This window comes from Paenibacillus sp. LHD-38 (assembly GCF_031157315.1).
Classification (GTDB): Bacteria; Bacillota; Bacilli; order Paenibacillales; family Paenibacillaceae; genus Pristimantibacillus.
The window spans coordinates 1-57,671 of record NZ_JAVIFU010000018.1 but is presented as its reverse complement, the minus strand read 5'-3'; the positions used below and the strand labels follow the sequence as shown (position 1 = coordinate 57,671).

Below are 57,671 nucleotides of genomic sequence, written 5' to 3'. Positions count from 1 at the left end.
ACTGCAATGTAGCTCACCATTGGAGCTCTTATGTAAGGTTTCTGTTGCACAATATGCAGCGTAGGCAAAGAACACTGAATGGTAGTTAAGGGACTTAACTACCTACCAGGAGCGAAAGTACGGAAAAACACACTAATATTGGTTTGTTAGAGGCTTCTGCAAACCGGTCAGCTTACCCACATTCTACACTGCAGTTTGTGCAATAGAATGCCCATAAGAACCGACAGAACCGGGCTACGCTGCAGTTTGTACAGTAGAACCAGCAGCTAATCGGCTCCAACGGCGCTTATTAGGCTTTTCCGTTGTATAAACTGCAATGTAGCTCATCATTGGAGCTCTTATGTAAGGTTTCTGTTGCACAATATGCAGCGTAGGCAAAGAACACTGAATGGTAGTTAAGGGACTTAACTACCTACCAGGAGCGAAAGTACGGAAAAACACACTAATATTGGTTTGTTAGAGGCTTCTGCAAACCGGTCAGCTTACCCACATTCTACACTGCAGTTTGTGCAATAGAATGCCCATAAGAACCGACAGAACCGGGCTACGCTGCAGTTTGTACAGTAGAACCAGCAGCTAATCGGCTCCAACGGCGCTTATTAGGCTTTTCCGTTGTATAAACTGCAATGCAGCTCACCATCGGAGGTCGTATGTAAGGTTTCTGTTGCACAATATGCAGCGTACGCAAAGAATACGGAATGGTAGTTAAGGGACTTAACTACCATTCCGGAGCGATAACACATCAAATGGTAGTTAAGATACTTAAATATAAGGAGTTAGTCTAGCCGCGTTAGCTGAGTGAGGTTTTTTTTGCGAGGCTATGATACATCTCAGACGGTGCTGCTGCAGCCAAACCTCCACTGCTACCTGAGGGCGCCATTAGAGTAGGCACAAGGAGACGCACAGCAACTTAGAGACTAACGTATTTCCCTGCTGCAAGCTGCACAGTTACTTGTTCGTAGATACAGATATGGCGGCGGGGAATCCCTTTTTTCGATAAGTTGGTGCTCGTGCGGTGCGGCAGAGGTTGAATTAGTTGTAATGAGCAAGCTTGATTTGTTGTAAAAGTAACGGGAGAGGAGCAGCATCCTATGTCCAAAACCATTCTTGTTTTTGCCGAAAGCCGGAACGGCGCGCTCCGCCGGGTGGCGCTGGAGGCACTCGGCGCAGCTCGGCGGCTTGCAGGCAAGGACGGCGCTGTCCATGCCATCCTTGCCTGCTCCGGCGGCGCGGCGGAAGAAGCCGCCGCGCTAATCGCGCGGGGGGCGGCCGTCGTGCATATCGCCGACGACCCTTCCCTCCGCGCCTTTGCGCCCGAGGCGTATATCGCCGCCCTTGGCGCAGCCATGGCTGCGGTGCAGCCGGACGCGCTATTGCTCGGCCACACCGCTATGGGGCGCGAGCTCGCGCCCCGTGTGGCCGCAGCCATTGGCGCCGGCCACATCGCCGACGTCATCGCCATCGAAGCATCTGACGATGGCGATGACGTCGGCTTCATCCGTCCACTCTACGCCGGCAAGGCGTTCGAGCGGCGCAGCTTTGTACCGGGCCATCCGTGGGTCATCACGGTGCGCCCGAATAATTTGCCGGCGGCAGAGCCTTTGGACGCCGCCGAAGCTGCAGGCACCGTCGCGGAGCTTCCGTTCACGGTGCCGCCGCTCTACACCGCCGTGCGCAGCCTCGTGCGCCGCGCCGGCGGCCAGCTTGATCTGGCCGAAGCCGACGTCGTCGTTTCCGGCGGGCGAGGCGTTCGCAGCGCAGCCGGCTTCGAGCCGCTGCAAGCAATGGCCGCTGCACTCGGAGGCGCGGTTGGAGCCTCGCGCGGTGCCTGCGATGCCGGCTATTGCGATTATGCGCTGCAAATTGGGCAAACCGGGAAAGTCGTCACCCCGCAGCTTTATATTGCTTGCGGGATAAGCGGCGCCATCCAGCATCTCGCTGGCATGAGCCAATCCCGCGTCATTGTCGCGATCAACAAAGATCCCGAAGCTCCTATTTTCGGTATTGCCGATTACGGGATCGTGGGCGATTTATTCGAGGTCGTTCCCTTGTTAACGACAGAACTTCAGCGCGAACGCGCTTAATGTTCAATTCAGAGCTGTAAGCTCATGAATAAGCATGAACGCAAAGTAGCTCAACAAGCGTAAACGGCTGTCGCCGTCCTCTGTGGCAAAGCAGTCGTTTCGCGGAGATATATAAGCACATTTATATGTAAAAACATATAAATTCTTATATATTCAAAAAAGGTGCCGGTGTTGTAGGAAATACAACACCGGCACCTTTTGACGTAAATGTATGCTTCTAAGGATTCACACCTCCGGCTCGACGCCGATAAGCCTTCTCTAAGCAAAATCAGGGCGGATCTCACGGATGCAATCCGGCGACTCGAACAGATCATCATGCACTGCATTCGTAACCGGATATGCGCGCATCAGATAGGAATCCATGGCCTCTAGATGCTTACGCAGTCCGCTGAATTCCGTAATTCGAGGATTGAGCCAATCCTCAATGCCTTCCTCGTCCAAAATAACCGGAACACGCGGCTGCCACACCGACATCGCTCCCGTCGAAGCCGCGGTAATCATCGTGAAGGCACGCACCTCTTTGCCGCTCACGTTTCTCCAGCAATCATAAATGCCGGCAATGCCGAACAGCTGCTGGCTTGGAACGACGATGTGCATCGCCCTCGGGTCACGTTCTTTTCCAAATTGCTTTTGGCCAAAAAAACCGCTGCAAGGCAGCACGCATCTTTGTCTCCGCAGCATACGTGCCAAAAACGGCTTATCGGACAGTGTCTTGTGATCAGCATTTACGGCATCCTTTGCCCAGAAAGGAAACAAGCCCCATCGTGACTCCTGAATCGTCCTTTGATCAAATCGATCATTCATGACAATCGACACCGTCTGCGTAGGCGCTACATTAAATCGGTTTGTATGCCCCTGAATAACCTTTCCTACTTGAAACATCTCAACAATATCTCCAATTTCTGCCGTTAACGAAAACCGTTCAATCATTGCGACCACCCTTTACACGTTGTTTGAATCCAGTTTCTGTTAAAGACAATAAAATTATGCAATGTCCTGAGCAAAATAAACAAATGGCGGGAAATGAAGCCTCAGCTCCGTTTCCCGCCATTTTGTCCTGCTATGACCTACATCGTAAACCTTTTGCGGAATTTCAGCGGCGGCATACCGGTATGCGACGCAAAAAGTCTCGAGAAATGCGGCGTCTGCCGGAAGCCTGTTTCCTCCGCTACCCGCGCGATCGTCCAATCGGTTTTGATGAGCAGAAGCTTCGCTTGATCTAATCTGTAATAAAGTAAATATTGCTGCGGCGTACAATCGAATACCTCCGTCATACAGCGCGTAATGTAATTAGTATGCAGCTGTAGGACATCGCTGAGCATCGTGTTGCTGATCGGGCTCCGATAATTCAGCTTCAAATAGGCGGCTGCCCGCTCCGCGACCGATACCGCTGCTTTGGCAGCATCCGAGCGCCAACCCTCGTCCAGCATTTGCAGCAGATGCAAAAACCGCTGCTGACGATCCCAGAATGCGCCATGCGACGAGCTTTTGGCCGCTTCATGCAGCTGGGAGAAGATCAGCTTGGCCTCATCCGGATAGGTAAGCTTCATCTGCTTGGGTAAACGTATCGCATACGTATAATAATCGCCTCGCAGCGAGCCGCTTTGATTGCCGACGGTTTCCTCCCATGCTCCGACCGTTTGGAAATGAATCCAGTCGAACACCGTATCCACCTCGCAAGGACGCGTGGAATAATGCCAACGATCTGGTCTCAGAATCAGGACATCGCCCGGACCGAGCGTCCATCTTCGGTTATCCTCGGCCACATGCAGCGACCCTTCATTCACAAACAGCAAATCAAAAACGCCTAGATTCGTCCGATTCGGATGCTCCTCGCCAGCGCGATAGGTTAAACGGTTTGATTCTATGAAAAACGGCAGCGGCGGTGAACGGAATGTTAGTAATAGCTCCTCTGACAATCGAATCTCTCTCCTTCTAAAGTTTTGCGAAGCAAAACTTACTTCGTAAGCATAAGCTTTGTTTTGCGAAGCAAAACTTACTTCGTAAGCATAAGCTTTGTTTTGCAAAGCAAAACTTTCTTCGTAAGCATAAGCTTTGTTTTGCGAAGCAAAACTTTCTTCGTAAGCATAAGCTTTGTTTTGCAAAGCAAAACTCACTTCGATGCCTATGTTTTTTTGCTCAACAAAATTAGATTCCCATGTGTAAATATGCAAAAAATGACTACTGCCCATGTTACTTGAAAACCGTTTCATTTGTCTACAACAAAACAAAACCCCCAACTCTTCCGCAATCGGAATTCATTTGGGGCTTAACGTAAATTCTATTCATTTATTAGTCTATTCACATTAAGAATTGGACCGCCGACCCTGGATTGACCTTGAAAAAGTCGACATCAGGCAGCAGGCTTTTTATCAAATACATATAATCATAGGAACGTTCCAGCGATTCCTCATCAGGCACATAGACAATCCTTTTACCGCTGAGAAGGGATAGCACTTCAATTCGTGTCGGAAGTTTCTCAAAGGCGCTCATGCAAAACACCGACGTCATATGAAAAAGCAAATCGAGAGAATCCTCATCCACATCGACCACCAGTTTCTGCACGATATAATCATCAGCGCCGCCTTCTTGGTCCACGGAAACCAAATGAAAAATTTGCGATATTTCCAAATCAAGCTCATCCACGTAAGCAGTTAGCTGTTCATAAAAAATAATAGGCATGCTCGGGCAGGAACCGCCAAGTAAAAAAACGGTCAATTGCCCCTTAACGGTCTGCTTCATTTGTAAAAAATGCTCGTCGGAATGGAACTTATAATTCCGATTCGTCCACCAATGCTCAACGGATGCTTCAATCGTTGCTTGCGTACGAGCCCCTTCAGGAAGTCCGTAGAAATCATTTACGCTGTGGCTGGCTGCGTATTGAACCATTTGTCTCCAGTTTACGTCGCTATCCCGCTTGCGGCCCTTCTTGCTGCTCGCAAAACGGTCGGGGCAGCGCAGCAGCTCTTCCAGCTTATAATCTTCAACTCTTAATACCGTGGGAATCTGCTCCATTATTAAGGCCGCCCCTCTCTCATGATTATCCTGCTACCGCTACAAGTCCCGCAATTTGACGCCCAAGGCTTCGGCCTTGCTCTTTCTCAGCTTCAGACGCATTGTATTCAAACTTAATGCATTCAGCGGAAATGGCTGCGCCAAGCTCCTTGAGCTTCGTCTCAATTATATCCACCGCGGCGCAATAAATCGGATATGAGGTATCTCCCGAACCAAAAGCGGCTGCTACCTTTCCGCTAAGATTAAGCGAGCTCATCTCGTCGTAAAAATCAATAAATTCATCCGGCAGCTCGCCGTCTCCCCATGTATAGGCTCCAATGATGATGCCGTCATAATCATTAAGCTCCGCTGCGCTAGCATCAAAGGCTTCTTTTAGAACAACCTCCGCTCCCGCTTGCTTAATCCCCTCTGCAATGGCCTCTGCCATTTCTTCCGTATTTCCCGTCATGCTTGCATAAACTACAAGTACTTTCGGCATCTGTCATTCCTCCGCTTCCTGCTTTTATATTTTTAAATATTCATGGTTTGAATACCTTCGAAGAGTGTCGCCATGTACAGGTTGCCGCCCTGCATATCGATGTCTGTCACCGGGCATCCCAGCTTAATAGACAGCAGCGTGATTTGATTGCAGATGTAGGCGAGTTGGAACAGTCCGCGGTCCGTGCATACATAAATATCATTTCCTTTGGCAAGCACCGAAAAAATAAACGGCTTGCCGAATCGGATTCGATCGAATCTGCCTTTCTTATCTCCAATAAGGAGCTCGCCTTTGTCACTCGTGCCGATCAAATGACCTCTGAAAACAGCTAAGCTCGTAACACTCGTTTCCAGTTCAAAATGCGCCCAGTCATCCATAAAACGATCATAGAGAGAAATACCGCTCTCATGCGCAATGATTAAATACTGAGGCAAATTGATAAAATCGTAGACCTTCTTGTCTTCGCATGCGATTTGCTCCCATTTGCTGCCCGATTTGGACCAAAGTCCATATTCAGTAGCCGCATAGCTGGTCCCGCCGATTTTGCGGTATTGATAGCATGGGATCGATAAACCGTCATTGTCCCATGCTTCGCCGTTCCATTCGTAAAGCCCGCTGCTTGTGCAGGCATGCAGCAAGTCATGCTGCAGCTGCAAGCGATTCACATTGGTGTTATCGTCCAACCCAAGGCTCAGCTTCTCCCAGCTTCCTTCTGCATCGATTTGATAAATACCGTGACCGACTGAAGCGGCAAACAAGCAGTCAGGTCCTGCCTTTACCGATGAGAAGGGAAAGAGCAGCCAATTCCAAGGTTTGCTTGTTTCAATTTGCATATCTCTTGCTCCTTCAAAAAGATTTTTTAGTCTGTTGTGTGTTGAAGCTGCTGTGCAATATATTTGCTCCCGTGCTCGGGCATTATTTGGCGTATGTTTTCATTTAGAAGTTGATTTCTTTTACTTTGATTTTGTAAAAGGAACGCCGATTTCCGTTTTTTCAAAACCAATTCATAAAGCAAGCCCATAAGCTTTGCCTCCCGCATTAGGTCAATATGTAATTGCTCCTTCATGAGTGATAATGATTATCACTTTCGTATATATGATAACCATTCTCAATTTGAATGTCAATTCATTTATTACAGCCACAGGTTATGCAAGCGCTGGTTTAGCGATTTTCTAATTCAACTAACAACAAGCACGAAAAACAACAAGAAAACGGCAGGCCAAGGTATATTCCTTGACCTGCCGTTTCAATTCTATTTCTGATCCTAATTCTATAAACGTAATTCCAATTGCAGCTTAAACAGTACCTTAATCTGATCCTTCAAAAACTGCATATCCCGCACCGTGACAATGTCCTGAGCAGGCAAATCAAGCGGAACGTTAATGGTCTCTAGCATGTTGACGGGCAAGCTCGTATTTTTTAAGGATAACGACTGAGGCCTTAGTACAATGTTTGGAGACTGCCATTCCAGTGAATATTCCGCTTCAAGCGCTGCAGGAATTCGCCCCATATAGGTAACGTTCATGTGCGCGATCAGCTTCTTCTCTTCCAGCTCGAAGCTGGCTCCGTCCAGCTGAGTATCCTGCGCGATTACCACGGATGATGATCCCGCTTCCCCGCTTGCGTACTTTTCCTTCAGATGCCTTTTGATCAAATCGTTAATATCCGCCTCCGTAAGGACAAGTTCAGGCTTTAATTTCTTGACCATAGCAAGCACCTTTTCGTTTACATCAATCGGCTCATAGCTTAGATCAAGCTGCTCATCCGGCGCAATATAGGACAGCATCCACCAGGCAGCGCCGCCAAGCAGCAATAGAATGACAATAAAGAGCAGAAGCAGTCTTTTTATAATTCTCCCCATTTCTTACCCCTCCTTGCAATATTAAATAGTGATTTTCGATACGTTTACTTGCGATGATAATGCTATAATGAATCCATTCATTTATGCTGCTGATCCACGAAAGCCGAAAGGAAGGTCACCTATGAACACGAACAATGTACCGCTGCAACGTATTGGACTCGAAGATATCGTGCAAGCGCAGATGCACTTAAAGGATGTCATAACGCGTACGCCGCTTCAATATAACCGCGTGCTGTCCGAGCGCTACAACTGCAATTTGCTTTTAAAACGAGAGGATCTGCAAATCGTTCGCTCGTTCAAAATACGCGGCGCCTATCACTTGATGCGTTCACTCGGACAAGAAACCTTAGCTAAAGGCGTTGTATGCGCAAGCGCAGGCAACCACGCGCAGGGCGTTGCTTACTCCTGCCAAACGCTCGGTATCCCCGGCAAAATCTATATGCCCAGCACAACCCCACGCCAAAAGGTGACGCAGGTCAGCTTCTTTGGCGGCTCTCAGGTTGAAGTCATACTGACCGGCGATACCTTTGACGATGCTTATGCGGAAGCCGTGGCCGAGAGCAATCGCAGCGGCATGGCCTTTATTCATCCGTTCGACGATCCCAAGATCATCGCAGGAAACGGTACAGTAGGTCAAGAGCTGATGGAAGCGGCCGATTCCGTACCCGATTTCGTATTCGTCACCGTCGGCGGCGGCGGACTTGCGGCAGGCGTTTCTTCCTATACCAAAATCGTCTCGCCGTCCACAAAGGTGATCGGCGTGGAGCCCGAGGGCGCTCAGTCGTTAAGAGCTTCGCTCGATGCAGGCGAAGTCACGCCGCTCGACCAAATCGATAAGTTCGTAGACGGCGCAGCCGTTAAGCGAATCGGCGATTTGACGTTTGAGATCTGCCGGGAGCTCCTCGACGATGTAATAGCCGTGCCAGAAGGAAAAGTATGTACAACCATGCTGGACCTGTACAATGAGAATGCGATTGTAGCCGAACCGGCCGGTGCGCTGCCGATTGCCGCGCTGGAAGCCTACCGCGACCAAATTCAAGGAAAAACCGTCGTCTGCGTGGTGAGCGGCGGCAATAACGATGTCGACCGTATGCAGGAAATCAAAGAACGCTCCCTCATCTACGAAGGCTACAAGCACTACTTTATGGTGAGCTTTCCTCAACGTGCAGGAGCGCTCCGGGAATTTCTCGACCGCGTGCTCGGACCTAATGATGATATTACACGCTTTGAGTATACAAAAAAATCGAACAAGGACAACGGCCCCGCACTCGTTGGCATCGAGCTCAAGCACAGAGAGGATTACACTCCGCTCGTCGATCGGATGACCAAGAAGGGCTTTCAATTTCTAGAGCTGAACAAGGACCCCGTGCTGTTTAATTTATTGATTTGATCCGCTGCTTAATCGAATACGCCCCGCTTCCACGAATGGAAACGGGGCGTTTTGCATTTACCAGGCGTAAGCGCGAGGCGCGTCTCCGCCAGGACCGGGGAATATTTCATCAATACGTTTGAGAGCCGATTCATCCAAGGAAATTTCTACTGCGCGAAGAGAGCGCTCGAATTGATCCAGCGTACGAACGCCGATAATCGGTGCCGTCACAGCCGGATTGGCGAGAAGCCATGCCAGTGATACAAGATCCTCGGGCTCGCCAAGCTCATCGCAAAACGCCGCGTAAGCATCAAGCTGATCACGGTGCTGCTCCAGACGCTTCGAATCGCCGCTGCGGCGGCCTCCGTCCTTGCGGCGATGATTGCCCGCAAGCAAACCGCCGTCTAGCGGGCTCCATGGGATTACGCCAAGGCCCAGCTCCTTCGAAGCCGGCAGCACTTCAAGCTCCGGCAAACGGCATAACAGGTTGTACTTATGCTGCTCGGACACAAGGCCAATGGAGCCTCTAGCCTTGGCTTCGCCCTGCGCAACCGCAATATCCCAACCCGCAAAATTACTTGAGCCTATGTAACCAACCTTCCCTTGCGAAACGGCCGTTTCAAAAGCTCCCCACAGCTCGCTCCAATTTACGCTGCGGTCAACGTGATGCATTTGATATAGTTCTATATGATCCGTTTGAAGGCGCTTAAGCGAACCATCCAAATGTCTGCGAATTTTGTACGCGGATAAGCCGGCGTCGCGGTTAGGACCGTCATGAGCGTCATGCATATCGCCATATACTTTTGTAGCCAAAACCGTACGTTCGCGGCGTCCGTCACCTTTTTGAAACCATTTTCCGATGATTTCTTCGGTACGGCCTGCATTTTCGCCCCATCCGTAAATATTAGCGGTATCGATAAAATTAATGCCTGCATCCAGTGCTGCATCTAAAATACGAAATGATTCCTTTTCGTCTGTGTCTACGCCAAAATTCATCGTACCCAGACATAATCGACTTACTCGAAGACCTGATCTTCCTAGTTTCGTATACTGCACTCTAATCATCGCTCCTTCAAATTTGAAATAGGATGGATTGCTTATCCATTATACAAAAATTACACAAAGTAACCAAATTCCGTTCACGTTCGCATAACAATCATCCGCTACACTACCTTCAGGAGGTGTATCCATGATTCGTTTCGAAAGCAATCCACAGCCGAAATTTCTAATTTTGTATGCATCTTACGGCGAAGGCCACCTGCAGGTTGCCCGTGCGATTAAGAGCTCCTTGGAGGAGCTTGGCAATCATCGTACGGTAATGGTCGATCTCATGGCGGAATCGCATCCTTGGATCAACGAAGTCACCAGGCGTTTTTATTTAAAGAGCTATACGCATATGCCTTCGCTCTATGGCTGGATGTATGATTTCACAAAGCAGATGAAGCATAATTCCTGGTTTGGCGGCTTGCTTCACTCCTTTGGGAGAGAAAAAATCAGACGTATTCTCCAGACGGAGCAGCCGGATATCGTCGTGCATACCTTTCCGGGCTTCGCGCTGCCAGAGCTTAAACGTCGGAAGGACTCCCATCCCCCCTGCTTTACCGTGATCACGGACTTCGATCTGCATGGCCGATGGGTACATCCAAGCATTGATCGCTATTATGTCGCGACGGACGATTTAAAACGCGAGCTTACCCAGCTCGGCATTCCGAATCATGCCGTTCAAGTTACCGGCATCCCGCTTAAGAGCGGCTTCCGTGCGACCGCCGCTTCAAGCGAGCTCTACGAACGTTACAATCTTAACCCCAATCAACCGATCATCCTCATCATGACAGGTGCGCAGGGTGTCATGCCTGATGTAGCTCAAATCTGCAGCAGATTGCTAAATGACCCTGACGTCCAAGTCGCGCTCGTATGCGGACGCAATCGCCTTATGAAGGAAAGCATCGAAAGACAATTCCAAGACCATTCCTGTTTCTCCCGCTTGCATCTATATGGTTTTATTGAACCGATTCATGAGCTCATGGCCATCTCGGATTGCCTCATTACGAAGCCTGGCGGTGTTACCCTCTCAGAAGGCATTACCGCGGGTCTGCCCTTATTCATCTACCGTCCAGTTCCTGGACAAGAAAAGCAAAACGCGCGATATCTCGCTTCCAAGGGGGCGGCTGTTATCGCTGATGATGTAACTGAGTTGACGGACCAAATTTTGAAACTCGTCCATGATCCGTTACGTCTTACTATTAGCAAGCTCTCTACCAAGCAGCTTCAGTCCTCGCAAACAGCGGCTGACAGCATTGTTTTGGATATTTTATCCACTATACGTATAATGGAGAAAGCATCGACTCTATAAGAGATAAGGAGCTTGACCTTGCGCACAAATCAAAGCTACTCATTTGGAGCGGAGATGCGCCTTATCTCCGTTATTTTGTTCATTGTGGAATTTGTTAGAGGTGCTGTGCTCGTCAGTTTGTTACCCATATATGGCGCAAAAACATTAGGGCTCGCACCCGATGTCATCGGGGCTGCCATTTCTGCCCACTACTTGGTCGATACGCTGCTCAAAATGGTAACCGGCTATCTGTTAGACCGCTTTTCCACCCGGATCGTGGTGCAAGCAGGGCTAATCATTTCTCTGATCGGCGTTTATTGCCTGCAATTTGCCGAGCTCCCTTGGATGTTTATCGGCGCTGCGGCTTTATACGGCATCGGGATGTCACCGATTTGGATTGTTTGCCTGACAAAGGTGAGCAAACAACGCCGCGCTGCCCAAATGGGTCTTCTTTACACGATCTGGATGGCTGGACTCGGAAGCGGCCCTATCGTATGTAATATTTTACTCGATGTCAGCGTATCGTTTACGTACAACCTGCTTGTCAGCTTGTCCGTTGCAGCATGCCTGCTAACGCTCTTTATGAGCAAAGAAAGGGCTGATACGCCTATCCGAATGCCGCTGCGCAAACAGCTGGCCATTCTTAAGGGAAGACTACGCGCGATGCGGCTTCTGCTGCCGGGCATGATTTTGCAGACGACCGGAGCAAGCATGCTGGTTCCGATATTGCCAAGCTTCGCGGAGCAAGAGCTCGGACTGACTGGCACACAATACTCGATTCTTCTTACGGTGGGAGGTATTCTTGCTGCTGCCGGTCTCATTCCGATGGGAAAACTCTCAGACAAAATGAACGGCAAAAAGTGGTTTCTTGTCGCCGGCTTCGCTGCGTTCGCACTAGGTTTATGTATGCTGGCTTCGGGTCTCGGGTTCTGGTATTGTTTACTTATATCGGCAGTCCTTGGATTGTCCTATTCCGCTATTTTGCCTGCATGGAATGCGCTGCTTGCCTCTTACGTGCCACCTAAGCAAGAAGGTCTAGGCTGGGGGGTTTTTTCCACCTTTGAAGGAATCGGTGTCATGATAGGTCCGGCTGCCGGCGGCCTGATTGCCGCATGGAACGGAGAAATCGCTGTATTTTGGACAAGCGCCGTCCTCTTTGGGCTCATTGGATTGTTTTATTTATGTTTCCCATTCCAGGCGTTTGCTGCAAGTAAAAAAGCTATAAACAAGTAGAACGGAGTTAGATTTATGGATGATTGGCGCAATTGGCTCGAATACATAAAGCATTTGGATCTGGATTCCATTCAGTGGACGCTGGAGAGCTACTCGCAGTGGGGCCCGTTTCCGGGCATTCTGCTTCCAATGATAGAATCGTTTCTCCCTTTCCTTCCGTTAATTCTCATCATTGCCGCTAACGCCAACATATATGGCCTTGGCTTCGGGTTTCTATTCTCATGGATCGGCGTAACTGTCGGTGCGATCACTGTATTCTGGATCAGCCGAAAGCTTGGCCGCAATGTAAAAGGCCGTTTGGAGCGTCGTTTTCCAAAATCGGAACGGTTTTTCAACTGGGTTGAGCGGAAGGGCTTCACACCGCTGTTTCTGCTCGCTTGCTTTCCTTTTACGCCGTCTGTCATCATTACGGTCGTCTCCGGTTTAAGCAAGGTGCCCTTCCATACGTTTTTGCTTGCGACGCTGCTCGGAAAAGCCGTTATGATTTTTTGTATCTCGCTGATCAGCTTCGATATTGGCAATCTCGTCGATGAACCTTGGCGTATTTTCGTCTCGATCACCGCTGTGCTTGTTATGTGGTTCGGCGGCAAACGGCTTGAATCCCGTTATCAGGTAAATGGGTGAGGTGACGGCGTATGACAAAAATGATTAGCTTGGCGGCTTCTATGCCGCCTCTGCTCCTGTCTTGGTTTGACATTGGCGCGACCGCGATCGTGCTTATTATTGCCGGCGTATTGCTCGCCGGCATGTTTATGTTTGTGCGGATTGCTTCAGACGATTCGGACAAATATAAGGATCTAAAGGAGATGGTGGAGACGATTTTTGGCACGCCTGCCCACCTTAGGCCCCAAACACAATCAGATGATTCCTCCATTAGCCAAAAAGGGAAGGACTCTGCCAAAGAGCTTGCCCCGGCTAACCTTGCACCCTTCTCCGAGCCTTGCCCTGCCTGCAGCGAAACCGTCACGGAACGTGACGCAAGCTGCCCTTCCTGCGGGCTGCAGCTGCAATAATACCCGCTTTAACTGAACCGAATGCCTGAACTCATACATTTCTTCCGTTTGTGGCACACTGTAGAGGATCTTCTTGTGAAGACAAGCGAAACGGTGGAAACCGCTTAGGCGGCGGCGCCCGTTTCGCGGCAACGAATACCAATGAAATTCTCAGGAGGGTGATCTCATGTCAGGCGAACAGCCATCCGATCAACAGAAAGCGGCAAGCAAAGCGCAATCGAAAGCAGACCGCAACTTAGCGAGCAAACAATCAGCGAGCGAGCTGCAGTCAGATGCCGATCGCGCAGCGGTGCCCAAGCACGGATTATAAGTATAGGAAGGTTGGTTGACACTATATGAGCAATTCTAATGACCATCATGAGATGAATCCCATGTCAGGCGAACCTGTAGAAGTAAAAGGCACGTATCGCAATGAGTGGGGACGTGAGGAGCAGCTGGAACGCGGAGATGTATTCCCTGCTGATCCCATGCTTGGATCGACAGAGTGGCAGCTGGTTGAGCTCTTCTTTAATAATCATCATGAAGGACATACCGATCCGCGATTGGTGCCGCATGATAATGCCAATAATCCAGAGGCCCATATGCAGCATCCTCGCCGCCATGAGGGAAGCAACAAAACGGATGACGATCAGTAGCCGATAGGCATAATACTGCTGAAAGCGCCGTGTGGAGATAGGCGTAGAAATTTATCCCTGCGCATTCAACCTCCATATGAAAAACAGCAGGTTGGAGCGCCCGATAGCGTTTTCCAGCCTGCTGTTTTTGTTTGTTAAGGCTTCTGTTGTACATTCTACAATAGAAACCATAAATTTAAACCCGCGAGCAACCTACAATGCAGAATATACAATAGAATGAGCTCATTGGGGCAGGCCATAAGCGAGCTTAGGCTGCCCTATTGCAGAAACTGCAATGCTGGGTAGACGTTTAGTGGTATATCGATGGTTCTATTGTATAAACTACAGCGTAAGGCGGTTATATCTTGAATGGGTTTCGTATATGCTGCCTATTCATCCGCAGCCGGCTTAGAGCCGATGTGTGCTGTTCACACACAATAGCGGAAGATGAACATGTGATGGTGCGAGGAGCAGCTTAGTCCTCCTCCGGTTCATCGTCGCCGCGTTTTGCGCTCTCTTCCCGCTGCTGCACTTGATCGAGCAGCTTCTCCAGGCGCCGCAGGTGGTAAGCATACTCGAATAATCCCGAGGCGACGAAGATGAGCCGCTTATGCTCATCCGGATCCTCCATGACATAGGCCGTGAGCTCTTTCACGAATCTGGCTTCACGTTCTTCCTCGGGCTCGATCAGCGCATTCGGCTTCATCTTATCCTCGGCCTTTAGCAGGATATGCTCGTGATACTTCGATAAATCCTCGATTTGCCGATCGAAACGAAGCGCCCACTCGCCTGCGCTCGGAGAAGCAAAATAATGCTCCTCTACCACATCGAGAAGATCCGCCCCTTTCTGCAGCGCCTTAATCATTTGCTTGGACACAAGAAGCTGCCGAGCATGGCTCGTCTTCGCCCTTGCAAGCACCTTCCGCTCCTCTTCGAAAACCGTATGGCGCTCCTCCAGCTTGCGCAGCGTTCCGTGAAGCTTGTCTTTCTCTTGCCGGAATACCTGCTCTTTCATTTCATTAGAGACCGCCGTACGAAGCAGCAGGGAAAGCTGAGTGTACGCTTGATGCACCTGCTCCGTAAATTGCCGCCTTGGACGCGGCGGAAAAACGAGCACGTTAACCAAAAATGACGAGCCAATGCCAGTCAAAACCATTAGAAATCTCTCGATGGCCATATCCCAGCCTTGCCCATTCGCTTCCATGATGGCAACGACAGTGACCAGCGTTAAACTGATCGTGCTCTCCATTTTCAGGCGGATGCTGATCATAATAACAAGAATACAAACGAGTCCTGCCGCTATCGGCGTATGTCCGAATAGCCGTACCGCGGCAAGCGCAATGACAGCGCCGAGCAGGTTGGTTTGCACCTGATCCGCTACGTTCTGCCATGACCGGTATATGGATGGCTGTATCGTGAAAATCGCCGCTACCGCAGTAATCAACGGAGATGCGAAGCCAAACAAGCTGCTCAGATAGATCGCTAACGCGACGGCCATCCCCGTTTTCAATACCCTTGCCCCTATTGTCATAACGGTTCAGCCTCCGTTACCCACAGGTCCGAAGCGGCTACCTCTCTTCCGTTCACCCACAGTGTCACGCGATGATGACCGCTATAATGCTTGCGCGTTGTTAAATCTGCGAATCGGTGAACGCGAATACTGGAAGCGGATGCTCCCCCGGCATATTCGCGATCCGAAAGCAGAAAACGCTTCAGCGACGTTTTGCCGCCGGACTTCACGAATGCAATGCCATATTCGATCCGAAGCTTGGCCGGTTCGCCCTCACGCAGCTGCACGCGGTAATGCAAACTCACCTCGCCGCCAATCGCTACCGTACTCGGAGCTACCTCAAGCGCTGCAGCAGCTACGAGCGGACGCGCAGTCTCCTCCGCAGGCTCATGCTTTGCATACCCGAACAAAGCCATGATCTGCGGAACGGATTGTTTAATCAACGTGCGGCAGCCGTGCCTCACGATCCAATCCGTTCGGGCATCCTCACCGATCCACGCCGTAGCAAGCGCAATGACAAGATCTGGATGATCCTTCGCGATATCATTCAAATTGTTCGCTACGCTCTTGCGTACATAGAGTGATTCATCCCGCTTCAGCTTCTCCAAAATCGGCACGATCGGCGTTGAATCCCGTTTGAACAGGGGCAGCGCCTGCGCCCAAGGGAGACGTGGCCTTATCCCTTCGCTTGCAAGCCGCCTTACATGCTCATTCGGATGGTCTGTCCATGCGAGCATTTGCCGAACCATTCGCTCCGGATCGTTCAAAATAAACGCCCTTATGGCAAACTCAGCGGTTGAGCGCTCGGTAAACCGTTCAAGCGCAGCCAATGAACGCTCCCAATGCTGCCGCTCCATCCCGAATACTTCTACAAAGTCCGAAAAAAATATGTAGGGAAGCCCCGTGCATTTTTCATCTATCTGATAGAGCACGGCAAGCGCATCGCCGTAATCCTGAGGTAAAGCAGCACCCAGCGCTTCCGTAATTTTGCGGGCTCGCGCCTTTAGTTCGAGCTGCTCCCAGCTCCCGTCCCTTACCTGCATAACGAATCGATCTTCGTCAAACGGTCTCCACGCCGTCTTCACCAAAGCAGCAAATTGTTCTAGAAATAAGCCGTCATACATGGCTTTTAGCGGTTCTGCCAACGTAAATCCCCTCCTACAGCTATTATACCGAAAAACCGAAGCCGTTTACTCTTTCTCTACTTTTAACCGCAAACGTAACGGCTGACGCGTCGTGCTTGACAGCTTAAGCTCGTTCCGCGGTGAAATATAGGCATCGTATAAGGTTAAATTTTATACTTTCTTTTACAAGCGTAAACGGCTGTCGCCGTCCTCTGAGGCAAAAGCAGTCGTTTCGCGGAGATATATAAGCACATTTATATGTGAAAACATATAAATTCTTAATATTAAAAAAAAAGCTCGGGAACACTCCCGCAGGCGTGCTTCCGAGCTATTTCTATTTATTCAGCCGATTAAGCATAACGCGCGATGATGTCGGAAAGCTGATGTGCGATTGCATTCGGTCCTGCTGCCAGCTGCTCGTTCGTAAAGCGGGTGCGGACAAATGACTCATCCATATCCATTGCCTCTGCAAAAAAGCTGGACAACCCGCGTGCGCGCCGGTCAATCTGAAGCACCAGCTCCAGCTCGCGGTCCGATGGGTAAAACATCACTTCCAGCTCGTCAAGCTGCCCGCGGAACTGTGTTGTCGGCACAAACTCCAGCTCCTGGATAAAAGGCATTCTGCCGCCCAGGCGCGAAGAGTATTCGCATTCAGCCTTGCGTAAGCGGAAGCCCAGCAAATCGAGAGCCTCAAGCACCACATTCATTGGAGCCGTCGGAATGACATCAATGCGGTCATTATCGCCAGGATCCACGCCGCCGCGAACGTCCAGCTCCGTCTTCACCCATACAGGCGCGCGTCCGATAGTGAGCGGAGTCTGATGAGGCAGCTGGAACGAGAACGGTACCTCGCGTTTTTCGTTTGGCTGCAGCGTGAACGGAGCACTTACATGAAAACGGCCAACCTCGCCATGCTGCGTTATTTTGCTGTCATTGCTCTCGCGAATATATTCTGTCATAACCGATAGCTGGATGGCTTCAATCTTCTGCTCTACATTGCCGCCCTGAATTTTCACGATTCCCCGAACCTCTTCACCCGGTGAATAACGAGGCTTCTCCAGCAGCGTATCAATCTTTGCGGAACCAATACCGATACTTGCCAAAAAACGATTGAACATCAAAACGCCTCCACTCAAATAATGATGTTTCCAAACTCTAAAGCATATTACGATGCCTTCAAAAATAGGTTTCAATTCTCATTTGCTGTTTTGGCTGATGGCGCGTCGGCTTGTTCCTTGTACGGCAATTGGATGATAAAGGTCGTTCCGATTCCCGTTTTGCTTTCAGCCGTGATTTTTCCTTGATGATTGTCGATAATCTTGTAGGTGACCATTAAACCGAGGCCCGTTCCTTTATCCTTTGTCGTATAGAAAGGCTGGCCAATTTTTGAAAGCTGCTCCTCGGGTATGCCTGAGCCTTGATCCTTAATCCGTATCAGTACGCCCAGTTCTTCATCGTGAGACATATTAATGGTGACAACACCGCCGTTTTGCATCGCTTCAATGGCATTTTTGAGTACATTTATAAACACTTGCTTTAATTGATTCTCTACGCCCACCACCCATAAGGGGCGGTAATCCGAATGAAACTCGATAATGACGCCATGCAGTATGGCCTGCGTTTCCAGCAGATTTACCGTATCCGCCATAATCTGGCGCGAGTCCTTATGAACAAATTCATAAATTTGCGGCTTAGAGAGCATCAGCAGTTCGCTGACGATGGATTCGATGCGCACGAGCTCGGATTTCATAATTTCGTAAAAGTTATTGCTGTTTCCCCGCCCCGAAGTAATGAGCTGCAAGAAGCCTTTCAGCGAGGTAAGCGGGTTTCGAATTTCATGCGCGATGCCCGCAGCTAATTGGCCTGCTACATATAACTTCTCTGAATTAATAAGCAGCTCCTCATTCTTCTTTCGCTCGGAGATATCCCGAATAATGACTTGCTCGATCTGTTTTCCCGAAAAGGTTGAGCTTGCCCTTACCATTTCCGTGTGCACCCGCGTACCCTGCATGGACAACCATTGCAGTTCAATCGGCTTCGTGGGCGCATCCTCACCATCTTTCCCCGCTGCAAGCCAAGCGGCCATCTCGCTGTGGTACCGCTCATCGAGCAAGTTGTAGACGCTGTTGCCAATGATTTCGTTCTCGGACTTCACCTCGAACATGCGCAGTCCTGCACGGTTCATAAATTCCCAATTCCCATCGCTGATTAAGGCGATCGTATCCATGGAGTTCTCGACAAGAAGCTTATACCGCTCGTCGATTTGGCTGTATTTATTGGCTGCCAGCCAGGTTGTAAGACTGAAGCTAAGAATAATCAAAGTAGACAGTCCAAGCAAAAAAGCAAGAAGCAGCAAATACTCGTTTAATAGATCGGTCGATAAGATATCCTTATATTCAATTTTCAGCGCGTGCATGCCAATCTGATGGATCGCCATGTTAGACAGGCCAAGCGACAGGCAGCTTTTAAACTTATACCAAGGCGACTTGGAGTCCAGCCAGTAAAAGGCCAGATAAGCGCCCGCAAAGCCGACTCCAAAGGATAACCAATAGAGCAGCCAATTCATTTTTAATGTGATCACAGATTCGGATAGCATCGATATGTATTGAAGCATCGTAGCCCCAAGCGCCATTAGCAGGGAACTGAATAGGTACCGCCCACGCGAGAGTTCCTGGTTTTTTAATACAACCAAGGACGAATAGACGATAACCGCGCATACGACCAAAACAAGCAGCATAGTCCAGTCCATAACCATTCTATAATCTGAGGCCAGCAAGGATACGACATGCATTGTCCATAGGCCAAGACCGAATACGGAGGCTCCGCCAATGATCCAATTGAACCCGTATGAGCGCTCTTTTGGCTGCAGCTGCTCAATCATATTCAGCATCGTATAGGAGGCAAAGCACATAATGATGATCGATAAAATGATATAATAGGGGTTGCCAGTTATGATCGGATCAGCCATAGGACTCCTCGAATACCGATAAATTTAATTCCAAATATTAAATTCGACAATTATCCTAAAAACCCTCTGTTTCTTCGCGAAATTATGCAGTTTTTTGTCAGAAAACCAGAGATAGTTTCTCTTCTCCCCATCTTCGGCTATTATGAAAGGATGGCTGTCTTAGAAACGGGCAATACTAGAGAGATAGCCGTATGCTAGCTTACTAGTTTTGCTTATACTATTCTTAGCTAGGAATGCCTTATTTACACTTGTAGGAGGAAACGCAATGAAGATCGTCAAGGAATTTAAAGAGTTTGCAATGAAAGGCAATGTCATCGACCTAGCGGTCGGGGTTATCATCGGGGGCGCGTTCGGCAAAATCGTTACTTCGCTCGTCAACGATATTATCATGCCGCCGATTGGACGAATTTTGGGTGAAGTTGATTTTAAGGATTTAAAGCTTACTCTCGTGGATACAAGCAATATGACTCCCGTAGACGCAGCCGCGGCACCCGCCATTGCGTACGGCCAATTTATTAATGTCATGCTGGACTTTTTAATCGTAGCCTTTTGTATTTTTCTACTTATCAAAGTGATCAATGTTCTTCGCCGCAACGAGAAGAAAGAAGCGCCGCCGGTCGAAGTAACCGAAAAGGATTGTCCATACTGCTTGTCCAAGATTCCCCTAAAAGCTACCCGCTGCAAACACTGCACATCCCAGCTTGAGGCAGCTGCCCATGGCTGAGGAGCTGTTCGACATTTATGACGAGCAGCTTCGGCCTCTGGGTACCGCAACACGCGCGGAGACGCATTCTCGCGGCTATTGGCATCGCACCTTCCATTGCTGGCTCACACGGCGCGAGGGAAACCGCAGGTTCGTGCGGTTTCAGCTTCGTCAAGCCAGCAAGGATACGAATCCCGGCTGCTATGATATAACGGCTGCCGGCCATTTGTCCGCAGGAGAAACCATCCGCGAAGCTATACGCGAGCTGGAAGAAGAGCTTGGCGTAGCCGCCTCGTTCGAGCAGCTCATTCCGCTGGGGCAAATTCGCGAGGATGCGAGCGGCGAGGTAAACGGAATGCCGTTTATCGACCGGGAGGTCAGCGACGTTTTTGGCCTCGTGTGCGATGTGCCTTTGTCAGAATTGAAGCTGCAGCCTGAAGAAGTGGCCGGCGTTTACGAGGCAGATCTGGATGAGCTGATTGCCTTGTTTGAAGGCTCTTTATCCGAGGTGGCTGCCCGTGGCGTTGAGCTTGGCGATTCGGACGAGCCGCTGACGGCTGTGCAGCGCACTGTTCAGGCGAAACAATTCGTCCCACGTGAATTTTCTTATTATGCGAGCGTACTTCGGGCGTTGCGCGGTTGTACCTAACCCGTGCTTCGCCTTCTGCGGCTTGCCCGCGCATTCCCCATGCTCGCTCCCAATTGGTGTACCACTGGTCAATTAGTCCATGGATATTATAAAACTCCGTATGCCGCGGCGCGAGATCAAAGTCATTCAGCTCCGGCTGATTGTAAAGGCGTGCCCCCATCTCATGAAAGCAGCCATGCAGATTGGTCTCGATAAAGCTTCCCAGCTGATCCGCCGATGTAAACGACTGCGGATTGAACTGCACCCTTTGTTCAGCCCCGAAATCGTAGCAAGCGGAACGACGAATGCCTTCAGGCACCTGGGTCCATCCTGCAATCCATCTTCGGTCATACCCCATTGAATCATACCAGCGGTACACCCGGTTGATATAATCGCGGTGAAATCGCAAGAAACGTTCTCCGTAGCCAGGCGGCGGCACTGTCCCGGGTACAAGATGATAGGTATGATGCCAATCACGATGTTCATTTAATAAAGCCTGCGGAAAATTAGGTATTTGCGGCAATTCGTTCCCTCCTTGCTTGTTCGTTCCTCTCGGTTCTCCCTTCATTATCGTATGCGACCATCGCTATCCCTGTGATTTCCCATCCTTTCAGAGCGGCAAAAAAGGACTGCCCTGTAGATCAGGCAGCCCTCTTTAGAAAAAAAATTAAAACAAGAAATTGCGGCGGCATTCATCTTGTGCACGTTTGACACAGATATCAAACGTAACCGTTACATCATGATTTCTGCCAAATGCGCAGCAAATTCTTACGCAATCTTTGTCACGCGAACAGAAGAAGCAAACCACATGGCATTTGCAGTCAAGCAAGCTTTGAACGGCTTTTGCGTCACGACAACGAATCGCTCTTACAAGCTTCTCTGCTTTATGCTCATCTTTCAACTGCTTGAAAATATCGCTTAGCTCTTTTCCTGCATCTTGCATGGCTTCGACTGCCGGATCAACCCTGCGGCCGCAGCCACAGCTTTTGTGATCCTCTTTACATTTACAATTAGAAGATATACGGGCACGACTAGTCGTTTTGCGAATAGCTTTAACATTGCTAGCTTTCAATTTTGAATATGCAGACATTACTATTCCCCCTCCCTTTCGAACATACTCTATTCTATGCATTTGAAAGAGAGTCGCATGGACGAGTGGCACCCGCCAAACGTTGAAATTCTGCATTTTCGATTGTTGTATGTCTCTCTCCCCTCCTGCATACCTATATGACATACCATTCGAATGGAGGTTTTTGCTTGGCGGAAAATTTGATGAGCATGGGCAATATCGGCAATATGGGCAATGTGCCAAACGTTGGCGGCATGGGCAGTATGCCGAATATGGGCAATGCGCCAAACGTGGGCGGCATGGGCAGCATGCCGAATATGGGCCATATGCAGAACGTGGGCGGCATGGGCAACATGCCGAATATGGGCCATATGCAGAACGTGGGCGGCATGGGCAGCATGCCGAATATGGGACATATGCAGAACGTTGGCGGCATGGGCAGCATGCCGAATATGGAGCATATGCAAAACGTGGGCGGCATGGGCAGCATGCCGAATATGGGGCATATGCAGAACGTGGGCGGCATGGGCAGCATGCCGAATATGGAGCATATGCAAAACATGGGCGGCATGGGCAGTATGCCGAATATGGGACATAAGGGCGGTATGCCGAGTAAGGTGGCAGGGATGGAGAAAACTAATCCCGTCGTTTATGAAGCAGAGCCGAAGCATACAGCGATGGTGAAGGAAGTGCGGGACCGCGTCATGGGCATGTGCGGCGGCCACATGCATAAGCATGTTTGCGTCCAAACGGTTGATGGCCATATCTACGAGGGAACGATCGTGCATATCGATCATTGTATCTTGTATTTGCAATGTACGATGCGCGACCCCCGTGCCTTTATGAATCCCTATGCTGCCGTTCTTCCGCTCGTCCTTTATGAGCTGCTCGTCATCACCCTGCTCAATACTTAAGCCAAGCAGCAGGTTGGTTTATTCGACAATAGGTTGTCCCTTTTGACATTGACGGTCTATGACTGCGAAAGCTGTCATAGATATGCATAAAATGAATCGTCAATGAAATGAGGTGAGCAAGCTTATGATTGAACGAATAAACAGGCTTCAGGTAGAGCTCCCGCCATCCCCTTATGCGGATGCGAATGCCGCGGCAGCGGTGCAGGAGCTGCTCGGAGGTAAGTTTGGCGAGATGTCCACATTAAACAACTATATGTACCAATCCTTTAATTTTCGGGAGAAAAAGAAGCTCAAGCCTTTTTATGACCTGGTATCAAGCATAACCGCCGAGGAGTTTGGCCATGTCGAGCTCGTTTCCACTGCGATAAACATGGTGCTGACTGGCACCACCAGTCCCGGTGATCCCAATTCGGCACCGCTGAAGGAGGGCGTAAATAAGCGCAATAGCTACTTTTTTATCCAAACCGCTCAAACCTCGCTGCCTGGCGATTCCATGGGCCGTGCATGGACGGGGGATAATGTATTCAGCAGCGGCAATCTGGTGCTCGACCTTCTGCATAATTTTTTCTTGGAATGCGGCGCGAGAACACATAAGATGCGTGTTTACGAGATGACTGACCATCCCACTGCCCGTGCTATGATTGGTTATTTGCTTGTCCGGGGCGGGGTCCATGTGCTTGCTTATGCCAAAGCTCTGGAAATCGCGACTGGCGTTGATGTAAAGAAGCTTATCCCCATACCCGATCTCAGCAACAATAGCTTTGAGACAGCACGTAAATTTGAAGCGATGGGACTCGGCAACAAGCTTTATACGTTCAGCCAAAATGATTATAAGGATATCGTGCTCATTTGGAATGGCCAAAATCCGCTCACAGGTGCTCCGCTCGAGGTTATTCAAGGTGCGCCGCAGGGTGCGCCGATGCCTGATCTGAGCGAGCTGCCAGAGGAATTTGCGCCGGGTATCTCGCAGGAGGATTTCATGCAAATTGCGCGTCGGCTGCAGAAAAATGCCGGCCTCTAGATCAAACCGAACAACGAAGGCCTCCTAACTCGCGTAAAGCGGCTTGGAGGTCTTCCTGCTCCTACTCTCTCGTATTCCTATGCTATACTGGATGAAAAACGAGAGAATGAAGGTGACCAAGCTGCAATTTCTGGCTATGTTAACGATGCTTATTGATCATATCGGTCTCATATGGTTTCCTGAAAACCTTGCATGGAGGGTTATTGGGCGGCTCGCACTGCCGTTTTACGCTTTCACGATGGTGCTCGGCTATTTCCGTACGAGTGATATTCATCGTTATTTGAAGAGGACCGCCGGGATCGCCATTCTGTCCCAGCTCCCTTACCAATTTGCTTTTCAACGACTGGAAGTCAATACGGTAGGCTCATTATTCGTCTGCTTGCTGCTTCTGCATCTGCTCGATAAATGGAACGGCAAGCCTATCCTTCAAGTGCTATTAGCTGCCGGCTTTGCCGGGGCGCTCGAGGTTCTTCCTTTCAGCTACGGCGCTTATGTCGTAATGCTCGTTCTCATTTATCGCTACGCTCAAACGCAGTGGTTTACCTTGTTTCACTTTTCGGTGAACGTGGTAAGCTTTTTTATAAAGGGCTGGTTCATTCAAATCTTTAGCTTGTTCGCTACCCTATTACTCGTATATTGGCCTGATTTTATGCGCGGTGCCGACAAAATTAAGGTTCCTCGCCTCGTATGGCGCAGCTTTTACCCGCTTCATCTTGCCATTATCGCTATCGTCTATTATGTCACGAGCAATCAGAGCTTTAAAGAAATCATTCGCGCTTTATAAGGGATTAGAGGTTTCCTCTAGTGAAACCAAAAGCTGCTGCAGCTCCTGCGAGCAGCTCTTCGCGGATGCCCAGCCCGGTTCGCTGCGTTGAAGCAGCCTGCTCACGAATTGCTTCACGGCATGCGGAAGCTCCAACTCCTCTTGCCAGCTGCGTTCCGCCTGTCCTTCATCATATTCAAAGCCTGCATACATCATGAATAGAAAAAGATGCCCCAGGCCGTATAAGTCGCTGGCCGGATCAGGCCTGCGCATACGCTGCTTGGCGCCTGCCCAGCTCATGTCTGACGCATAGTCCTTTGAATCATGGAATGACTCAGGTTCTTTTAACCCCATGCGCAGCGCTTCTGGAAGCTGCTCGCCAATGCGGCAGGAAAGCCCAAAATCAATCAGATACAAGCGTTGTCCATCGTCTACCACGTTAGGGATGCGAACGTCCCGATGTACGAACCCCGCTTGATGGAGATGCTCCAGAGGCTGCAATAGCTCCATTAGGATGCTTAACGACTCTTGTACTGAATAAAGGCGGCCTTCTTCTATTTTCTGCTCCAAATTTTCACCTGCAACGAGTTCCATGAGAAGCGCTTCGTCTTTGCCTTGCTTTTCATACCGGATCCACCTCGGAATCTGCGGATGGTTCAGCTCCATCAGAATACTGCTTTCCCGCTCCAGCAACTGTCTCCCGATATCTTTTTTACTTGGCAGATTGCGTTTGAGCAGCACCTTATTACCCATTAAAATATCCATGCATGCATAGGTTTGACCATAGCTGCCCATCCCGATAAAGCGTTCAATACGGTACCGTTTCATCCATATCACGCCGACACGAAGCGGAAAATCCTGCCAATGCTTAATAGTTTCCTTATATTTTAAAGAAATGAAAGACCACATGATGCTTCTCCTCCAGCTGCCGCGTGCCCTCCATAGGCGGATAAATCCTGTGGAAGGTTCAGCGAATTAGAAACTTTAACGACAAAAATTCGTACAATTACTTATATGAAAGCGTACGCTCTCTCAGCCCGTTTGTTCCATAAAAGCGTATATGCGCATTTTAGCCAAATTTCGACAAAACCATTAAAGGGGGCATCATTATGATAAGACATTTGCTCAAGCGTTTATTCTATTCACTCATGGGACGCAAGCATCACAGCCGTCGTCATTATAGCAGCAGTGACTATAACAACGGGCATTATCGCCCGCATAACCGTCCGCACCGCGGACATGGCTATTACAAGAAAAAGTACAGCAGCTACTCCAGCTAACGAGTGCAGTAAATGTCGAATATGTTAGAAATGTGTAAGTAAAATAAACAAAATCCTGACGGCAGTTTCATAAGAGGCTAAAAGGTTTACGTTAGAATAGGGGTAATCGATCGGAGGTGTTATAGGAAATGATGAAAATCGTTACCTTCAAAAGTCGTTCCGTCCCTGTGTACTATCCTAACGAACAATCCGCATCCATAGAACTGCTTAATCATAAATTGTACGAATTGGAATTGGACTTTGATTTCCGCAAAAAATGGAGAAGAATCAAATCCGTTGAAATGGTGCGCGATGTGGCTATTTTCCAATATAACGACGGCACAAAGCTTTATCTTGAAGTATGTTAGAACCTGTTAGAGAAAAGACCTGAAGGCACATCACCCGTGCCCTGTCAGGTCTTTTATATTTTATCCAATAAAAAAAATACCCTGTCAGCTCGCATACTACCAGGGCATCTTATCCGTTCGCTGCTTGACACCTGCCCCTCGCAGCCAGCTAAGCGTAGACAATGCCACTGTCGAATCGTAGATGCCATAGCTTTCCGTAATCTCCAGCTCATAATCCTTAAGCGCATTCAGTACCGTCTGAGAAAAGGTCGCATCCTGCAATTGCAGCGATGAAACATTAATCGACATCATTAAGCTGTTTAGTCCGTATTTTCATATTCGTAAGCATCTTGCGTGCTTCACGAAGTACCCATTCTCCAATCGGAACGATTAGACCGTTATGCTCGGCAATAGGTATACATTTATTAGATAAATTAGAGAGATATATTTAGGTAAATGTTAGATATTTTAATAACCTTTATAATAAACCTTACATTCCATCCTGCTTGCCCCCGATAATCATAAAAAAAAGAACCACTCCGCGTCAGCAAAGTGGTTCTCAGCAATATTTATCATGTGCAATTAAGTTTGGCTCCTGCTCGTGTGCTGAGCCGTATACTTGTAGCCAAATCCCCAAACCGTTCGAATGAGCCTAGGCTCCTTCGGATTCTGTTCAATCTTCTTCCGAAGGTTAACAATATGTACATCGATGGCACGGTCTGTCACGAAGGAATCAAAGCCGCGAATCGTATTTATAAGTTCTTCCCTGCTGAACACTTTCCCCGGATGAGCAAGAAACAGCTTCATTAGCTCATACTCCGAGAAGGTAGTTTCGACCAACTGGCCGCGAACAAGCAATAGGCGTCTCTCAAAATCAAGTTGGATCGGATCGCCGTCTTCGACCGCTGCAGCAACCTGCTGCGTCGTCTCTGTCTGCATCGAGTTCGAACGGCGGATCAACGCTTCTACCCTAGCTGTCATTTCATGCATACTAAACGGCTTACACATGTAATCATCAGCTCCAGCTTTCAACGCCTGAACCCGCTCCGATACTTCACTCTTCATCGACAGAATCATAATCGGTACATTTGAGCGTTTTCGAATGAGTGCGCAAACTTCCATGCCGTCTAAGTCGGGTAAAATCAAATCGAGCAGCACCAAATCAGGATTAAAATCGGTTGTGAGCCTCAATCCTTCGTCTGCTCTGTAAGCCTGCATGACGGAATAGCCTTCTTCTGATAAATACATAGACAGCATATCACTCATCATGACGTCATCTTCAATAACTAAAACTTTATACATTGTCGTCACCCTTTTTGAGGATAGAAGATTTCTGTCGAATATTTATTGTATCTCTACTATACAATACCGATATTAAAGGGACAACAATTTGTTAGAATATTGTTAGGAGTTATTGTCGAATACTTCCTTAGCTTGTCGAAGTCCATCCACCAGCTGCTTTAACATGGCTTCCAGCTGAAGAATAGCAGCTTGCAGGCTCTCCGTTTCGAGCACCGGCAGTTTCACGATACGCTCTACCTCGCAAGCAGCCTCTAACAATTCATGAGCTGACAAGTACCCGGCGGCCCCCTTCAGCGTATGAGCCATTCTTTTGACCACGGTTAGCTCCGATTGTTTGACCATCATGCGAAGCTGATCCGCAAACGAATCATAATCGAACACAAACTGCTCCATCATATGAAGCAAGATTGGCAGCTTTCCATTTACCCTTGCAAGCGCGCTCTTTATATCCATGCCCGGAATGGTCGGAAGCGCGCTCTCGCTAACTGCTTCCTGCGTCCGAGAATGCTTCGTTTCTGCTTGAAGCTCTTGTCCCGCGGCAGGCTTAGAGATAAGCTTGCAGCCCTCCTTGAGCCAATAAGATATAACCGTGTGCAAGCGTTCAGAGGAGATCGGCTTCGTTACGACATCATTCATACCCAGCTTCAAATAGCGCCCGTGATCATTGCGAAGCACATTTGCGGTAACGGCAATGATCGGAATATCATCATATTTGGCATGGCTTCGAATAAGACGAACCGCTTCGGAGCCGTCCATTACAGGCATATGAATATCCATTAGAATGAGATCCCAGTGCTCTGCAACGAGCTTTTTCAGCACCTCTTCGCCGTTCTCCGCAAGCCCTACCTCGTAGCCCTGCTCCTTCAAGATCTCAATGGCGACAAGCTGGTTGATTCTATTGTCTTCCGCCAGCAGTATCCTTGTATTGACTCCGTTTTGCTGCACCGGCAGAAGCGGAGCCGTTCGCTCTTGCTCATCCGCGTCAGCCCCTTTATGCTCCAGCACGCTTTCTATCGCGCGCAGCATAGCCGTTCTCATAATTGGCTTAATCAACAGCGTTACCGGTCTTTGTTCGGCAGAAAGCTGCATCATCTCATCGCGCCCATAAGAGGTTGTCATCGCAATGGTTTTCACACCGGCCGACTCCGCGTCGCGATGGAACTCGAGCCAGGTTTCCGCGCCGTACATATCCGGCATTTCCATGTCCAGAACAATCAGCTTCGGCAAAGCCCCTGCCCCAATGCGGCGAAGGCGTTCTCTTGCTATTTTCCAAGAATGAAAGGGAATGGGAGTCAGGCCGTAGGATTCAATAATATCGCTCCAATGCCTGCGCATTTCGTTATCATCCTCGACAATCCACACAGGCTGCTCCTGAAATTCCTGTTTAATCTGCCAGCGCGTCTCCTCGTACTTATGAATAACAGTGAACGGCAGCGTAAAGTGAAATTGGCTTCCCACATACGCTTCGCTCGCTACCTCAAGCTGGCCGCCCATCAGCTCCACCAGCGATTGGGAGATCACTAGACCAAGCCCCGTACCGCCGAACTTTCTCGTAGTTGACCCATCCGCTTGCGTGAAGGGTTTAAATAACTTATCTACCTGCTCCGGCTTCATGCCGATGCCCGTATCCGAGACCATGAAACGAAGGCTAATTCCGTTATCTGATTCCTCCGCCACCTCAAGCTGCAGCCTTACTCTTCCGCGGTTCGTAAATTTGATCGCATTCATGCAGAGATTCAGGAGCACCTGCTCCAGACGCATCGCATCGCCAATAATGGTCTGCTGCAAAGACTCCGGCGTATCAACAATGAATTCGAATTGCTCCTTGCCGCCCATAAATACGCTTAATTGATCCGTTATGCGATGCAGCAGCTCTTCCGGCTGAAATGGCAGCCGTTCGATATCGACCTTACCCGCCTCGATTTTGGAAAAATCCAATATGTCATTAATTAGCCGCAGCAGCGTCTCCGAAGACGTGTGCATCTTGTCCATGTAATCCTTCTGCGATGCGGAAAGACCGGTTTTGCGCATCAATTGCGTTAAGCCGATTATGCCATTGAGCGGGGTACGAATCTCATGGCTCATCAGCGCCAGGAACCGGCTCTTCGCCTGATTCGCCTCCTCCGCTTCCAGCGTGGCGCGGACGAGCTCCTCTTGCACCATTTTTTGCTCAGATATATCACGGGCTATGCAGGAGAAAAACAACTCGCCTGTATCTTCATCATTATGCGCAACGACAACCATAGACACATGCAGCGGCTCGCCGTTTGTCTTCAGCAGCTGGGCTCCACTTTCCCAATACCCAAACTCTCTGGCCAGGGCCGCACCCTTCACGAGCTCCGCGTACATTTCCGGTTCGGAATGCTGCTCCACCGAATGCACCCGACCCGAAGTGTTAAGCAGGCCCAGCATCTCTCTCCCAGCGCGGTTCATATAAACAAGCTTGCCAGCCGAGCTCACCGAAGCAATTAAATCCTTGGCTGATTCCACAATGTCAAGCAAGCGATTGCGTGCCTTCTCCACATGCTTGCGATCCGAAATATCCAGCACCATGCCGACGACGCCCGAGAAGCGGCCGTTGCGGTCACGCAAGCCGTTGGAGCTGTGCAGCGTCGGAATGCGCGTACCGTCTTTATGGATAAAGGTCCATTCCCGCTCATACGAGAAGCTCTCGCTGCGAAGCTCCTTGAATACCTCAAGGCCAGGCTGAACCTCCCTTCCCAGCTTGAGCGACAGCTTCTCAGCTTCCAACCGGATCTCATCCAAATCCATAAACAAGAGCGGAGTAGCGACTCCTACCAGTTCCTCGGTCTTATAGCCCAGCATCTCTTCTGCCGTTTTATTGAGATAAGACACTTTGTACTGGTCGTCCAGCACGATAAAAGCATATTGATTTTGATTAATTATCGCCTCAAGCCGGTCGAACATCTCCTGTAAATGCTCCATCATGCCGTTTACGGAATGGCCGAGCTGTCCGATCTCATCATGCGGTTCAACCTCGAGATGCTCCGCCTCGAAACGCCCTGCCGCCGCCTGCTCCGTAACCAACAGAATGCGCTCAAGACGTTTAACGATACGCTCGAAATAGAGAAAGAAAAAGATTACGATAATCGCCTCGGAAACAGCAATTGTACTAAATATGCGCCAAAAGATCGGCCTTATCTTTTCTTGAAACTTTGACGCCGGCTCCTGCAGCGCAAAGCGCCAAGGCGTATCGCTAACCTTCGTATAGAAAACAGAGAAAGGCTTATTCTCTATGGTGATGTTGGATACTCCCTGATAGACATTCAGCATATCTTTCGCGATAGGCTGCATGGGAGACTGCTTGTCGAATAAGCTCACAACTTTCATATCTTCACATGCAGAGCAATAAATGATCCCGCCCTCATCATTAAACAAGCGGATAATCGAATTCTCCCCCTCAAACTCTATAAACGGCCGAAGCGTTGAAAATACGATAGAGGCATAAACGATCCCTTTGAGCTCATTCGTTGCGCCATACACAGGCACTAAAATAAGAGATTGCCTCGTAGTAGAGAATGAAGGCATGAAGGGATCCGTAATAACAACCTTTCCCGAGGCTGCCTCATTGAAAAAAGATTCCCCGCTCATGTCTCTTTGCGGGCCGTCCGTTCGCAAGCCAAGGCCCGTCTCGCTATCAATATAGCCAATGGCATGGTAAGTGAAGCCTCCCCGCACGAGCTCCCGTCCAAAATAATGAAGACGCTCCTCATCCGTTCCGAACCGGACAACTTCCGTACGACTCATGACCACAACCTCCGCCTTGCGGATCGCCATCCACGAGGCCAGATTATTGGCACGGTTGTCTTGTTTGCTGCTTGTCTTCTCGATCTCCGACTGCAGCATGGCTTTCTTGACTACGGAATAGTTCCCTACACCGGCAAGCAGCAGCGGGATCAAAGAAATGAGCACAATTAGAACTAAGCCTTTTGTCCGCAACGACATTTTTTTCAAGCTGCTTACCCCTTCCACTGTGCGTTTCCGCAGCTGTCGAACTTTGACACTATTATACCTCGTTTTTCTATTATTTGGAGCAAAAAAAACGCTAGAGCCTGCCTTCCGCATAACTGCGTAAGGCTGCTCTAGCGCTTCATTATTTTGGGTTTCGAATGGACTTGCTTCTATTCTGCCGAAAGGATCGATTCGATGCGGCTAAGCTCTTCACCGCTGAAATCAAGACGGCTCAAAGCAGCTACATTGTCATCAATTTGCTCCACGCGGCTTGCGCCGATCAGCGCCGATGTTACGCTTCCGCCCCGCAGTACCCATGCAAGAGACATTTGAGCAAGCGATTGCCCGCGTTCCTCGGCAAGGTTATTCAGCTGCTTGATTTTTTCCAGCTTGCTATCCGTAATTTGATCCGCCTTCAGAAATACGCTTGGTCCTCCCGCGCGTGAATCAGCAGGGACGCCGTTCAAATACCGGTTAGTCAGAAGGCCTCCGGCAAGCGGAGAAAATACGATTGAGCCGATCCCCTCTTCATCAAGCACATCCTGTAGGCCATTCTCGATCCATCGGTTAAACATGGAGTAGGATGGCTGGTGAATGAGGAACGGCGTGCCAAGCTTCTTCAAGATGGCTGCTGCTTGGGCTGTCTGCTCTGCGCTGTAATTCGAAACGCCGACATACAGCGCCTTCCCGCTCCGTACGATATGGTCGAGTGCGCCCATGGTTTCTTCAAGCGGCGTTTCTGCATCCGGTCGGTGGTGATAAAAAATATCGACGTAGTCCAGGTTCATCCGCTTCAGGCTTTGATCAAGGCTTGCGATCAGGTATTTACGCGAGCCATAGTCTCCATATGGACCTTCCCACATGTGGTAGCCTGCTTTTGTTGAAATAATAAGTTCATCGCGGTGTGCCGCAAAATCCTGTTTTAAAATCTGGCCGAAGGTTTCCTCCGCCGAGCCTGGAGGCGGTCCGTAGTTATTGGCTAAATCGAAATGGGTAATACCTAAGTCAAAGGCACGGCGCACCATGGCCCGTCCATTCTCAAGGCGGTCAACGCCGCCGAAATTATGCCACAGCCCTAGGGAAATAGCTGGCAGCTTCAAGCCGCTTCGTCCGACGCGATTGTACTTCATGCTCTCATACCGATTATTAGCCGCTAAATAAGTCATGATCGAGTTCCCCCAAGCCTTTATTTAGATACGCTTATTCCATGCTTGCAATAAAATGAGCGTATTCCCTGTCTATTGTACTGCTCCAGCTCATAAAATGGAAATCCTGCTACCTTCCGAGCTTCCTATACAGCTTCAAATGCGGGCTGTTTCTGATCGTTTCCTCAAAGAACACGGGCTGCTCCCGGACAAGCCGCTCCCATGCGCTCACGCAATGAGGGTCAAAATGCCGTCCGCTTTCCTTGACGATAATTTCCATTGCCGCTTCATGCGTCATGGCCTTGCGGTAAGAACGCGATGAGGTCAGCGCATCATAGACATCCGCTACAGCCGTCACCCTAGCGAGCAGCGGGATCTGCTCCCCTGCCAACTGATCCGGATAGCCGCTGCCGTCCCATTTCTCGTGATGGGAACGGATAACAGAAAGCTCCTCCGGCATAAAACCCAGCCTTTTGCACAGATCGTATCCCGATACGGGATGAACCTCAATAATCTTTCGTTCCTCCGGCGACAGCTTGCCCGGCTTGTTCAGAATCGTATCCGGTATTCGCAGCTTGCCGACGTCATGGACAAGCCCGCCCTGCGCGATGGCCCTGAGGTCCGCGGAGGTCAAGGAAAGCTCCTCTCCGAGCTTGAGCGCGTATAGGGCAACCCGGTAATTATGACCTGCCGTATACGAATCACGCGCTTCCGTTGTCATGACCAATTCGCGTACGCTGGTGGACATATACGTATTGATCCAGTCGCGCGGATTGGCGCGAAACATAAGCTTAACGGACGAGGTGATGGATTTGGAGCTGACATATTGATATACGATTCCGGCAACCATAACAATGACGGATGCGAGCAGCAGGAAATGATACAGCCACCAGCTTATATTCCAAGTCACGCCGCTGACGATAATGATCTGTGCGACAATCATCCAGCCCGCGCTATAAACGATTGCCAACTGTAAAGGAAAACGTGAAGATAAATAAGTCATTAAATAACGGTATATTGTCCACCCGTTCAGGCTCATGATGAATAATGAAGCCGTCCACTTCATCGGTAATTCCTTCATTTGAAAATAAAGAATCACATCCGGATTGAACCATAGAAAGGCGCAAAACCCAAACAGTAAAAGCGTCCATATCGGAAGGAGCAGCCTCTGCCACTCGGAAAACCATTTAATCAATGGCAGGTCTACAGAAAGGGAAGACAGCCACAGCCATATGACAGCAAGCAAAATGCTAAGCTGTGCCGCACTGCCGGCTATATTGGGATGATGCATCAAAAAACCAGGAGTCGATAAGCCGTGAAAAACAAACATGGCCGTGAGCGATACATAAGATAACGATAGAAAACTAATCTTAATATTACGAAGCTGTATCGCAACAAAACCGACTGCTATGGCAAGAGCAAGCGAGAGCAATGAAACGAGACTGACGATGTAAAAATGCTCATGCGGCGCATTAATGCTTTTATCGAACTCCGTGCCCCGCACTAGAAGATAACCAGCGAGCGGAATAAGCATCGATACCGCAAAACGTGTGAATACCCCCGTATTTTTACGCAAAATGCTTCCTCCTACATCTTAGTTAAGAATAGTAAATATACCGCCCATGGGGGTGTAAAAGGATTTGAGTCATCTAAAAGCAATCTCGAATTATGTAGGATAATGTTGGATTATTTCATACCCCTATCATATCATCCCTCCCGCTTCGTATAAATAGTGAGTTTATAAGGGAATGAATAATTATGCGTTCGACAAATTATATTTTTATTTTAGATTAAGGTTTTTTCATGTATGTTTTGTTATAGTAATTGAAGATAGGCAAAACGAAGGGAGTTTATGGAATGAATAACAAGGAATCGCAGCCAAACAAAGACGCAGATAACGAATTGACTGCGAAAGAAGAGCGTTACACATTCGATGAAAGTAAAGAGCAGGACAAGCTTTCAGAGCAAGATGCTGCAATCGAAGAGGAGCTTCAACAAGAATCGAACGATGAGCATGCAGAAGCAGCAAACGATGAAATTCGCGCAACGGCTTTAAGCGCGGAAAGCGTTAACCAATCACCAAAAGGCGGAAGCGGCAAAGTATGGGCGATCGTATCGGCCGTATTAGCTATTTTGCTAATTATCGTATTAATTAAGCCACCGTTCGGGGGCGCCGGCAACGAAACGGTTGCAACCGTAAATGGTGTCAACATAACGCAAGACAGACTTTATGATGAGCTCGTAACTGCTGGCGGACCGGCTACGCTTGAGAACATCATCACGCAAGAGCTTATTGCACAGGAAGCAAAAGCAGCGAGCATTGAAGTTACCGATGCAGACATCGATTCCGAAATCGATCTGATTAAGAAGAGCTTCGGTACGGAAGAGGAGTTCACTGCAACGCTTGCTCAATACAATATGACGCTTGAAAGCTTGAAGAAGGATACAAAAATCAACCTGACGATTCGCAAAATTTTGGAGCCAAGAACGGACGTAACGGACGAAGAGGTTCAACAATACTATGATGCAAACAAGGATACGCTCGGAACGCCTGAGCAAATTCAAGCATCGCATATTTTGGTAGCTACCAAAGAAGAAGCGGACGCTATTCTTGCTGAGCTGAAGCAAGGCGGCGACTTCGCGGCGATCGCAAAAGAGAAATCCACTGACACCGGTTCAAAAGAAAAAGGCGGCGATCTTGGCTTCTTCGGCAAAGGCGCTATGGTTGCTGAGTTCGAATCGGCTGCATTCGCGCTGAAAGTGAATGAAATCAGCGGCGTTGTTCAATCCGAGCACGGCTTCCACATTATTAAGAAAATAGCGGAGAAAGCTGCTGTCGTTCCAACCTTCGAAGAGAAGAAAGAAGAAATCAAAAAGCAGCTTATTGCTACGGAAGCTAATGAGCTGTCCGAGGCTTGGATGACTGAAATTCGCGCTAAAGCGAAAATCACGAATACATTGACTCCAGAGGCATCTGCTGACCCAGCGGCAACAGAAGCTCCAGCAGCAGAATAACCATAATAAATTCTGTGAATCAAGCATAAACGGCTGTAGCCGTCTTTTGTCGGCAAAAGCTCGTTTCGCGGAGATATATAAGCAGATTTATTAGTAAAAACTTATAAAGTCTTATATATTGAAAAAGGACAGCGCGACGCAGGCGATAAATTCCCTGCTGGACGCTGTCCCTTTCTTTTACCGCAGCAGAAAAAAGCCCCCGTCACCCGGAGGGAGGGGCTTGGGGGACCTTTAACTTTAGCTTCAGCAGTGCAGGCCGTCATCATCTATTGTTCGTTAGGTTTGCTTCGATAGCTGCATAAGAATAGATCAGTTTGGCATGTTGGCTATTGTGTTCATTAGCTCGGCTGTTGTAGAAGCTCTACTTGCACTGCCTGCTTTCTCTGAAGTTAATATATAATATTCCACTCTTCCAATTTGGAGTAGATGATTGTTTTACTAGATTTGACCATTTTGAAACCTGCATAAAACGTATGTTTAATGGACGGACTATTGGCCGGGAGGGCGGTTTGACTCTGTAGGCGGTAATCGGTTGATAATAAGTGCAGTTAGGCGATTTGAGAATATGTTATGATGGGGCAATATGACATTCACCTATTATTGGAGGGAATTACGTGAGCAACCATGAAGTTCGCAGCTATGAGGATACCTTTACTTTGTATGAATTGATCGAGGAGAATACGCAGTCCCGCGTAATCGTATGTCCGGAGAGAGGCGGCATTGTGATCGGATGCCAGCTGCATGGGCTTGAGCTCTTCTATTTGGACAAGGCAACCTTTGAGCACAAAACTGCAAATATCCGGGGCGGAAATCCGATATTGTTCCCGATATGCGGACAGCTTGAGGAGCAATCCTACGAGTGGAACGGCCAAACCTACAGCATGGCTAACCACGGCGTCGCACGTACTGCCGTATGGGATGTTGTCAGCACTAATGCTGACGGAGAAGCATCGATTACGATTCGCCTGCAAAGCAATGAAGATACGCTGCGCACTTACCCTTTTGCATTCGAGCTGCTATTTACCTATGTGCTGCAGAATGGAGAACTTCATACACGCCAAACCTACCGCAATCGAAGCGAAGCTGCGGCGATGCCTTTTTATGCTGGCTTCCATCCTTACTTTGCGATCGATTCGGACAAGAAGATCGCCTACGAGATCGATGCGACCCGCTATATCGATTATAACGATAATGTCGAGAAACCATTTGATGGCGTCATCGATTTGGAAGGGCTTGTCGAATCCGTCTGTTTGCTTGATGCGAAGAAAGGCGAAATTTCTTTCCCCGTTGTACAAGGCGCTCGCGTGCGCTTGACTTATGATGACATTTTCAAATATATGGTGCTATGGTCGGTTAAGGACCGTCCCTTCGTGTGCGTTGAGCCCTGGATGGCGATGACGGGAGAGCTTAACCGCAAAGAGGAACTTGTTATGCTAAATGCCGGTGAAGAGCTGCATGCCAATCTTACGATCAGCTGCGAGCGCTAATTAGCCTAGATACAAGCGTAAACGGCTGTCGCCGTCCTCTGTGGCAAAAGCTGTCGTTGCGCGGAGCTATAATTGAAAAAGAGGGACTCCCCGCTTGCCAGTGATCTAATGATCTAACCCTGGCGAACGATGGAGTCCCTTTTTTAAGTATAATCTTAGTACCCTTCCCCTTGACCGCCTGTCACGATGGCAATACCCGAGCTTGCTCCGATTCGCGTTGCACCCGCCGCGAACATTTGCAGCGCCGTTTCACGGTCGCGCACGCCGCCGGATGCCTTAACGCCGATATCAGGGCCTACCGTACGGCGCATCAGTGCAATATCCTCTACCGTTGCTCCGCCTTTGCCAAATCCCGTTGAAGTCTTCACGAAGTCGGCGCCTGCCTTCTTGCAAATCTCGCATGCCGTAACCTTCTCCTCATCCGTGAGGAGCCCTGTTTCAAGAATGACTTTAAGCACGGCTTGTCCTTTCACTGCCGCGGCAACGCCCTCTACATCACGCTGCACACCATCCAAGTCGCCCGATTTCAGCAAACCGATGTTCAATACCATATCGACTTCCGTCGCTCCGTCTTCGATGGCAAAATTAGCTTCCGCGGCTTTGGATGCTGTCGTAGTCGCTCCAAGCGGGAAACCGACTACGGTTGTAATACCAACCCCGGAACCCTTCAATTCTGCAGCTGCTGCCGCTACCCAGCCTGCGTTCACGCAAACCGTTGCGAAATGATATTGTTTAGCTTCGCGGCAAATTTGCAAAACCTCATCCTTCGTTGCGTCTGCCTTAAGTATCGTATGATCGATCATCGCCGCAATTTCCGCTGGCGAGTAAGTTGTACTGTCGCTCATTATTTATTCCTCCGCTTCATCTTAGTGCTTTCCTATACTCCGGTAATGGCGCAGCCGAAGCGCGTCGTCTCCGTCCTATTCAATAGGTTAAACGAGTACGCAGGTTACGTTTCATTATACGAAGCTTTGTACAAAACAACAACGCCCGGTGATAGCTGCCGTTAGTTTACTTTTGCAAGTTCGATACGCTATGATTGTTATGCTCATCGTACAGCTGCGGCCTAAGTGCCCTGCCTTTCGCTGTGCTTGAACAAACCTTAGGAGGTCATCCATCCATGGAAAACATGCTTAGCAAAATAAATGAAGCTGCGGCTTATATACGCGACCAGCTGCAAAGTCAGCCTCAAATCGGTCTTATTCTTGGCTCTGGTCTTGGCGTTATGGCCGATGAGGTTATCGAATCGATCGTGATCCCTTATGAGCAAATTCCCCACTTTCCGGTTTCCACGGTAGAAGGCCATTCCGGCGAGCTCGTTATCGGGCAGTTGGAAGGTAAAACGGTGCTGGTCATGAAAGGGCGTTTTCATTATTATGAAGGCTACTCCATGAAAGAGGTTGTGTTCCCTGTCTATGTCATGAAGCAGCTCGGCATTCAGACACTGCTTGTAACGAACGCCGCCGGCGGCATGAACCGCTCGTTCGCCGCAGGCGATCTGATGCTGATAACCGACCATATTAACAACACGGGCAGCAACCCGTTAATGGGAGCCAACATCCCTGAGCTCGGCCCCCGCTTCCCGGACATGTCGCAAGCCTACAACCGCGAGCTTCGTGCCATCGTGGCAAGCAAAGCAGAAGAGCTGGACATCAAGCTGCAGCAAGGTGTCTACGTCAGTATTTCGGGTCCTACCTACTGTACACCGGCCGAGCTTTCGATGATGGCAGGCTGAGGGGCGGATGCTGTCGGCATGTCAACGGCTCCTGAAGTCATCGCGGCTAATTACACAGGCATTCGCGTAGTCGGCATTACTTGCATTACCGACATGGCGATCGGCGACGAGTTAGAGCCGCTTACGCATGAACAAGTCGTGCGCGTAGCTGAGCAAGCAAGACCAAAATTCATTGCCCTTGTGAAAGCATCGGTAGGCGCATTCCGCGTGTAAAAGTTAGAAATCACCTTAAGCTGTCCAAAAGTCGATGACTTTCGGGCAGCTTCCTTAGCAGTTCATCTCCCTCCGCTCCGTTCACCCGATGCCAGGCTGCGTCTTTAGTTTTCTCTCGTACATGAAATATACGACCAGGTAGAAGATGAAAAACACGCTGGATACCAAATACATGGTTGCGTAATTGCTCCATGTTGCAACTAATCCAAGCAGCATTGCGCCGCTGCCTATTCCAATATCGAAGGCATTGTAGAAGGTCGCTGTCGCCACCCCTCTGCGCTGCGGCTCTACACGGTCAATTACCCATGCCTGCAAGCCTGGAAAAATGGCTCCAAAGCCCGCCCCGTAAAATACGGCCGCAAGCAGCAGCATCCCAGTAGATTTGGTCATGTAGAGAATCACGCAGCCCACGATGCAAAATACCGCCGCAGGAAAGAGAACCCAAAACCGTCCTTTTGTATCAAAGATCCGTCCGCTCACAAATCGGATAAGAAACTCGCTGAGGGCCAGCACCAAGAAGAAAAATCCGATGTTTTGCACGCCAGTCTCTTTGCCGAACAGTGTTATGAAGCTGATTACCCCTCCAAGTGATAATCCTACAAGCAGCCCGAGCAGTGACGGCATCAGCGCTTTCGGCTCTACAAACCTCAGCATGAGAGGCGTATTGGCCTCTGCAGCCGCCTTTATCTCTGCCCGCTCCGCTCGCGTATCTCCCTTTACGAACGCGGTGAAGACAAGGGCCAGCAGCAGGATACAAGCGCCGACAACAAACAACGCAGTGAAGCCGAATTCCTCCATCAGCCAAATGCCGAGGAAGGGCCCCAAAGAGATAGCTACGGCGTTGCCTGTTCCGAAGAATCCCATGCCCTCGCCCCTTCTGGAGGCAGGTATAATGTCTGAGGCAACCGTGCCGTACAGCGTTGTCGAAATGCCGAAGCCTACGCCGTGTACGATGCGAAGCATCAGCATCATCGTAATCGTAACCGCAGCGTAATAGCTGGCTGTTCCGATTAAGCAGATCGCAACCCCAACGAGGAGCAGCAGCTTTTTGCCGAATTTATCGGAAGCCATTCCGACAAACGGACGCAGCAATACTGCCGAGAAAGTAAATAAGCCAATGATAAGTCCGATCTGGGCGTCGGTTCCGCCTTTGTTTGCCGCAAACATAGGCAGCGTAGGCAGCAGCATTTCCAGCGATAAGAATAAAAATAAATTAGATAAGATCAACAAAACAAACGGTTTAGTCCATAACGTTTCCTTCACAGTTGGTTTCCTCTCGTGCTGCCATCGGCTGCGCGTATTTTTTTATTCACTATCGTTAATATACATTCTAAAAATGCCGATTTATACTATAGGTACTTTGAACTGGCTTATTAGAAATTTTGGAATCGAGGTCTCATCTTATGCATTTACCTAAGAAGCACGAACAAGCAGGAAGCCGTGTCTATACCTCTTTCCTAACTCAGCTTCTTCGCAATTATCTCTTCGGATCTGCGGTTGCCGTAGTCGGAGTCGGCGGCGGTGTTGTTTTTTCCACCTTATCAATCCCCTCTAACGAACGTTTTGTATTAGGTGCAATCATGACCATTTCCCTTGTCATCATGATCTTCTGCGAGCTGTTTGTCTTCTACCGGCATCTAAGGCCGATTCAAGTCATCTTTAAAGCGCAGCAGCCGACATCCGAGCAGCTGAAAAACGCTTATCTACATACTCACAAATTTCCTGTGTTATCCGTTAGGCGCACCTATGGCCCCCACTTTCTGGGTTTGCTGCTTCCGGCTGTCAGCATGGCCATCGTCTTTATTAAGCTAGGCTATATGAAGCTGCCTTATTTTTATATCGGAATCGCTGCCGCTGTCGCCTTTATGATTGCCAGCATGCATGCCATGATTGAGTTTTTCTTAACAACAAAGGCTATTCGACCCGTTGTCACGCATATTCGCAATTGGCATATGGAACTATATAATCAGGATATCACGCTCAGCGGCAAAGTTCTCGTATCGATTCGCACAAAATTCCGTCTAAGCGCCTTCCTTATCGGTACGCTGCCCTTATTGCTGTTTGGCTTGGCCTCGCAAATAAGGCTCGATAATATCCAAGGTGAAGGCAGTTTAGCTTATTGGCAATGGGCAGGCATTATTCTCATCATCGGCATCATTTACTCCCTACTCGGAGCGTCGCTGCTCTCTCGCAACATTGAAGACCCTATTCATACGATTCAAAACGGTATGAGCAGCGTCCAAGAGGGCAATTTCGAGACGAGTGCGGCGGATATTTATTCGGATGAATTTTCCAAGCTGGTAGCTGGATTCAATCATATGGTGAACGGCCTGAAAGAGCGCGAGCAGCGCAACAATCAGCTTCTGCATAGCTATTTCATGACGCTTGCTGCAGCGCTTGATGCCCGAGATGCGTATACAGCCGGCCATTCTACCCGGGTAGCCCGCTTCTCTGTTCAAATCGGACGATTGGACGGATGGTCCGCAAGCGAAATCGAGCTGCTGCATAAAACTGCGCTGCTGCATGATATTGGGAAAATCGGCGTGCGTGATGCTGTGCTGCTCAAGGAAGGCAGGCTTACCGACGAGGAATTTGATCAAATCAAGCTGCATCCCGTGCTTGGTGAAAATATTTTGAAGCAAATTGAGCCTGCAGACGCGATGGCCGAACTGCTGCCAGGCGTTCGCTCACATCACGAGCGTTATGATGGGAAAGGTTATCCGGACGGTCTGGTCGGCACCGATATTCCGCTGTTTGGGCGTGCCATCGCGATCGCCGATGCTTTTGACGCCATGACCTCCGACCGGCCTTACCGAAAAGGTATGACCTATGAACGAGCGCTATCCATCCTGGAAGAAGGCAAGGGCACGCAGTGGGATCCGAAGCTCACGCAGCTGTTCATCGATTCGCTAAGATTGAAGGACAACCCTGACGAAAATGCCTCATAATACATATAAGAGCCATCCGGGCAAGGGTTAACCTTCCACGGATGGCTCTTTCTTCGGCTTCGATTGACGCAATAAGTGCGATTTAACGTTTAATAAGCTTAAAATCATCATAGTGGAAGCCTGGCGCTACCACGCAGGACACAAGAACAGGCTCATCGCCAAGCGGACGCGCCATTTGCCATTCGTTTGCCGGAACAAGCGCTTGCGGCTGATGACCTGCCAGCACATCCGGACCGACGATAATTTCTTTCCTCGTCTCCGGTGCTTCTTTCGTTCCTCCGAGCGTCAGCAATAAAGGACTTCCGGAATGCCACATCCACAGCTCGTCCGAATAGACCGTATGCCAATCCGAAAACTCATCGGGATGCAGCAGAAAATAGATGGATGATGCCGCAAAGCGATTTCCTGAATACGGAGCGCCCAGCACCTCCTGCGGTATAACAAAGCCAGCTTTCCAAATTTCCTTGTACCATCCGCCCTCCACGTGCTGCTTCAAACCAAGCGACTCCACTAGCGGCGACAGCTGTTTTACGGATACTCCCATCCATTTCAACCTTCTTTCTCTCTTTTGCGTGCGTATGATCACTTATTTCGTTCCCTCATTCTATAATGCATAGATCAGATCGTCAATTCATTAAACAGGTGGGGATAGAAGGAAAAAATGAGTTTTTGTTCCGTTAATATATGGAACCGGCTTTGTATTTTTCGATTTATAAGTTATACTTATATTAACGAACATTTGGGAGGTGAACAGATGAACAAAGGTGTACATGAATTTGGACGCATCAGCCGCAAGCATTTGATGAACTTGCTTATTATTGTTCCGCTGCTGCTCGCAGCGCTGTTCGCCTACCAAGCAGGCAATACGTTCGAGCAAACCGCAGGCGCAAGCCGCATACATGCTTCAGTGAAATATACCGCCTCAGTAAACGTTGGCAAAATGAACAGCACGACTAAACTCTTTTTGCCGGAAAACGTACTGCTCGTCGCCTATTTGCATTCACTCTTGCTTCTATTCAGGCGATCTACAACCCTATTTGCGCTTCGTACGTCAGTTCCTCAGCGAATGCGCGACTTGCTTATGACTCCTATTAAATTCACCTCACATTTTGTGGGCTGCTCTTCTCATTCGGTTTATCTATAACCAACAAAATGAGGAGGCATACACAATGAACATTAGAGAATCCGACTTGCCCGGTATTGGCCGTAAATACCAAATTATGACGAGAAGCGGCGACAAGGTTGTCATCATCATTCACGATGACGGACGCCGCGAAATGTACCACTTCGAATACGATGACCCGGACGACAGCATTTCCATGGTTACGCTTGAAGATGAGGAAGCCCGGCAGGTTGCCGCTATCGTCGGCGGCATGACTTATAAGCCGAAGGCGCTTGAAACCATTGAAGTTGCGCTCGATGACTTAACCATCGAATGGTACAAGATTGAACCAAACGCCGCATGCATTGGCAGGACGATCGGTGAAGCCGATATCCGCCAAACGACGGGGGCGACGATTATAGCTGCTGTCGAGAAGGAAGCAAAACACATTAATCCTGGCCCCGACTATATTTTCAAAGCGGATACTACACTCATCGTCGCAGGTGAGCGGCAGCATCTAAAGCTTCTTAAGCTGATGTTGCAAAACGGGAGCCGTTAATTATGGATCACATGGTGCTGGAGATCGGTCTTGCCGTTATACTCATTGCCTTAGTCGGGCTGTTAGCTGCAAAAATTCGGTTTTCCGTCATCCCGTTTTACATTTTAATCGGCATGGCCGTAGGTCCTCATGCGCCGCATGTTGGCATATTGGACTTCAGGTTTATTCATAGTGCAGAACTAATCGAATTCATGGGGCGGCTCGGCGTGCTGTTTCTCCTGTTCTATTTAGGTCTGGAGTTTTCTGTGGGTCGGTTAATGAAATCGGGTCGCTCTATTGCGATAGGCGGAACTATTTATATTCTCATCAACTTTTCGCTTGGCTTGTTATTTGGCTGGATCAATGGCTTTCCCATCGAAGAAACGATGGTCATTGCCGGTATTACTACGATTTCCTCAAGCGCCATCGTGGCGAAGGTGCTTGTCGATTTGAAACGGACGGCTAATCCGGAGACGGAGATGATTCTCGGAATTATCATGTTCGAGGATATTTTCCTCGCGGTCTATATTTCCGTGCTTTCCGGACTCGTACTCAGCGATTCTTCATCACTCGGCGGCGTGCTTTTGTCCGCATCCTATGCGCTCGGCTTCATGCTGCTATTCTTAATCATAGGCAGGAAGGCCGCCCCGCTTCTGAATAAATTGTTTAATATTCGCTCGAATGAGCTGTTTCTGCTGCTCGTGTTCGGCATGCTGTTTCTCGTCTCGGGCTTCTCCGAAACCATTCATGTAGCCGAAGCGATCGGCGCACTGTTAGTCGGCTTAGTACTGGCTGAGACGGTCCACATGAAGCGGATTGAGCATCTGATCCTGCCCTTCCGTGATTTCTTCGGAGCGCTATTTTTCTTCAGCTTCGGCTTGACGATTGACCCGTTCGCGCTTGGCGGAGCGGTATGGCTGTCGCTTGCAGCGGTTGGCGTAACGCTGTTCGGCAATTTCGTTGCCGGCATGCTCGCAGGGAAAAGCGCGGGCCTGTCACCGAAGGCATCGGCAAATATCGGCCTAACGATCGTATCGCGCGGCGAATTCTCCATCATAATGGCGAACCTCGGCAAAGCCGGCGGCCTGCTTGAGCTGCTGCAGCCGTTCGCCGCTTTATATGTCCTCATCCTAGCGATAATGGGGCCGCTTCTGACAAAGGAATCGAAGCTGGTGTTCAAAGGTTTAAACGGGATTTTCAGATGGGAAAAATCAAAGAAAGAGAAAGCAAGGGAGCCGGAGCCGGCCAAGGAACATTCGGGCAGCGGTTAAGCTGCCTCTTAAGCAGAAGGCCTAATGAGAGCGAATCTCTTAGGCCTTCTTTTTGCTTATATGCATTGAGATAGGATTATTTCTTTTTGTTGCTCTTCTGCATAACAATAGCTGAGAAATGCTGACCATTCCGAACATGCTGATCCTGAATTCGGAACGGTTTGCTCCCTTTTACCCTTGGGCACAGCCACAGCCCATGCTGGCTATGCTTCATCTTCCTCTTCTTAAAAGGTCACAAATCCCATGGCGCGCTTTGCCTGATGCAGCGTAGCTTTCGCGGCCTCGGATGCTTTCAGAGCACCGTCTTTCAAAATGGTGATAAGCTCCTCGGAATCAATGATTTCTTTGTACCTCTCCTGGATCGGGATCAGCTTCTCAACCACAACCTCCGCTAAATCCCTCTTGAAGCTGCCGTAGCCCTGACCCTCATACTGTCTTTCAATGGCAGCAATAGAATCCCCGGAAAACACGGCATAAATCTCAATGAGATTGCTGACAGCAGGCTTAGCCTCCCAATCCAAATGCACGCTTCCCTCCGAATCGGTTACGGCTTTAGAGAATTTTTTTCTGATCTCATCCGGTGAATCTAGCATCAGCACGCAGCTGTTGCGGTTCGGGTTGCTTTTGCTCATTTTTTTGCTTGGGTCATCCAGCCCCATAATTCGGGAACCGAGGCTTTGAATAATCGGCTCCGGAACGACAAAGGTACTTCCAAAACGGTTATTGAAACGCAGTGCTAAATCTCTGGTCATCTCTAGATGCTGCTTCTGGTCGTCGCCCACAGGCACATGCGTCGCTTGGTAGAGGAGAATATCCGCGGCCATCAAGGCAGGATAGGTAAACAATGCGGCACTCACCGAATCTTTACCGTCCGACTTTTCTTTAAACTGCGTCATTCTGCTCAGCTCGCCGAAATGGGATTGCGTTTCCATCATCCATCCGAGCTCAGCATGCGCGGGCACATGCGATTGAATAAATATGGCGGATTTCTTAGGATCAATTCCCGCGGCAATATAAAAGGCTGCAATATCTTTCGAACGTTGATATAACTCTTTCGGATCTTGAGTGACCGTTATAGCATGAAGATCCGGCACAAAGAAAAAGCATTCATACTCATGTTGAATCGTAATAAATGGCTGCAGCGCTCCCCCATAGCCTCCAATATTCAGCTCGCCGCTAGGTTTAATCCCGGAAATGACTCGTTTCATGTTCGTTCCTCCTTGTTTTTGGGCATACAAGCGTAAACGGCTGTAGCCGTAATTTTGCGGCAAAAGCTCGTTTCGCGGAGATTTATAAGCACATTAATAAGTGAAAGCTTATAAAATCTTATAAATAAAAAAAACACCCGTCCGCTAAAAAAGGGACGAAGTGTTTGCTCCGCGATACCACCCGAATTCGGCCGATGGCCGCACTCTTTCATGTCAATTTCTAACACGATTCCCCAAGATAACGGAGGGACTCACCGTCAACGACTACTGGCTGGTTGCCCAGCGTTCGGATTGAAGCGAAAGAAACCATTCACCCGGACAATTGTGCCAGACCTCTCACCGATCGCTGGCTCGCTTTGACAATTGCGTCAGACTACTATTTTCTTTCATGGCCTTCGAATATAAATGGATAAAAATTACAATACAACATCCATATCCAATTAGTCAATCTTTTACTTTTATTCAGGCTCGCGGATAGGCGTCGGTACTACACAAGATAGAACTACTGCCCAGTTTCAATCCTGCGATATTCAAGCAAGCTTATCGGATGGACGCTCCCGCTTATTTTCCTACTCTACCCTTAGCCGAGAAGCTGGCACTTTTCTATTCCTTAATAATATCTTTAAATTATGATTGATTTGCTTTTACAATCAAATAGTAAACTAGAATCAATCCCACATAAACGCAATTAATACCAAATTATTTGTTAGCTTTTACTTGGGAAAAAACAATATGACATGGAGGAATAATTATGAAACGCAATCTGAAAATGCTCGCTGTCTCATCGATCTCTGCAGCCATTTTGGTAACATCGGCACCATTCTCTTTCCTGCCCGTTTACGCAAATAACACTTCCTTGGATGGTGCCCAAGCTTCTGTGACAGCCTCGCAAGCAGCCGCTCAATCCAATGCCGTTCTAAACCTGAAGTTCGACAATAATGCGGTCGATAGCTCGACTAGCGCCGTCTCCGCTGTTGTCAACGGCAATCCTGAATTTGTTCAGGGACGTATCGGACAAGCCATCAGATTTAAATCCCCAGGACAATATGTGGATTTGGGCGCTCGTGACGAGTTCCGTTTCGGCGAAAGCGCGGATTTTTCTGTTGCTTTCTGGATCAAATCAGAAGGGATCATTGGCGATCCTTCCATCATTTCGAATAAAGACTGGAATTCCGGAAGCAACACCGGGTGGATTTTGGCCGTGAACGGTTCGGGTGGGCTCATCTGGAATTACAAAACGTCTCAGAGCAGCCGGTTGGATACCACATTGCCGAATGTAGCCGACAATAAATGGCATCATATCGTCGTCTCGCATGACCGGAAAAACGGGAGTGCCCGCTTTTATAAAGACGGAATCCTGATTAAAACAGTCGATATCTCTGGAATGAAAGGAACGCTCGACTCCCCATATACAACCAAAATTGGTCAGGATGGTACAGGGAAATACGGTTCTACGCTGACTGCACAGGTTGATGACATGCAGATTTATCGAAATGTCATGACCGAAACGGAAGTCCGCGACATGTACGACAGCGCTCCCCCGCTTCCGCCCACTCTAGTAGAAAACGTCACGTTGGATCAGACTGAGCTCAACCTGAAAGCGGGTGCTCCTATGCCGCTAACAGTGACTGTTTCACCTATAGATGCGACGGTAAAAGAGGTGAAATGGATCTCCAGTGATGAAACGGTAGCGAAGGTAGAAATAATCAACGAACGTCCAACTGTCATTGCCGGGAAACCTGGCGTTGCAACGATCACGGTCAAAACCGTCGACGGCGGCAAAACAGCGTCAGTCAAGATACATGTATCTAACTCCATCGACGTAACGGGAGACGGTTTGTTAACGAAAGAAGATCTGAATGCAATCTTGAAAAACCAAAATAGCAGTGAAGGCGACAACCGTTGGGAAAAAGCGCAAATAGCCGATATTAACGATGATAAAAAAGTGGATCATGCCGATGTGCAAATAATGGAAGACAAGCTGGCGCCTTATAAAAAAGATTTTCTATACAAACGGGTAGTATTCATCGGAATCGATGGATTTGGAAATGCAGTAAAAGACCCGCAAGCAAACGCAGTTCATATTCAGAAGTTGATGAGCGAAGGCGCTGGAACGTATGAAGCGAAAGCCATGCTTCCGACGATTAGCGCAGAAAACTGGGGTGCTATGTTTCACGGTGTTGAACCGTCTAAACATAAACTGACCAACGCAATCGTCGCCGCTACTCCTTATCCGGAAAAAAATGATTACCCGTCCTTTATGAAATTGTTGAAACAAGAACGTCCTATGATAGAGCAAGCTTCGTTCGCTACATGGTCGCCGATCAACAAAGGAATCATTGAAGATTCCGCAGGCGCTTTTAAAGTAAATGGCGGGAATGATGAAACGACCACTCAAAAAACGGTGGACTATATCAAAACAGAAGGTCTAAACGCCCGCAACATTTTTGTTCATTTGGATGAGGTTGATGTTGCCGGTCATACTCATGGCTATTACACGCCAAAATTTTATGAGCAAGCACAAAAAGCGGATCAGTATGTTGGTCAAATCGTCCAAGCTTTGGAAGAAGCAGGGCTGATGGAGGATACGCTTATCGTCCTTACTTCTGATCATGGCGGAAAAGGCAAAGGCCATGGCGGCAGCTCCCCGGAAGAACAGACTATTTTCTGGGCAGCAAAAGGAAAATCGATTGCACCTGGCACTATACTGTCAGATGAAGTGAGAAACGTAGACACTGCAGCCGTTGTAGCTCACGCTCTGCGTCTGGATATCCCGGCAAATTGGGATGCAAAAATCCCTGCAGGACTATTCCAAGACAAAAAATAATAAAAACGAAAACAGGTACTCATTTTCTTCGAAAAAGAAAATGAGTACCTGTTTTTCATCGTACCTCCCCGACAGCAAGCCAAGCTTGACGCTCAAACCATTTATTGCGCGCCCACGTTATCCCGATCGAAACCGCATTTCCATAAATCAAAACAATAGCCCCGATATACATCGCGTATATAAAAGACCATTCCATCAGCTGAGTTCCAAAATGATATTGGACTCCGGAACCGCGGTCTCCCAGCACATGATAAGCTGCCAACATAATGGAGGCAACGGCCGTTACGACAAAAGTAGCGGTTAATTTCCGAATGATAAGACCGGTTGCATTCTCCAAGCAAACTCACTCCATCCCTCGTGCATTCCTTTGCAGCAATGTCCCCATCATAGCTGCGCGGCGTAATGAACAACAGTTCTAACTTTTGTAGAACCCTCAAGAGCCGCGCCTTATGCATATTTAATAGAGTCTGATCATATGTTTTCTAGTAAAAGGCGATAGATAGACAAGCAATGTCTCTAGTAGGGGTGATTTCATGAACCAAAGGCTGACTGAGCTTGTTCGTTTGTTTCGGACATTTATGATCATCATGGTCATTACGTTCTCGACCACTGTCGTAATAGGGCTGGTCCTAGCTTCGTTTAATCCTGATTTTAAGCAAACATCAGGTAAAGCCGTAAAGATGCCTGCTGGTTTTTTTAGCAATCTCTTAAGCTTTGAAATGCCGCATTATCAAGCAGAAGCGCATATCGGGAATACCAATAAAACAGTGAATTTTTTGCTGTCGTATTTGCTGGATGTCGATTTCAATGATCCGAAAGCGCTTATGGGCGGCATTTTGCCAGGAATGAATACTAATCGATCAACCCTTCTCTACCCTGGAAATGATACCGAGGGAGCCATTGATTATCCTAGCGATGATGAGCATCATGTGCCAGAAACAGGTGAATCAGAAAATAACCATTCCGCCAATCCTGCTCCGGCTCCGTCTCCTGACAACGAGCCTTCCGAAGAAGAGGAGAATACCATAGAGCCGCCTGTCAAAACCGTCTCGGCACCCGAAATATTTGTTTATCACTCCCATAATCGCGAATCCTGGCTGCCTGAATTACCGTCCGTCAAAAAAGAATCGCTTGCGTTCGATAAAAAAACAAACGTCACCCTATTAGGCGAACGATTAACGAAGAAATTAAACGAGGCCGGAATTAAAAGCCTGCACGACGCGTCCGATTATCCCTCCATTTATGGTGATCTTTATAATGGACTTGATTCGTACCTATATTCCAGAAAAAAAGTTAAAGAAGTCCTTGCTACCAACAAGGAGCTTCACTATTTTTTTGATATCCATCGCGATTCCGGTCCCCGCAAAGCAACCACGGCGGAAATAAATGGTGTGCAGTATGCTCAGCTCTATATCATTATTGGGGCCGAGAATCCGAATTGGGAAAGCAACTATGCTTTTGCCAAAAAATTTATTAAAATCCTAAACGATAAGTACCCCGGCTTATCAAAAGGCATTTTTGCAAAAGACCACTCGCAGGGTAATGGCGTATACAACCAGGATCTAGCGCTGAACAGCATGATTATTGAGGTCGGTGGCGTTAATAATACGCTCGAAGAATCTTATCGCACGATTGACGCTTTAACGAGTGTCATTGCGAGGCTCTATAAAAATGATAAAGCTTAAGCGTTTAGTGGAATGCGCCTAGTTTCAAGCTGATCATGCTTTTTGTAATGGACTGGAGGGTGTTATGCTGGCTGCTTCAGACGTTCCGTTGATATCGTTGTCTCATAAGTCAGCCCAAGGTAACGATATCGGATGGTAACGGTCTCTATGGTCAACTCATCCGTAACCGTCAGGGCATAAATTTTATCCGCAGCAGTTGCTTTTCTATTATTCATCTTATCGATCTGCACCTGGGGATCTGTTCCCATTGGGAGCGTCACCTCATGCAAACCTTTAAACGTATAATCGCCTGATTGCAGAGCATTTTTTTGATCCGAAACGATGAACCCCTTAGTATGATCGCTGACTTGTATTTTTACAAAAGCAGGAGGTGTATTCATATTTATGAGTACCTCTGTAATCTCAATGCCACCAAACGAGCCTCTATTGCCAATGGAAACCAAAACGACTTTTCTATCGTTCGTAGAAGAGCTCGCTCCCGCCGATAATGGCGGATTTACTTTGAGATAACTGTAACCAACTAAAATTAAAGCAGCAATGACTGCACCAATAATAAGCGCCTTTCTCAAAAGCGTACACCTCCATCAGTCTCATAGCTAACCATTCGCTTGTTTCACCAATCTCTCTTTCGTTTCGCTGAGCCGCTCCTTCGCATTTGTGGAATCCGCCGGTTCCGCCCAAGCAAAGCCGTCTTCAACGTAACGCGGAAAGACATGCATATGATAGTGCGTCAAATCGTTGAATTTGCCGCCATTCTGAATAACCGTTATTCCATCCGGCTGGAATTCTGCCTTTAGCAGCCTTGCCAGCATGGCAGATGCTTTCATAATTTCGTTCGCTGTTCGTTCGTCCAAATCATCGACATCAAGAAAATGCTGCTTTGGCAGGATCAGCAGATGTCCTTCATTTAATGGAGCGATATCAAGGAAACAAGTAACCCATTCGTTTTCGTAGACGGTATATGCCTCTATTCGATGATTAGCAAGCTGGCACCCCAAACACGGCGTTTCTGACATTACATTTCCTCCCTCACCATATTTATTGTATGTTTTTCCAATTATATATCATAAACAAGGACTCGTTGCTGACTTTCTGTTATTTATTTCTCCTATGACAACGAAAAAAAGGAGCAGCATCAGCTGCTCCTTTCTCCTATTTCGTTTGTTCCACTCACTTGATACCGGAATCCTATCATTTGCTACCAGCATTATTTGTGACCGGCCAGCCAATCAGTAAGCAGTGTGATCTCCTCATCCGTCAGCTGTCCTTTGTAACCAGGCATTCCGTTCCCGCCATTGTTTATCTGCGTTTTGATTTGTTCGACGGACATTTCCTTGCCGACATGCTGCAAGTTAGGTCCATTCGCGCCAGAGAGGTCAACGGCATGACAGCTTACGCAGTTTTTGCCGTACAAGGACTCCGCTTCTGCCGTATTGACGGTCGTATTGCCATTGTTGCCAGTGTTCTCTGCCGGTGTTTCGGTATTGGCTCCATTATTGGTGTTATTACCGTTGCCGCAGGCAGATAATGCAAGGATCAGCGTGAAGGCAGACAGCAATAAAACCCATTTGTTTTTATAAAACATTATGTTTCCTCCTAATATAGGGAGATTTGTTGTTACTTTTCCCTGAAGCGAATGATGTATGCAGCGTTTCCTAAAGATTTTCAGAAAAGGTAAGACTGCGCATAACAGAAAGTTAACTGGTTATCCTAACAAAATGCATGACGGATTAACAGAAATACGCTTTGATGCGGGGTGATTTTGTGGATATACAAGGGGATCTGGTCAACCACTTAACCGAGCTGAGGAAAAGATTGATTATCGTAATCGCCTGTTTCTTCGTCGCTATGAGCGGAGGGCTTTATGCAGCCCCTAGCATTTTGCGGTACATCAAATCGGGTCTGACCGCCAAATCGGTGGAATGGAACGTCTTCTCGTTCACCGACGGTTTGTTCATCTATTTGCGCTGCGCGTTCCTATTCGCCATTCTGTTCACACTGCCCATTCTGCTTTACCATACCTGGGCGTTTGTACGGCCTGGCCTAACGGAAACGGAAGCAAAAGGAACACTTGCCTATGTGCCCGTGTCCTTCCTATTGTTTCTTGTCGGTGTATCGTTTAGTTATTTTCTTGTGTTTCCGATGATGCTCGAATTCATGATGGAAATGAACCATAATGTCGGCGCCGTCGAAACGTACGGGATTGATCGGTACTTTTCCTTTCTGTTCAGTGTCGTGTTCCCGCTTGGCATCGCCTTCGAAATGCCGCTTATCATCCTGTTTCTGACGAAAATCGGGCTGCTTACTCCTGAACGGCTGAACGGCTCGCGCAAATATGCCTATGTCGGTCTGGCCGTTGTCGGGGCATGCATCTCCCCGCCGGACTTTGTCTCTCACCTCTCCGTGACCGTGCCGCTGCTGCTGCTCTTTGAGATCAGCGTGCTCGTAACCAGAAGGTATGCTAAACGAGTGGCCTCCGTTCCAACACCAACTTGAACCAAAAAGGAGAATAACATATGTTAAACAACATCGGTGTCTCAGGATTAGTCATTATTCTGCTTATCGCGCTCATCGTTTTTGGGCCGGCTAAGCTTCCGCAGCTCGGCCGGGCATTCGGCGATACGCTGCGCGAATTCCGCAGCTCGACGCGCGGCATCGTAGACGATGATCAAAGCATTCCATCCACAGACAAAAAGGATGACGTGCAGAAGCTGCTGTAGAAAAAAAGAGGGCTGTTCCCGTATTTCTTCGGGAACGGCCCTTTTTTTGAACTTTCTGCCTCTTTCAAACGAGCAATCCGCCCTTTTCCCTGTACTTCAAGATGCCTTCCGCCGCGCGGTAAGCCAATGCTCCGACCGTATTCGTCGGATTGTAGCCGGCGTTCTGCGGAAATGCGCTGGCACCGACGACAAACACGTTATCCGCATCCCACATTTGGCTGTACGTATTGACCGCCGACGTGTCCGGTTTATTCCCCATGATGACGCCGCCCGTGTTATGGGTCGACTGATAGGTCATAATCTCATAAGGACCGAGTTCCTTTAAATAGTCGACCTTGTCCGCACCCATCTCATTCATTATCTTTGAGCAGCGCTCGGCTAGAAACTTCGCCAGCTCGCGGTCCTGTTCTTCGAAATCAAAGGTTATCCGCAAAAGCGGATCGCCGTAGACATCCTTGTAAGTCGAATCCAAATCGAGAAAATGATGCTTGTAGGACATCGATGACCCCTGCGCGCCTACCGCAAGCGCACGGTTTGAGTAATGCACTGACTTCGCCTTGAATTCAGAGCCCCATGCAGCTGTTCCCGAAGGCGTCGGATTGTTCTGAATCGGGCGCGCGCCAGACTGGCCGAGCGCAATGACGCCTCCGTGGATAAAATTCAGATCGGAGTGGTCAAAATTGTCGCCGTTGTAGTCATCAATAGATACGCCGAGCGCTCCTGCGCCTGCGAAGCTGTTGAACTGTTGGTTTTCGAAGAAGCCAACCGCACTGCCTTTAATAACCTGATAGGCGTAGTTCCGGCCAATGACACCCGTCCCTGACGCTGGATCGTAAGGTTTGCCCAGCCCCGACATCAGCAGCAGCCGAACATTGTTGAACACATAGCTCGTCACAACGACGATATCTGCGGGCTGAATGATTTCCTCTCCCGTCGTTACGTCCGTGTACATAACGCCTGTCGCCTTGCCGCCTTTATGTAATACACGGCGAACGTTTGAATGGGTGCGAATCTCAAACTTCCCCGTCTTGTTGGCTACCGGAATGACCGTCACCACTGGATCGGCCTTGGCCCCGTATTCGCAGCCAAAGCGCTCGCAATATCCACAATATTGGCAGGCGGCTCGGGCAATGCCATCAGGATTCGTATAGTTTTCTGATAGATTTGCCGAAGGCATCATATACGGATTCAGCTTTAGTCGGGTAGTCGCTTCGACAAACATCTGCATTGCCGGCGACTTCTTCATTGGCGGGGTCGGGAAAGGGCTGCTGCGTTTGCCGCCCAAAGGATTCACCTCGCCTGAAATACCCGCCATTTTCTCGAATTTATCGTAATACGGCTCGATCTCGTCGTACGTAATGCCCCAATCCTGGATCGTCATGCCAGCCGGGATTTTATTTTTTCCGTACTTTTCAATCGTCTTGCTGCGAATCTCAAAGTCGTACGGCAAAAAACGATAGGTCTGCCCGTTCCAGTGAACGCCCGCTCCTCCGAGTCCGTCCCCTATCAGGAACGAGCCGTACTGCCTCATCGGCAGCGCACGGATTTTCTCATTACTGCGGAACGTGATCGTTTCTTTTGACAAATCCTGCATCATTTCGTAACGCAGCGCATAACGCAGCTCGTCATGCACCATGAAATAATCCTCGGTCTTCCGCTCTTTCCCTCGTTCAAGTCCTACCACGTTTAAACCGCTTTTCGTAAGTTCCGAGGCGATGATGCCCCCAGACCAGCCGACCCCTACGATGACAACATCGGTTTTCGGTAATGTTTTGGCCATAATATCCTCCCGATTCGCTAATGAGAAACCAAATGGTCTTGCAGGCTGCTCGGATCAAGTTTCGTAAAATCTTTATCAATAATCGTGATATAGCTCATCTGGTTGCCCGGATAGTTGCGCATCTTCCAGCCGTTCATATCCAGATTGCCCCCATAAAGAGGGTCACTGTACGCGCCTTCCAGCGTGCTGCTCCGCAGCATTTTGAAGAAGCTGCTCGCAGAAATCGTCGTCAGCTTCACCTCGTCCAACTCGAAGCCCTTAAGCAACTCGTCTTGCTGCTCACCCGTCAATTCGATGAAGCTCTTCTGAAATTTGGTCATGCTGTAATTCTCCAGCTCTCGCAGGCCGATCTCAAAGATTTCCCTTCTTTTCAGCCGGCCCTGATAGCCCTGTTCCTTCTCCCCCGTATAGAATGGCGGGTTCATGTAATCTCGGCCATTGAAGCCCCAATCCCCCGCAAGCTGATGGTCAATAAAGAAGGCGACACCTAGCGATTTGGCACCTGGACCAGTCTCATCCTCTGGAAAAATCCGTTCCGTCGCGCTCTCGACTATCCGGAACTGCTCTTGGGTAAAAAACATGAGCGCGCGGTTGTAGTTTTTTGGTTCAGCCGTCTTTCCTTCATCCGTTTTACCCGGTGTCGTTGTTGTGGTCGGTTTCTTTTTGAGTAAGGAGCCCAGCACCCCGCCCACGGCGATGCCTCCCAAAGCGTAACCCGTATTAATAAGAAACCTGCGGCGGGAGCCTCCGTCGACCGTGCCTTTGTTTGGTTCTTTCTGTTTATCACTCCGATCCAAAACTTGCACCTCCTGGAAAGTTCAATCTATCCCCTTTATTGTTTTCCAACAAACCATGAATATTCATTTCATGGAAATGGTCATGCTAACAGCAAAATGCAACCCTATGGAGGATGATTCTTCGATGACTGCTTTCAGCAAATTGCTCACGCTTTCCGTAGCCGCTTTTGCTCTTCTGTCCGGCTGTGCCAATGGAACGCCGCCCGTCTCGCGTTCCAATGCCTTAACGGAACAGGAGGCCAAGATGCTTCATGATCCGTCCGTCATTCCAAACGAAGCCGGACCGAAGCTGCATACAACCAATGAGCACGGCAATACCACTTATGGGATGGGCATGTCCGTGTACAGCATGATCGGCAGCTCCGGGCTGCACTCGAACGGCTTCTCTGCCCATCTGGAGTCTCGGCTGAGCGGGATCGGGATCCCTGACGTGCGTGTATTCGTGTTCGATGATACAGTCGTGCTCGCCACGGAAAAGCTAACCTCCTCCGGTTCGCAATATGATGACGTTCAAAGGAAGGTGCTCAATCAAACCGAAGGACTCTCAGGCAAAGGCTATTCGCCGGATGATCGACTTGGCGGCATGAGCGGAACAGATAAGGGAAGCCATGATAATCTGGCGATGGCCGCGAGTCAGATCAAGAATTTCATGGGCGGAGATGTGAAGGTGCTCACGGTAACGGGCACGAAAGCTGTGAAAGCCATTGAAAAGATTCGTACGGACGCTTTAGCCGAGAACATCTCTCCAGATAAGTTGGCCGGCGATATCCGCCAGCTGTTTAGGCTGGTAAAGGCGGGGCAGAAGTAACACTGCAGAAAAACGGCTGCCGGATTGATTCCGGCAGCCGTTTTTTTCTATTTGTGTGGCGAACGACTTACTCCCCATGGTTGCACGATGCGCCGGTGCCTCCTCCAAACTAGTTCATATTGTGTAAAGTGCTCTTCTGGAGGGGGAGTGTTGTGAGTGTGTGAGTGTGTGAGTGTGTGAGTGTGAGTGTGTGAGTGTGTGAGTGTGTGAGTGTGTGAGTGTGTGAGTGTGTGAGTGTGTGAGTGTGTGAGTGTGTGAGTGTGTGAGTGTGTGAGTGTGTGAGTGTGTGAGTGTGTGAGTGTGTGTGTGAGTGAGTGAGTGTGTGTGTGAGTGAGTGAGTGAGTGAGTGAGTGAGTGAGTGAGTGAGTGAGTGAGTGAGTGAGTGAGTGAGTGTTGTGAGCCAGTGCTCGGTATTTGTCAAGATAGTTGTCGCGATTTAATGAAAATAAGATAGTTACGTTTGTGTTTTTTGCTCAGCCAGAATAGGCATAGCTTTTTCCGGGTTAAGCCAAACCTCTTCTTCCAAACTCCAATCACGTGTAGCACCTGACCAGCGATTAGGGTGCGAGGCTTTCGCAGCTTCATAGACTTGCTTTCGCTTCTCGAACACCTGCTCCGCCAGCCCTTTATGCCTTTGGCTAGGCGTCAGAAAGTTAAGCCCGCTGTGACGATGCTGGTGATTGTACCAATGGATAAAATGCAGCACCCATTCACGCGCTTCGGTTCGGTCCTTGAATCCTTGCTCAGGGTATTCTGGACGGTATTTGCACGTACGGAAGATGGACTCGGCATAAGGGTTATCATTGCTGACTC

56 protein-coding genes and 1 pseudogene are annotated in these 57,671 nt (G+C 48.9%); 27 read left to right on the top strand and 30 right to left on the bottom strand.

What is annotated here, in order from left to right; genetic code table 11:
- The first annotated feature begins 1,091 nt into the window (after positions 1-1,091).
- On the top strand, positions 1,092-2,084 hold the full coding sequence (locus RCO25_RS16895) for an electron transfer flavoprotein subunit alpha/FixB family protein (protein WP_308997317.1): 993 nt from the start codon (positions 1,092-1,094) through the stop codon (positions 2,082-2,084).
- A 258-nt stretch (positions 2,085-2,342) separates the two neighbouring features.
- Here RCO25_RS16895 and RCO25_RS16890 read toward each other — a convergent pair whose 3' ends face one another.
- From RCO25_RS16890 to RCO25_RS16865, 6 genes are all read right to left on the bottom strand, one after another.
- Positions 2,343-3,014, bottom strand: a complete 672-nt coding sequence (locus RCO25_RS16890) for an SOS response-associated peptidase (RefSeq protein WP_308997316.1) — start codon at positions 3,012-3,014, stop codon at positions 2,343-2,345.
- A 137-nt stretch (positions 3,015-3,151) separates the two neighbouring features.
- A complete protein-coding gene (locus RCO25_RS16885; protein ID WP_308997315.1) occupies positions 3,152-4,003 on the bottom strand; it encodes an AraC family transcriptional regulator in 852 nt (283 codons plus the stop codon).
- Between the two features lie 382 nt (positions 4,004-4,385).
- Positions 4,386-5,099, bottom strand: a complete 714-nt coding sequence (locus RCO25_RS16880; protein ID WP_308997314.1) for a hypothetical protein — start codon at positions 5,097-5,099, stop codon at positions 4,386-4,388.
- A gap of 25 nt (positions 5,100-5,124) precedes the next feature.
- On the bottom strand, positions 5,125-5,577 hold the full coding sequence (locus RCO25_RS16875; protein ID WP_308997313.1) for a flavodoxin: 453 nt from the start codon (positions 5,575-5,577) through the stop codon (positions 5,125-5,127).
- A 32-nt stretch (positions 5,578-5,609) separates the two neighbouring features.
- Positions 5,610-6,410, bottom strand: a complete 801-nt coding sequence (locus tag RCO25_RS16870) for a hypothetical protein (protein WP_308997312.1) — start codon at positions 6,408-6,410, stop codon at positions 5,610-5,612.
- 437 nt (positions 6,411-6,847) lie between these two features.
- Positions 6,848-7,438, bottom strand: coding sequence for a hypothetical protein (locus tag RCO25_RS16865; RefSeq protein ID WP_308997311.1), 591 nt, complete (start codon positions 7,436-7,438; stop codon positions 6,848-6,850).
- Positions 7,439-7,559: 121 nt separating this feature from the next.
- Here RCO25_RS16865 and ilvA point away from each other — a divergent pair, with 121 nt between their 5' ends.
- Complete coding sequence (gene ilvA / locus RCO25_RS16860; protein WP_308997310.1) at positions 7,560-8,828, top strand: threonine ammonia-lyase IlvA; 1,269 nt, start codon at positions 7,560-7,562, stop codon at positions 8,826-8,828.
- 57 nt (positions 8,829-8,885) lie between these two features.
- Here ilvA and RCO25_RS16855 read toward each other — a convergent pair whose 3' ends face one another.
- On the bottom strand, positions 8,886-9,863 hold the full coding sequence (locus RCO25_RS16855; RefSeq protein ID WP_308997309.1) for an aldo/keto reductase: 978 nt from the start codon (positions 9,861-9,863) through the stop codon (positions 8,886-8,888).
- Between the two features lie 133 nt (positions 9,864-9,996).
- Here RCO25_RS16855 and RCO25_RS16850 point away from each other — a divergent pair, with 133 nt between their 5' ends.
- The 6 genes from RCO25_RS16850 (at position 9,997) to RCO25_RS16825 (ending at position 14,020) form a co-directional block, all read left to right on the top strand.
- A complete protein-coding gene (locus tag RCO25_RS16850) occupies positions 9,997-11,160 on the top strand; it encodes a diglucosyl diacylglycerol synthase (protein WP_308997308.1) in 1,164 nt (387 codons plus the stop codon).
- 18 nt (positions 11,161-11,178) lie between these two features.
- Positions 11,179-12,372: an MFS transporter gene (locus tag RCO25_RS16845; protein ID WP_308997307.1), complete on the top strand. Its 1,194-nt coding sequence runs from the start codon at positions 11,179-11,181 to the stop codon at positions 12,370-12,372.
- A gap of 15 nt (positions 12,373-12,387) precedes the next feature.
- Entirely contained in the window at positions 12,388-12,996 is a 609-nt protein-coding gene (locus tag RCO25_RS16840; RefSeq protein WP_308997306.1) for a TVP38/TMEM64 family protein, read from the top strand.
- Positions 12,997-13,007: 11 nt separating this feature from the next.
- The gene (locus tag RCO25_RS16835; protein WP_308997305.1) at positions 13,008-13,385 is read left to right on the top strand and encodes a hypothetical protein; all 378 of its coding nucleotides are present in this window, start codon (positions 13,008-13,010) and stop codon (positions 13,383-13,385) included.
- Positions 13,386-13,551: 166 nt separating this feature from the next.
- Positions 13,552-13,695: a hypothetical protein gene (locus tag RCO25_RS16830; protein WP_308997304.1), complete on the top strand. Its 144-nt coding sequence runs from the start codon at positions 13,552-13,554 to the stop codon at positions 13,693-13,695.
- 25 nt (positions 13,696-13,720) lie between these two features.
- Positions 13,721-14,020, top strand: coding sequence for a transposase (locus tag RCO25_RS16825; protein ID WP_308997303.1), 300 nt, complete (start codon positions 13,721-13,723; stop codon positions 14,018-14,020).
- A 454-nt stretch (positions 14,021-14,474) separates the two neighbouring features.
- Here RCO25_RS16825 and RCO25_RS16820 read toward each other — a convergent pair whose 3' ends face one another.
- The 4 genes from RCO25_RS16820 to RCO25_RS16805 form a co-directional block, all read right to left on the bottom strand.
- Entirely contained in the window at positions 14,475-15,530 is a 1,056-nt protein-coding gene (locus tag RCO25_RS16820; protein WP_308997302.1) for an FUSC family protein, read from the bottom strand.
- Entirely contained in the window at positions 15,527-16,654 is a 1,128-nt protein-coding gene (locus RCO25_RS16815) for a DNA alkylation repair protein (RefSeq protein WP_308997301.1), read from the bottom strand. The genes RCO25_RS16820 and RCO25_RS16815 overlap by 4 nt, the downstream gene beginning before the upstream one ends.
- 329 nt (positions 16,655-16,983) lie before the next feature.
- Positions 16,984-17,751, bottom strand: coding sequence for a sporulation protein (locus RCO25_RS16810; protein ID WP_308997300.1), 768 nt, complete (start codon positions 17,749-17,751; stop codon positions 16,984-16,986).
- Between the two features lie 71 nt (positions 17,752-17,822).
- Positions 17,823-19,601, bottom strand: a complete 1,779-nt coding sequence (locus tag RCO25_RS16805) for an ATP-binding protein (protein WP_308997299.1) — start codon at positions 19,599-19,601, stop codon at positions 17,823-17,825.
- 265 nt (positions 19,602-19,866) lie between these two features.
- On the opposite strand from RCO25_RS16805, the gene mscL reads away from it, so the two are divergent.
- The gene (gene mscL / locus RCO25_RS16800; RefSeq protein ID WP_308997298.1) at positions 19,867-20,325 is read left to right on the top strand and encodes a large-conductance mechanosensitive channel protein MscL; all 459 of its coding nucleotides are present in this window, start codon (positions 19,867-19,869) and stop codon (positions 20,323-20,325) included.
- Positions 20,318-20,953, top strand: a complete 636-nt coding sequence (locus RCO25_RS16795; RefSeq protein WP_308997297.1) for an NUDIX hydrolase — start codon at positions 20,318-20,320, stop codon at positions 20,951-20,953. Before mscL ends, RCO25_RS16795 begins: the two co-directional genes overlap by 8 nt.
- Before the next feature lie 126 nt (positions 20,954-21,079).
- Here RCO25_RS16795 and RCO25_RS16790 read toward each other — a convergent pair whose 3' ends face one another.
- Both RCO25_RS16790 and RCO25_RS16785 read right to left on the bottom strand, forming a co-directional pair.
- On the bottom strand, positions 21,080-21,418 hold the full coding sequence (locus RCO25_RS16790; protein WP_308997296.1) for a hypothetical protein: 339 nt from the start codon (positions 21,416-21,418) through the stop codon (positions 21,080-21,082).
- A gap of 181 nt (positions 21,419-21,599) precedes the next feature.
- Positions 21,600-22,022, bottom strand: a complete 423-nt coding sequence (locus RCO25_RS16785) for a hypothetical protein (protein WP_308997295.1) — start codon at positions 22,020-22,022, stop codon at positions 21,600-21,602.
- Positions 22,023-22,189: 167 nt separating this feature from the next.
- On the opposite strand from RCO25_RS16785, the gene RCO25_RS16780 reads away from it, so the two are divergent.
- The 3 genes from RCO25_RS16780 to RCO25_RS16770 all read left to right on the top strand — a co-directional run bounded on the left by RCO25_RS16780 (position 22,190) and on the right by RCO25_RS16770 (position 24,720).
- Positions 22,190-22,915 carry a hypothetical protein gene (locus RCO25_RS16780; protein ID WP_308997294.1) on the top strand — a complete coding sequence of 242 codons (726 nt, stop codon included), beginning with the start codon at positions 22,190-22,192 and terminating at the stop codon, positions 22,913-22,915.
- A gap of 124 nt (positions 22,916-23,039) precedes the next feature.
- Positions 23,040-23,936, top strand: coding sequence for a manganese catalase family protein (locus tag RCO25_RS16775; protein WP_308997293.1), 897 nt, complete (start codon positions 23,040-23,042; stop codon positions 23,934-23,936).
- Positions 23,937-24,042: 106 nt separating this feature from the next.
- A complete protein-coding gene (locus RCO25_RS16770) occupies positions 24,043-24,720 on the top strand; it encodes a TraX family protein (RefSeq protein WP_308997292.1) in 678 nt (225 codons plus the stop codon).
- Here RCO25_RS16770 and RCO25_RS16765 read toward each other — a convergent pair.
- Positions 24,715-25,608, bottom strand: coding sequence for a serine/threonine protein kinase (locus RCO25_RS16765; protein WP_308997291.1), 894 nt, complete (start codon positions 25,606-25,608; stop codon positions 24,715-24,717). The two genes, RCO25_RS16770 and RCO25_RS16765, sit on opposite strands and share 6 nt — an antisense overlap.
- 200 nt (positions 25,609-25,808) lie before the next feature.
- Between RCO25_RS16765 and RCO25_RS16760 the strand changes: the two genes are divergently transcribed.
- Positions 25,809-25,979: a hypothetical protein gene (locus tag RCO25_RS16760; protein ID WP_308997290.1), complete on the top strand. Its 171-nt coding sequence runs from the start codon at positions 25,809-25,811 to the stop codon at positions 25,977-25,979.
- A gap of 128 nt (positions 25,980-26,107) precedes the next feature.
- Entirely contained in the window at positions 26,108-26,326 is a 219-nt protein-coding gene (locus RCO25_RS16755) for a hypothetical protein (protein WP_308997289.1), read from the top strand.
- Between the two features lie 96 nt (positions 26,327-26,422).
- Here the strand turns inward: RCO25_RS16755 and RCO25_RS16750 are convergent, their stop codons facing one another.
- The 5 genes from RCO25_RS16750 to RCO25_RS16730 form a co-directional block, all read right to left on the bottom strand.
- Positions 26,423-26,617, bottom strand: a complete 195-nt coding sequence (locus tag RCO25_RS16750) for a hypothetical protein (RefSeq protein WP_308997288.1) — start codon at positions 26,615-26,617, stop codon at positions 26,423-26,425.
- A 270-nt stretch (positions 26,618-26,887) separates the two neighbouring features.
- Positions 26,888-27,607 carry a response regulator transcription factor gene (locus RCO25_RS16745; protein ID WP_308997287.1) on the bottom strand — a complete coding sequence of 240 codons (720 nt, stop codon included), beginning with the start codon at positions 27,605-27,607 and terminating at the stop codon, positions 26,888-26,890.
- Between the two features lie 102 nt (positions 27,608-27,709).
- Positions 27,710-31,573: a response regulator gene (locus tag RCO25_RS16740; protein ID WP_308997378.1), complete on the bottom strand. Its 3,864-nt coding sequence runs from the start codon at positions 31,571-31,573 to the stop codon at positions 27,710-27,712.
- Between the two features lie 176 nt (positions 31,574-31,749).
- A complete protein-coding gene (gene mgrA, locus RCO25_RS16735; protein ID WP_308997286.1) occupies positions 31,750-32,745 on the bottom strand; it encodes an L-glyceraldehyde 3-phosphate reductase in 996 nt (331 codons plus the stop codon).
- Between the two features lie 109 nt (positions 32,746-32,854).
- Complete coding sequence (locus tag RCO25_RS16730; protein ID WP_308997285.1) at positions 32,855-34,300, bottom strand: HD-GYP domain-containing protein; 1,446 nt, start codon at positions 34,298-34,300, stop codon at positions 32,855-32,857.
- 281 nt (positions 34,301-34,581) lie between these two features.
- Between RCO25_RS16730 and RCO25_RS16725 the strand changes: the two genes are divergently transcribed.
- Positions 34,582-35,739 carry a peptidylprolyl isomerase gene (locus tag RCO25_RS16725; protein WP_308997284.1) on the top strand — a complete coding sequence of 386 codons (1,158 nt, stop codon included), beginning with the start codon at positions 34,582-34,584 and terminating at the stop codon, positions 35,737-35,739.
- Between the two features lie 614 nt (positions 35,740-36,353).
- The gene (locus RCO25_RS16720; protein ID WP_308997283.1) at positions 36,354-37,226 is read left to right on the top strand and encodes an aldose epimerase family protein; all 873 of its coding nucleotides are present in this window, start codon (positions 36,354-36,356) and stop codon (positions 37,224-37,226) included.
- A 155-nt stretch (positions 37,227-37,381) separates the two neighbouring features.
- Here RCO25_RS16720 and deoC read toward each other — a convergent pair whose 3' ends face one another.
- Entirely contained in the window at positions 37,382-38,071 is a 690-nt protein-coding gene (gene deoC / locus RCO25_RS16715) for a deoxyribose-phosphate aldolase (protein ID WP_308997282.1), read from the bottom strand.
- 275 nt (positions 38,072-38,346) lie between these two features.
- Here deoC and RCO25_RS16710 point away from each other — a divergent pair.
- Positions 38,347-39,174 (top strand): annotated as a pseudogene (locus RCO25_RS16710) (purine-nucleoside phosphorylase).
- Between the two features lie 81 nt (positions 39,175-39,255).
- On the opposite strand, the gene RCO25_RS16705 reads toward RCO25_RS16710, so the two are convergent.
- Positions 39,256-40,437, bottom strand: a complete 1,182-nt coding sequence (locus RCO25_RS16705) for an MFS transporter (protein ID WP_308997281.1) — start codon at positions 40,435-40,437, stop codon at positions 39,256-39,258.
- Between the two features lie 140 nt (positions 40,438-40,577).
- On the opposite strand from RCO25_RS16705, the gene RCO25_RS16700 reads away from it, so the two are divergent.
- Positions 40,578-42,122, top strand: a complete 1,545-nt coding sequence (locus RCO25_RS16700) for an HD-GYP domain-containing protein (protein ID WP_308997280.1) — start codon at positions 40,578-40,580, stop codon at positions 42,120-42,122.
- Between the two features lie 82 nt (positions 42,123-42,204).
- Here RCO25_RS16700 and RCO25_RS16695 read toward each other — a convergent pair whose 3' ends face one another.
- The gene (locus RCO25_RS16695; RefSeq protein ID WP_308997279.1) at positions 42,205-42,666 is read right to left on the bottom strand and encodes a cupin domain-containing protein; all 462 of its coding nucleotides are present in this window, start codon (positions 42,664-42,666) and stop codon (positions 42,205-42,207) included.
- Positions 42,667-42,876: 210 nt separating this feature from the next.
- Between RCO25_RS16695 and RCO25_RS16690 the strand changes: the two genes are divergently transcribed.
- The 3 genes from RCO25_RS16690 to RCO25_RS16680 are packed head-to-tail and all read left to right on the top strand — an operon-like array spanning position 42,877 to position 45,033.
- Positions 42,877-43,266 (top strand): hypothetical protein, encoded by a 390-nt coding sequence (locus RCO25_RS16690; protein ID WP_308997278.1) that lies wholly within the window; start codon positions 42,877-42,879, stop codon positions 43,264-43,266.
- A gap of 25 nt (positions 43,267-43,291) precedes the next feature.
- A complete protein-coding gene (locus RCO25_RS16685) occupies positions 43,292-43,783 on the top strand; it encodes a cation:proton antiporter regulatory subunit (RefSeq protein ID WP_308997277.1) in 492 nt (163 codons plus the stop codon).
- Between the two features lie 2 nt (positions 43,784-43,785).
- Complete coding sequence (locus RCO25_RS16680) at positions 43,786-45,033, top strand: cation:proton antiporter (RefSeq protein ID WP_308997276.1); 1,248 nt, start codon at positions 43,786-43,788, stop codon at positions 45,031-45,033.
- Between the two features lie 224 nt (positions 45,034-45,257).
- Here the strand turns inward: RCO25_RS16680 and trpS are convergent, their stop codons facing one another.
- Positions 45,258-46,241, bottom strand: a complete 984-nt coding sequence (gene trpS / locus RCO25_RS16675) for a tryptophan--tRNA ligase (protein WP_308997275.1) — start codon at positions 46,239-46,241, stop codon at positions 45,258-45,260.
- Positions 46,242-46,992: 751 nt separating this feature from the next.
- Here trpS and RCO25_RS16670 point away from each other — a divergent pair.
- Complete coding sequence (locus RCO25_RS16670) at positions 46,993-49,068, top strand: alkaline phosphatase family protein (protein ID WP_308997274.1); 2,076 nt, start codon at positions 46,993-46,995, stop codon at positions 49,066-49,068.
- Between the two features lie 55 nt (positions 49,069-49,123).
- On the opposite strand, the gene RCO25_RS16665 is transcribed toward RCO25_RS16670, so the two are convergent.
- Positions 49,124-49,405, bottom strand: coding sequence for a hypothetical protein (locus tag RCO25_RS16665; protein WP_308997273.1), 282 nt, complete (start codon positions 49,403-49,405; stop codon positions 49,124-49,126).
- A 196-nt stretch (positions 49,406-49,601) separates the two neighbouring features.
- Between RCO25_RS16665 and spoIIP the strand changes: the two genes are divergently transcribed.
- Positions 49,602-50,753: a stage II sporulation protein P gene (gene spoIIP / locus RCO25_RS16660; protein WP_308997272.1), complete on the top strand. Its 1,152-nt coding sequence runs from the start codon at positions 49,602-49,604 to the stop codon at positions 50,751-50,753.
- Between the two features lie 62 nt (positions 50,754-50,815).
- On the opposite strand, the gene RCO25_RS16655 is transcribed toward spoIIP, so the two are convergent.
- The 3 genes from RCO25_RS16655 to RCO25_RS16645 all read right to left on the bottom strand — a co-directional run bounded on the left by RCO25_RS16655 (position 50,816) and on the right by RCO25_RS16645 (position 52,338).
- Positions 50,816-51,322 (bottom strand): hypothetical protein, encoded by a 507-nt coding sequence (locus tag RCO25_RS16655; RefSeq protein ID WP_308997271.1) that lies wholly within the window; start codon positions 51,320-51,322, stop codon positions 50,816-50,818.
- A 27-nt stretch (positions 51,323-51,349) separates the two neighbouring features.
- A complete protein-coding gene (locus tag RCO25_RS16650; protein WP_308997270.1) occupies positions 51,350-51,769 on the bottom strand; it encodes an HIT family protein in 420 nt (139 codons plus the stop codon).
- 191 nt (positions 51,770-51,960) lie between these two features.
- Complete coding sequence (locus RCO25_RS16645; RefSeq protein ID WP_308997269.1) at positions 51,961-52,338, bottom strand: c-type cytochrome; 378 nt, start codon at positions 52,336-52,338, stop codon at positions 51,961-51,963.
- Positions 52,339-52,517: 179 nt separating this feature from the next.
- Here RCO25_RS16645 and tatC point away from each other — a divergent pair, with 179 nt between their 5' ends.
- Both tatC and tatA read left to right on the top strand, forming a co-directional pair.
- On the top strand, positions 52,518-53,249 hold the full coding sequence (gene tatC / locus RCO25_RS16640) for a twin-arginine translocase subunit TatC (RefSeq protein ID WP_308997268.1): 732 nt from the start codon (positions 52,518-52,520) through the stop codon (positions 53,247-53,249).
- A gap of 20 nt (positions 53,250-53,269) precedes the next feature.
- Complete coding sequence (gene tatA / locus RCO25_RS16635; protein WP_308997267.1) at positions 53,270-53,473, top strand: twin-arginine translocase TatA/TatE family subunit; 204 nt, start codon at positions 53,270-53,272, stop codon at positions 53,471-53,473.
- A gap of 64 nt (positions 53,474-53,537) precedes the next feature.
- Here the strand turns inward: tatA and RCO25_RS16630 are convergent, their stop codons facing one another.
- Both RCO25_RS16630 and RCO25_RS16625 read right to left on the bottom strand, forming a co-directional pair.
- Positions 53,538-55,253 (bottom strand): GMC family oxidoreductase, encoded by a 1,716-nt coding sequence (locus RCO25_RS16630; RefSeq protein WP_308997266.1) that lies wholly within the window; start codon positions 55,251-55,253, stop codon positions 53,538-53,540.
- Between the two features lie 17 nt (positions 55,254-55,270).
- On the bottom strand, positions 55,271-56,050 hold the full coding sequence (locus RCO25_RS16625) for a gluconate 2-dehydrogenase subunit 3 family protein (protein WP_308997265.1): 780 nt from the start codon (positions 56,048-56,050) through the stop codon (positions 55,271-55,273).
- A 124-nt stretch (positions 56,051-56,174) separates the two neighbouring features.
- On the opposite strand from RCO25_RS16625, the gene RCO25_RS16620 reads away from it, so the two are divergent.
- A complete protein-coding gene (locus tag RCO25_RS16620) occupies positions 56,175-56,858 on the top strand; it encodes a hypothetical protein (RefSeq protein WP_308997264.1) in 684 nt (227 codons plus the stop codon).
- A gap of 454 nt (positions 56,859-57,312) precedes the next feature.
- On the opposite strand, the gene RCO25_RS16615 is transcribed toward RCO25_RS16620, so the two are convergent.
- On the bottom strand, positions 57,313-57,671 hold a 359-nt coding region (locus RCO25_RS16615; RefSeq protein ID WP_308997263.1), incomplete at its 5' end, for an integrase core domain-containing protein.

Coding starts and splice junctions, on each gene's coding strand:
- RCO25_RS16895 (WP_308997317.1), top strand. CDS start 1,092: ATGTCCAAAACCATTCTTGTTTTTGCCGAAAGCCGGAACGGCGCGCTC.
- RCO25_RS16890 (WP_308997316.1), bottom strand. CDS start 3,014: ATGATTGAACGGTTTTCGTTAACGGCAGAAATTGGAGATATTGTTGAG.
- RCO25_RS16880 (WP_308997314.1), bottom strand. CDS start 5,099: ATGGAGCAGATTCCCACGGTATTAAGAGTTGAAGATTATAAGCTGGAA.
- RCO25_RS16875 (WP_308997313.1), bottom strand. CDS start 5,577: ATGCCGAAAGTACTTGTAGTTTATGCAAGCATGACGGGAAATACGGAA.
- RCO25_RS16870 (WP_308997312.1), bottom strand. CDS start 6,410: ATGCAAATTGAAACAAGCAAACCTTGGAATTGGCTGCTCTTTCCCTTC.
- RCO25_RS16865 (WP_308997311.1), bottom strand. CDS start 7,438: ATGGGGAGAATTATAAAAAGACTGCTTCTGCTCTTTATTGTCATTCTA.
- ilvA (WP_308997310.1), top strand. CDS start 7,560: ATGAACACGAACAATGTACCGCTGCAACGTATTGGACTCGAAGATATC.
- RCO25_RS16850 (WP_308997308.1), top strand. CDS start 9,997: ATGATTCGTTTCGAAAGCAATCCACAGCCGAAATTTCTAATTTTGTAT.
- RCO25_RS16840 (WP_308997306.1), top strand. CDS start 12,388: ATGGATGATTGGCGCAATTGGCTCGAATACATAAAGCATTTGGATCTG.
- RCO25_RS16835 (WP_308997305.1), top strand. CDS start 13,008: ATGACAAAAATGATTAGCTTGGCGGCTTCTATGCCGCCTCTGCTCCTG.
- RCO25_RS16830 (WP_308997304.1), top strand. CDS start 13,552: ATGTCAGGCGAACAGCCATCCGATCAACAGAAAGCGGCAAGCAAAGCG.
- RCO25_RS16825 (WP_308997303.1), top strand. CDS start 13,721: ATGAGCAATTCTAATGACCATCATGAGATGAATCCCATGTCAGGCGAA.
- RCO25_RS16820 (WP_308997302.1), bottom strand. CDS start 15,530: ATGACAATAGGGGCAAGGGTATTGAAAACGGGGATGGCCGTCGCGTTA.
- RCO25_RS16810 (WP_308997300.1), bottom strand. CDS start 17,751: ATGTTCAATCGTTTTTTGGCAAGTATCGGTATTGGTTCCGCAAAGATT.
- RCO25_RS16805 (WP_308997299.1), bottom strand. CDS start 19,601: ATGGCTGATCCGATCATAACTGGCAACCCCTATTATATCATTTTATCG.
- mscL (WP_308997298.1), top strand. CDS start 19,867: ATGAAGATCGTCAAGGAATTTAAAGAGTTTGCAATGAAAGGCAATGTC.
- RCO25_RS16795 (WP_308997297.1), top strand. CDS start 20,318: ATGGCTGAGGAGCTGTTCGACATTTATGACGAGCAGCTTCGGCCTCTG.
- RCO25_RS16790 (WP_308997296.1), bottom strand. CDS start 21,418: ATGAACATCGTGATTGGCATCATACCTATCATCTTGTACCCGGGACAG.
- RCO25_RS16785 (WP_308997295.1), bottom strand. CDS start 22,022: ATGTCTGCATATTCAAAATTGAAAGCTAGCAATGTTAAAGCTATTCGC.
- RCO25_RS16775 (WP_308997293.1), top strand. CDS start 23,040: ATGATTGAACGAATAAACAGGCTTCAGGTAGAGCTCCCGCCATCCCCT.
- RCO25_RS16770 (WP_308997292.1), top strand. CDS start 24,043: ATGAAGGTGACCAAGCTGCAATTTCTGGCTATGTTAACGATGCTTATT.
- RCO25_RS16765 (WP_308997291.1), bottom strand. CDS start 25,608: ATGTGGTCTTTCATTTCTTTAAAATATAAGGAAACTATTAAGCATTGG.
- RCO25_RS16760 (WP_308997290.1), top strand. CDS start 25,809: ATGATAAGACATTTGCTCAAGCGTTTATTCTATTCACTCATGGGACGC.
- RCO25_RS16755 (WP_308997289.1), top strand. CDS start 26,108: ATGATGAAAATCGTTACCTTCAAAAGTCGTTCCGTCCCTGTGTACTAT.
- RCO25_RS16750 (WP_308997288.1), bottom strand. CDS start 26,617: ATGATGTCGATTAATGTTTCATCGCTGCAATTGCAGGATGCGACCTTT.
- RCO25_RS16745 (WP_308997287.1), bottom strand. CDS start 27,607: ATGTATAAAGTTTTAGTTATTGAAGATGACGTCATGATGAGTGATATG.
- RCO25_RS16740 (WP_308997378.1), bottom strand. CDS start 31,573: ATGTCGTTGCGGACAAAAGGCTTAGTTCTAATTGTGCTCATTTCTTTG.
- mgrA (WP_308997286.1), bottom strand. CDS start 32,745: ATGACTTATTTAGCGGCTAATAATCGGTATGAGAGCATGAAGTACAAT.
- RCO25_RS16725 (WP_308997284.1), top strand. CDS start 34,582: ATGAATAACAAGGAATCGCAGCCAAACAAAGACGCAGATAACGAATTG.
- deoC (WP_308997282.1), bottom strand. CDS start 38,071: ATGAGCGACAGTACAACTTACTCGCCAGCGGAAATTGCGGCGATGATC.
- RCO25_RS16700 (WP_308997280.1), top strand. CDS start 40,578: ATGCATTTACCTAAGAAGCACGAACAAGCAGGAAGCCGTGTCTATACC.
- RCO25_RS16695 (WP_308997279.1), bottom strand. CDS start 42,666: ATGGGAGTATCCGTAAAACAGCTGTCGCCGCTAGTGGAGTCGCTTGGT.
- RCO25_RS16690 (WP_308997278.1), top strand. CDS start 42,877: ATGAACAAAGGTGTACATGAATTTGGACGCATCAGCCGCAAGCATTTG.
- RCO25_RS16685 (WP_308997277.1), top strand. CDS start 43,292: ATGAACATTAGAGAATCCGACTTGCCCGGTATTGGCCGTAAATACCAA.
- RCO25_RS16680 (WP_308997276.1), top strand. CDS start 43,786: ATGGATCACATGGTGCTGGAGATCGGTCTTGCCGTTATACTCATTGCC.
- trpS (WP_308997275.1), bottom strand. CDS start 46,241: ATGAAACGAGTCATTTCCGGGATTAAACCTAGCGGCGAGCTGAATATT.
- RCO25_RS16670 (WP_308997274.1), top strand. CDS start 46,993: ATGAAACGCAATCTGAAAATGCTCGCTGTCTCATCGATCTCTGCAGCC.
- spoIIP (WP_308997272.1), top strand. CDS start 49,602: ATGAACCAAAGGCTGACTGAGCTTGTTCGTTTGTTTCGGACATTTATG.
- RCO25_RS16650 (WP_308997270.1), bottom strand. CDS start 51,769: ATGTCAGAAACGCCGTGTTTGGGGTGCCAGCTTGCTAATCATCGAATA.
- RCO25_RS16645 (WP_308997269.1), bottom strand. CDS start 52,338: ATGTTTTATAAAAACAAATGGGTTTTATTGCTGTCTGCCTTCACGCTG.
- tatA (WP_308997267.1), top strand. CDS start 53,270: ATGTTAAACAACATCGGTGTCTCAGGATTAGTCATTATTCTGCTTATC.
- RCO25_RS16630 (WP_308997266.1), bottom strand. CDS start 55,253: ATGGCCAAAACATTACCGAAAACCGATGTTGTCATCGTAGGGGTCGGC.
- RCO25_RS16620 (WP_308997264.1), top strand. CDS start 56,175: ATGACTGCTTTCAGCAAATTGCTCACGCTTTCCGTAGCCGCTTTTGCT.